Origin of the sequence: Solibacillus palustris (assembly GCF_022549215.1) — a bacterium.
Taxonomy (GTDB): Bacteria; Bacillota; Bacilli; order Bacillales_A; family Planococcaceae; genus Solibacillus; species Solibacillus daqui.
This window is the reverse complement of sequence record NZ_JAKZFC010000007.1, coordinates 1-57,671: the sequence shown is the minus strand read 5'-3', so window position 1 is coordinate 57,671 and position 57,671 is coordinate 1. Positions and strand designations below refer to the sequence as shown.

The 57,671-nt window shown below is 35.3% G+C and carries 59 protein-coding genes, 3 pseudogenes and 1 riboswitch (1 of these 63 running past the window's edge); of the genes and pseudogenes, 49 read left to right on the top strand and 13 right to left on the bottom strand.

The window, feature by feature from the left end:
* From ebgA to LZ480_RS15730, 3 genes and pseudogenes are all read left to right on the top strand, one after another.
* Positions 1–2,765, top strand: the 3' portion of a protein-coding gene (gene ebgA, locus LZ480_RS15740) for a beta-galactosidase subunit alpha (RefSeq protein ID WP_241370499.1). Its footprint begins 292 nt before the window's first position; the window shows 2,765 of its 3,057 coding nt (coding positions 293–3,057); its start codon lies beyond the left edge, outside the window; its stop codon occupies positions 2,763–2,765.
* Positions 2,766–2,984: 219 nt separating this feature from the next.
* The gene (locus LZ480_RS15735) at positions 2,985–3,977 is read left to right on the top strand and encodes a LacI family DNA-binding transcriptional regulator (RefSeq protein ID WP_241370498.1); all 993 of its coding nucleotides are present in this window, start codon (positions 2,985–2,987) and stop codon (positions 3,975–3,977) included.
* 42 nt (positions 3,978–4,019) lie between these two features.
* Positions 4,020–4,337, top strand: a pseudogene (locus LZ480_RS15730) (NAD-dependent epimerase/dehydratase family protein); the annotation flags it as partial.
* Here LZ480_RS15730 and LZ480_RS15725 read toward each other — a convergent pair.
* The 3 genes from LZ480_RS15725 to LZ480_RS15715 form a co-directional block, all read right to left on the bottom strand.
* Positions 4,330–4,674, bottom strand: coding sequence for a hypothetical protein (locus tag LZ480_RS15725; RefSeq protein WP_241370497.1), 345 nt, complete (start codon positions 4,672–4,674; stop codon positions 4,330–4,332). The pseudogene LZ480_RS15730 and the gene LZ480_RS15725 overlap by 8 nt on opposite strands.
* The gene (locus LZ480_RS15720) at positions 4,671–4,934 is read right to left on the bottom strand and encodes a hypothetical protein (protein ID WP_241370496.1); all 264 of its coding nucleotides are present in this window, start codon (positions 4,932–4,934) and stop codon (positions 4,671–4,673) included. Before LZ480_RS15720 ends, LZ480_RS15725 begins: the two co-directional genes overlap by 4 nt.
* 70 nt (positions 4,935–5,004) lie before the next feature.
* Entirely contained in the window at positions 5,005–5,376 is a 372-nt protein-coding gene (locus tag LZ480_RS15715) for a hypothetical protein (RefSeq protein WP_241370495.1), read from the bottom strand.
* Between the two features lie 215 nt (positions 5,377–5,591).
* On the opposite strand from LZ480_RS15715, the gene LZ480_RS15710 reads away from it, so the two are divergent.
* Positions 5,592–6,227 carry a pentapeptide repeat-containing protein gene (locus LZ480_RS15710; protein WP_241370494.1) on the top strand — a complete coding sequence of 212 codons (636 nt, stop codon included), beginning with the start codon at positions 5,592–5,594 and terminating at the stop codon, positions 6,225–6,227.
* 15 nt (positions 6,228–6,242) lie between these two features.
* Complete coding sequence (locus LZ480_RS15705) at positions 6,243–6,410, top strand: hypothetical protein (RefSeq protein ID WP_241370493.1); 168 nt, start codon at positions 6,243–6,245, stop codon at positions 6,408–6,410.
* Between the two features lie 280 nt (positions 6,411–6,690).
* On the opposite strand, the gene LZ480_RS15700 is transcribed toward LZ480_RS15705, so the two are convergent.
* Together LZ480_RS15700 and LZ480_RS15695 are read right to left on the bottom strand one after the other, a co-directional pair.
* On the bottom strand, positions 6,691–7,398 hold the full coding sequence (locus LZ480_RS15700; protein WP_241370492.1) for a class I SAM-dependent methyltransferase: 708 nt from the start codon (positions 7,396–7,398) through the stop codon (positions 6,691–6,693).
* A 205-nt stretch (positions 7,399–7,603) separates the two neighbouring features.
* Positions 7,604–8,170 carry a DUF5412 family protein gene (locus tag LZ480_RS15695; RefSeq protein ID WP_241370491.1) on the bottom strand — a complete coding sequence of 189 codons (567 nt, stop codon included), beginning with the start codon at positions 8,168–8,170 and terminating at the stop codon, positions 7,604–7,606.
* A gap of 121 nt (positions 8,171–8,291) precedes the next feature.
* Here LZ480_RS15695 and LZ480_RS15690 point away from each other — a divergent pair, with 121 nt between their 5' ends.
* The 5 genes from LZ480_RS15690 to LZ480_RS15670 are packed head-to-tail and all read left to right on the top strand — an operon-like array spanning position 8,292 to position 11,058.
* Positions 8,292–8,807 (top strand): membrane lipoprotein lipid attachment site-containing protein, encoded by a 516-nt coding sequence (locus tag LZ480_RS15690; RefSeq protein ID WP_241370490.1) that lies wholly within the window; start codon positions 8,292–8,294, stop codon positions 8,805–8,807.
* 5 nt (positions 8,808–8,812) lie between these two features.
* Positions 8,813–9,292 carry a hypothetical protein gene (locus tag LZ480_RS15685; protein WP_241370489.1) on the top strand — a complete coding sequence of 160 codons (480 nt, stop codon included), beginning with the start codon at positions 8,813–8,815 and terminating at the stop codon, positions 9,290–9,292.
* A 51-nt stretch (positions 9,293–9,343) separates the two neighbouring features.
* Positions 9,344–9,838: a hypothetical protein gene (locus LZ480_RS15680; protein ID WP_241370488.1), complete on the top strand. Its 495-nt coding sequence runs from the start codon at positions 9,344–9,346 to the stop codon at positions 9,836–9,838.
* 21 nt (positions 9,839–9,859) lie between these two features.
* Positions 9,860–10,702, top strand: a complete 843-nt coding sequence (locus LZ480_RS15675) for a DUF1835 domain-containing protein (RefSeq protein ID WP_241370487.1) — start codon at positions 9,860–9,862, stop codon at positions 10,700–10,702.
* Entirely contained in the window at positions 10,699–11,058 is a 360-nt protein-coding gene (locus LZ480_RS15670) for a hypothetical protein (RefSeq protein WP_241370486.1), read from the top strand. The genes LZ480_RS15675 and LZ480_RS15670 overlap by 4 nt, the downstream gene beginning before the upstream one ends.
* A gap of 71 nt (positions 11,059–11,129) precedes the next feature.
* Here LZ480_RS15670 and LZ480_RS15665 read toward each other — a convergent pair whose 3' ends face one another.
* The 3 genes from LZ480_RS15665 to LZ480_RS15655 all read right to left on the bottom strand — a co-directional run bounded on the left by LZ480_RS15665 (position 11,130) and on the right by LZ480_RS15655 (position 14,330).
* Positions 11,130–12,407 carry an RNA-binding domain-containing protein gene (locus LZ480_RS15665; RefSeq protein WP_241370485.1) on the bottom strand — a complete coding sequence of 426 codons (1,278 nt, stop codon included), beginning with the start codon at positions 12,405–12,407 and terminating at the stop codon, positions 11,130–11,132.
* 236 nt (positions 12,408–12,643) lie between these two features.
* A complete protein-coding gene (locus LZ480_RS15660) occupies positions 12,644–13,204 on the bottom strand; it encodes an AAA family ATPase (protein ID WP_241370484.1) in 561 nt (186 codons plus the stop codon).
* Between the two features lie 40 nt (positions 13,205–13,244).
* Positions 13,245–14,330: a response regulator transcription factor gene (locus tag LZ480_RS15655; protein ID WP_241370483.1), complete on the bottom strand. Its 1,086-nt coding sequence runs from the start codon at positions 14,328–14,330 to the stop codon at positions 13,245–13,247.
* A 130-nt stretch (positions 14,331–14,460) separates the two neighbouring features.
* Between LZ480_RS15655 and LZ480_RS15650 the strand changes: the two genes are divergently transcribed.
* Positions 14,461–15,354, top strand: a complete 894-nt coding sequence (locus LZ480_RS15650) for a 3-hydroxyacyl-CoA dehydrogenase (RefSeq protein WP_241370482.1) — start codon at positions 14,461–14,463, stop codon at positions 15,352–15,354.
* Positions 15,355–15,603: 249 nt separating this feature from the next.
* Here LZ480_RS15650 and LZ480_RS15645 read toward each other — a convergent pair whose 3' ends face one another.
* Complete coding sequence (locus tag LZ480_RS15645) at positions 15,604–16,770, bottom strand: YhgE/Pip domain-containing protein (RefSeq protein ID WP_241370481.1); 1,167 nt, start codon at positions 16,768–16,770, stop codon at positions 15,604–15,606.
* Positions 16,771–16,927: 157 nt separating this feature from the next.
* On the opposite strand from LZ480_RS15645, the gene LZ480_RS15640 reads away from it, so the two are divergent.
* From LZ480_RS15640 to LZ480_RS15620, 5 genes are all read left to right on the top strand, one after another.
* Entirely contained in the window at positions 16,928–17,563 is a 636-nt protein-coding gene (locus LZ480_RS15640; protein ID WP_241370480.1) for a TetR/AcrR family transcriptional regulator, read from the top strand.
* Between the two features lie 193 nt (positions 17,564–17,756).
* A complete protein-coding gene (locus LZ480_RS15635) occupies positions 17,757–17,975 on the top strand; it encodes a hypothetical protein (RefSeq protein WP_241370479.1) in 219 nt (72 codons plus the stop codon).
* Positions 17,976–18,009: 34 nt separating this feature from the next.
* A complete protein-coding gene (locus LZ480_RS15630; protein ID WP_241370478.1) occupies positions 18,010–18,402 on the top strand; it encodes a membrane lipoprotein lipid attachment site-containing protein in 393 nt (130 codons plus the stop codon).
* A gap of 272 nt (positions 18,403–18,674) precedes the next feature.
* Complete coding sequence (locus LZ480_RS15625) at positions 18,675–19,241, top strand: GNAT family N-acetyltransferase (RefSeq protein ID WP_241370477.1); 567 nt, start codon at positions 18,675–18,677, stop codon at positions 19,239–19,241.
* Positions 19,242–19,514: 273 nt separating this feature from the next.
* On the top strand, positions 19,515–19,997 hold the full coding sequence (locus tag LZ480_RS15620) for a GyrI-like domain-containing protein (protein ID WP_241370476.1): 483 nt from the start codon (positions 19,515–19,517) through the stop codon (positions 19,995–19,997).
* Positions 19,998–20,557: 560 nt separating this feature from the next.
* Here the strand turns inward: LZ480_RS15620 and LZ480_RS15615 are convergent.
* Complete coding sequence (locus LZ480_RS15615) at positions 20,558–21,136, bottom strand: cupin domain-containing protein (protein WP_241370475.1); 579 nt, start codon at positions 21,134–21,136, stop codon at positions 20,558–20,560.
* 763 nt (positions 21,137–21,899) lie between these two features.
* Here LZ480_RS15615 and LZ480_RS15610 point away from each other — a divergent pair.
* From LZ480_RS15610 to LZ480_RS15580, 7 genes are all read left to right on the top strand, one after another.
* A complete protein-coding gene (locus LZ480_RS15610; protein ID WP_241370474.1) occupies positions 21,900–22,739 on the top strand; it encodes a polysaccharide deacetylase family protein in 840 nt (279 codons plus the stop codon).
* A gap of 341 nt (positions 22,740–23,080) precedes the next feature.
* Positions 23,081–23,779: a polysaccharide deacetylase family protein gene (locus tag LZ480_RS15605; RefSeq protein WP_255731490.1), complete on the top strand. Its 699-nt coding sequence runs from the start codon at positions 23,081–23,083 to the stop codon at positions 23,777–23,779.
* Positions 23,780–23,879: 100 nt separating this feature from the next.
* Positions 23,880–24,890 carry a M23 family metallopeptidase gene (locus tag LZ480_RS15600; RefSeq protein WP_255731489.1) on the top strand — a complete coding sequence of 337 codons (1,011 nt, stop codon included), beginning with the start codon at positions 23,880–23,882 and terminating at the stop codon, positions 24,888–24,890.
* A gap of 155 nt (positions 24,891–25,045) precedes the next feature.
* Positions 25,046–25,585: a YusW family protein gene (locus LZ480_RS15595; protein ID WP_241370473.1), complete on the top strand. Its 540-nt coding sequence runs from the start codon at positions 25,046–25,048 to the stop codon at positions 25,583–25,585.
* 298 nt (positions 25,586–25,883) lie between these two features.
* Positions 25,884–26,789 carry an NAD(P)/FAD-dependent oxidoreductase gene (locus tag LZ480_RS15590; RefSeq protein ID WP_241370472.1) on the top strand — a complete coding sequence of 302 codons (906 nt, stop codon included), beginning with the start codon at positions 25,884–25,886 and terminating at the stop codon, positions 26,787–26,789.
* 492 nt (positions 26,790–27,281) lie between these two features.
* Positions 27,282–27,424, top strand: a riboswitch (cyclic di-AMP (ydaO/yuaA leader).
* Positions 27,425–27,618: 194 nt separating this feature from the next.
* Entirely contained in the window at positions 27,619–28,956 is a 1,338-nt protein-coding gene (locus tag LZ480_RS15585) for a TrkH family potassium uptake protein (protein WP_241370471.1), read from the top strand.
* A gap of 29 nt (positions 28,957–28,985) precedes the next feature.
* The gene (locus tag LZ480_RS15580; RefSeq protein ID WP_241370470.1) at positions 28,986–29,642 is read left to right on the top strand and encodes a potassium channel family protein; all 657 of its coding nucleotides are present in this window, start codon (positions 28,986–28,988) and stop codon (positions 29,640–29,642) included.
* Positions 29,643–29,893: 251 nt separating this feature from the next.
* Here the strand turns inward: LZ480_RS15580 and LZ480_RS15575 are convergent, their stop codons facing one another.
* On the bottom strand, positions 29,894–30,676 hold the full coding sequence (locus tag LZ480_RS15575) for an alpha/beta fold hydrolase (protein WP_241370469.1): 783 nt from the start codon (positions 30,674–30,676) through the stop codon (positions 29,894–29,896).
* 619 nt (positions 30,677–31,295) lie between these two features.
* On the opposite strand from LZ480_RS15575, the gene LZ480_RS15570 reads away from it, so the two are divergent.
* The 16 genes and pseudogenes from LZ480_RS15570 (at position 31,296) to LZ480_RS15495 (ending at position 46,431) form a co-directional block, all read left to right on the top strand.
* Entirely contained in the window at positions 31,296–32,408 is a 1,113-nt protein-coding gene (locus LZ480_RS15570) for an ABC transporter substrate-binding protein (protein WP_241370468.1), read from the top strand.
* Complete coding sequence (locus LZ480_RS15565; RefSeq protein WP_241370467.1) at positions 32,398–33,222, top strand: alkaline phosphatase family protein; 825 nt, start codon at positions 32,398–32,400, stop codon at positions 33,220–33,222. Before LZ480_RS15570 ends, LZ480_RS15565 begins: the two co-directional genes overlap by 11 nt.
* Before the next feature lie 98 nt (positions 33,223–33,320).
* Positions 33,321–34,175: an ABC transporter permease gene (locus LZ480_RS15560; RefSeq protein WP_241370466.1), complete on the top strand. Its 855-nt coding sequence runs from the start codon at positions 33,321–33,323 to the stop codon at positions 34,173–34,175.
* Positions 34,172–35,044 (top strand): ABC transporter permease, encoded by an 873-nt coding sequence (locus LZ480_RS15555; protein WP_241370465.1) that lies wholly within the window; start codon positions 34,172–34,174, stop codon positions 35,042–35,044. Before LZ480_RS15560 ends, LZ480_RS15555 begins: the two co-directional genes overlap by 4 nt.
* The gene (locus tag LZ480_RS15550; RefSeq protein ID WP_241370464.1) at positions 35,044–36,057 is read left to right on the top strand and encodes an ABC transporter ATP-binding protein; all 1,014 of its coding nucleotides are present in this window, start codon (positions 35,044–35,046) and stop codon (positions 36,055–36,057) included. Before LZ480_RS15555 ends, LZ480_RS15550 begins: the two co-directional genes overlap by 1 nt.
* 27 nt (positions 36,058–36,084) lie before the next feature.
* Entirely contained in the window at positions 36,085–36,867 is a 783-nt protein-coding gene (locus tag LZ480_RS15545) for a DeoR/GlpR family DNA-binding transcription regulator (RefSeq protein WP_241370463.1), read from the top strand.
* Between the two features lie 27 nt (positions 36,868–36,894).
* Positions 36,895–37,767 carry a Cof-type HAD-IIB family hydrolase gene (locus LZ480_RS15540; RefSeq protein ID WP_241370462.1) on the top strand — a complete coding sequence of 291 codons (873 nt, stop codon included), beginning with the start codon at positions 36,895–36,897 and terminating at the stop codon, positions 37,765–37,767.
* A 26-nt stretch (positions 37,768–37,793) separates the two neighbouring features.
* Positions 37,794–39,134, top strand: coding sequence for a D-serine ammonia-lyase (locus LZ480_RS15535; protein ID WP_241370461.1), 1,341 nt, complete (start codon positions 37,794–37,796; stop codon positions 39,132–39,134).
* A 386-nt stretch (positions 39,135–39,520) separates the two neighbouring features.
* Entirely contained in the window at positions 39,521–40,138 is a 618-nt protein-coding gene (locus LZ480_RS15530) for a HutD/Ves family protein (RefSeq protein WP_241370460.1), read from the top strand.
* 338 nt (positions 40,139–40,476) lie between these two features.
* Positions 40,477–40,782: pseudogene (locus LZ480_RS15525) on the top strand (tyrosine-type recombinase/integrase).
* A gap of 251 nt (positions 40,783–41,033) precedes the next feature.
* Positions 41,034–41,561, top strand: a complete 528-nt coding sequence (locus LZ480_RS15520; protein WP_241370459.1) for a hypothetical protein — start codon at positions 41,034–41,036, stop codon at positions 41,559–41,561.
* A 187-nt stretch (positions 41,562–41,748) separates the two neighbouring features.
* Entirely contained in the window at positions 41,749–42,702 is a 954-nt protein-coding gene (gene corA / locus LZ480_RS15515; protein ID WP_241370458.1) for a magnesium/cobalt transporter CorA, read from the top strand.
* Between the two features lie 150 nt (positions 42,703–42,852).
* Positions 42,853–43,422, top strand: coding sequence for an RNA 2',3'-cyclic phosphodiesterase (thpR, locus tag LZ480_RS15510; RefSeq protein WP_241370457.1), 570 nt, complete (start codon positions 42,853–42,855; stop codon positions 43,420–43,422).
* A 404-nt stretch (positions 43,423–43,826) separates the two neighbouring features.
* Positions 43,827–44,642 (top strand): ATP-binding cassette domain-containing protein, encoded by an 816-nt coding sequence (locus LZ480_RS15505; protein WP_241370456.1) that lies wholly within the window; start codon positions 43,827–43,829, stop codon positions 44,640–44,642.
* A gap of 4 nt (positions 44,643–44,646) precedes the next feature.
* Positions 44,647–45,351 carry an ABC transporter permease gene (locus LZ480_RS15500; RefSeq protein WP_241370455.1) on the top strand — a complete coding sequence of 235 codons (705 nt, stop codon included), beginning with the start codon at positions 44,647–44,649 and terminating at the stop codon, positions 45,349–45,351.
* 306 nt (positions 45,352–45,657) lie between these two features.
* Entirely contained in the window at positions 45,658–46,431 is a 774-nt protein-coding gene (locus LZ480_RS15495; protein WP_241370454.1) for a GNAT family N-acetyltransferase, read from the top strand.
* Between the two features lie 392 nt (positions 46,432–46,823).
* On the opposite strand, the gene LZ480_RS15490 is transcribed toward LZ480_RS15495, so the two are convergent.
* A complete protein-coding gene (locus LZ480_RS15490) occupies positions 46,824–47,207 on the bottom strand; it encodes a YmaF family protein (protein WP_241370453.1) in 384 nt (127 codons plus the stop codon).
* 434 nt (positions 47,208–47,641) lie between these two features.
* Between LZ480_RS15490 and LZ480_RS15485 the strand changes: the two genes are divergently transcribed.
* The 6 genes from LZ480_RS15485 (at position 47,642) to LZ480_RS15460 (ending at position 51,226) form a co-directional block, all read left to right on the top strand.
* Positions 47,642–48,124: a YjdJ family protein gene (locus LZ480_RS15485; protein ID WP_241370452.1), complete on the top strand. Its 483-nt coding sequence runs from the start codon at positions 47,642–47,644 to the stop codon at positions 48,122–48,124.
* Positions 48,125–48,296: 172 nt separating this feature from the next.
* Positions 48,297–48,461 carry a hypothetical protein gene (locus LZ480_RS15480; protein ID WP_241370451.1) on the top strand — a complete coding sequence of 55 codons (165 nt, stop codon included), beginning with the start codon at positions 48,297–48,299 and terminating at the stop codon, positions 48,459–48,461.
* A 245-nt stretch (positions 48,462–48,706) separates the two neighbouring features.
* The gene (locus LZ480_RS15475) at positions 48,707–49,615 is read left to right on the top strand and encodes a hypothetical protein (RefSeq protein ID WP_241370450.1); all 909 of its coding nucleotides are present in this window, start codon (positions 48,707–48,709) and stop codon (positions 49,613–49,615) included.
* Between the two features lie 31 nt (positions 49,616–49,646).
* The gene (locus LZ480_RS15470) at positions 49,647–50,315 is read left to right on the top strand and encodes a hypothetical protein (protein ID WP_241370449.1); all 669 of its coding nucleotides are present in this window, start codon (positions 49,647–49,649) and stop codon (positions 50,313–50,315) included.
* 352 nt (positions 50,316–50,667) lie between these two features.
* A complete protein-coding gene (locus LZ480_RS15465; protein ID WP_241370448.1) occupies positions 50,668–51,018 on the top strand; it encodes an ankyrin repeat domain-containing protein in 351 nt (116 codons plus the stop codon).
* Entirely contained in the window at positions 51,005–51,226 is a 222-nt protein-coding gene (locus LZ480_RS15460; RefSeq protein ID WP_332844046.1) for a DUF4274 domain-containing protein, read from the top strand. Before LZ480_RS15465 ends, LZ480_RS15460 begins: the two co-directional genes overlap by 14 nt.
* Before the next feature lie 108 nt (positions 51,227–51,334).
* Here LZ480_RS15460 and LZ480_RS15455 read toward each other — a convergent pair whose 3' ends face one another.
* Entirely contained in the window at positions 51,335–52,717 is a 1,383-nt protein-coding gene (locus tag LZ480_RS15455) for an SMI1/KNR4 family protein (RefSeq protein WP_241370447.1), read from the bottom strand.
* Positions 52,718–53,449: 732 nt separating this feature from the next.
* Between LZ480_RS15455 and LZ480_RS15450 the strand changes: the two genes are divergently transcribed.
* The 4 genes and pseudogenes from LZ480_RS15450 (at position 53,450) to LZ480_RS19945 (ending at position 57,434) form a co-directional block, all read left to right on the top strand.
* Positions 53,450–55,210: a methyl-accepting chemotaxis protein gene (locus LZ480_RS15450; protein ID WP_241370446.1), complete on the top strand. Its 1,761-nt coding sequence runs from the start codon at positions 53,450–53,452 to the stop codon at positions 55,208–55,210.
* 557 nt (positions 55,211–55,767) lie between these two features.
* Entirely contained in the window at positions 55,768–56,481 is a 714-nt protein-coding gene (locus tag LZ480_RS15445; RefSeq protein ID WP_241370445.1) for a hypothetical protein, read from the top strand.
* Between the two features lie 247 nt (positions 56,482–56,728).
* Positions 56,729–57,137 (top strand): annotated as a pseudogene (locus LZ480_RS15440) (VOC family protein).
* A 162-nt stretch (positions 57,138–57,299) separates the two neighbouring features.
* The gene (locus LZ480_RS19945) at positions 57,300–57,434 is read left to right on the top strand and encodes a hypothetical protein (RefSeq protein ID WP_255731486.1); all 135 of its coding nucleotides are present in this window, start codon (positions 57,300–57,302) and stop codon (positions 57,432–57,434) included.
* Positions 57,435–57,671: the final 237 nt, after the last annotated feature.

The following is a 57,671-nucleotide window of genomic DNA, read 5'->3' as shown; positions in this document are numbered from 1 at the left end:
TGTGGTATAATTTCCCCATTATCCCGCCGTACGTCCCAACTGATAACCCGACAGGTATTTATCGACGGGAGTTTGAATGTAATCGAAATATAGATGGAGAGAAGTTAATTATGCGTTTCCATGGTGTGGATTCAGCATTCGAATTATATATAAACGGTGAATTTGTTGGGTACAGCAAAGGAGCAAGAATCCAAGCTGAATTTGATATCACCGATTATTGCCGTCAAGGACAAAATAATGTAACCGTTCGTGTGTTTCAATGGTCGGACGGAACGTATTTGGAAGATCAGGATATGTGGTGGTTGAGTGGAATCTTTAGAGATGTAGATTTGTATACAAGACCATCCTTAGGTCTATACGATTTTACAGTAAACACGTTGTTCGATGGAGAATGGCAAAATGCAGAATTAACTGTTTCAGTAAAATTAATGGAGCAGGCAGGTCAAAGAATCCAATATGAATTGATCGATCCCAATGGCGAACAGGTTCTTCAGTTAGAACAAACTGGGAACAAGCCATTGAGTCAAACCATTGCCTCACCGCTGAAATGGAGTGCAGAGACACCGAATCTATACGATTTGTATATGACGGTAAAGAATGCAAAGGGTGAAATCATTGAGGTGATTCACCAGCATGTAGGCTTTCGCTCTATACTTTTATCAGGTGAGACATTTCTAGTCAATGGAGTGGCCATTAAATTTAAGGGCGTTAACCGCCATGATTACAATCCGAAAACGGGTAGAGTTGTGACGAAAGAAGAAGTAGAACGAGATATCATTACAATGAAGCAGCATAATATTAATGCCATCCGGACAGCACATTATCCAAATGCTCCATTTTTATATGATTTATGTGATCAATACGGAATGTATGTGATTGATGAGGCTGATTTAGAGTGCCACGGATTTGAATTGACAGGGAAGTATGATTGGATTAGCAATGATCCGGAATGGGAAACAGCTCATGTATCACGTATAGAACGTATGATTGAACGCGACAAGAATCATCCATGTATTATAATGTGGTCGCTTGGCAATGAGTCTTCTTTTGGTCATAATTTCAGAGCAATGGCTAAACGGGCAAAAGAAATGGATTCGACCCGTCTAGTTCATTATGAAGGGGATCGAGAAGCAGAGGTGACGGATGTTTACAGCACGATGTATACATGGCTTGAGCCGCATGGAACGAGGCTCACGATGGATAAAATAATAGAAAACAGTACAAAACCACATATTCATTGTGAATACGCTCATGCCATGGGCAATGGACCTGGAAATCTGAAAGAATATCAAGACTTAATTTACAAATATGATAAACTTCAAGGTGGTTTTATTTGGGAATGGTTTGACCACGGAATTGAGACCATTTCAGAGGATGGAGAGGTCTACTATCGTTACGGTGGAGATTTTGGAGATGATCCAACGAACGGGAATTTCTGTATAGACGGACTAATCATGCCTGATGGCACCCCTTCTCCTAGTTTATTAGAGTATAAGAAGGTCATTGAGCCAGTGCAGACAGAATGCTTGGATATAGAAAAAGGGCTTTTCCAACTCATCAACCGCTACGATTTCATAACATTAGAGCACTTAGAATTAACGTGTTCCTATTACGAGGATGACATACTTGTAGAATCATTATCTGTTGAGCTTCCGAAGCTAGAAGGAAGAAAGGTCGCTGAGATTTCATTGCCGGCAGGACCAGATATTGAAAAAGTCCATGGTGCCAAATATTTTCTTGTGTTATCCTACAAGCTAAATCAAGATACCCCTTGGGCGAATAAAGGCCATGAGTTGGCTAATGCTTCCTTTGTACTCCCTGGAAAAGAGAAACAGTCGAAAGTGCATAGAGATGCGGAACTTCATACTGTGAAAAATGGGGCTTTCTTAACCGTGCATGGGCATGATTTTACAGTTACCTTTGATTGTGTTAAAGGGTTCATTAAAGAAGTTACACGAAATGGGAAAGTTCAGATTGAAAAAGGGCCGCAGTTTACCTTCTGGCGTGCTCCAATCGATAACGATATGTACTTGCTGAATGATTACCGCGCAAAATATTTCATGCACTTGGGTCATGAAATGGTACGCGATGTTCAATATAACTTGAAGGATGGAGTATTCCAGTGGCAGACAGATACATTATATGGCACAACAAATAGCTCTTGGCACTACGAGCTTCAATATCAATACAAGATTTTTCCGGATGGAGACATTGAATGCAGCATTAACGGGATCGCTTCGGGCATGAAAGAAAATGCTCCGATCATGATTCCGCGTTTGGGTGTCCAGCTGCAATTGAATAAAGATTTCTCAGAAGTACAGTGGCGTGGAAGAGGACCAGGTGAAAGTTATGTTGATTCGAAACAGGCCAACCACATAGGTGTTTATAAAAAGGACGTCCAAGACTTGTTTACGAATTATGTGAAACCACAAGAGAATGGCAATCGCTTAGATTGCGACTGGATTAGCTTTGTAGATCAAACAGCCAATGGACTTATTGTTACAACGAACGAAACCTTTAACTTTAGTGCATCTCATTATGAAGTGAGCGATCTTGAAAATGCAAAGCATACAATTGATTTAAAGCCGCGCGATTACGTTGTGCTCCATATTGACAGTAAACAAAATGGCTTGGGCAGTAATTCCTGCGGGCAGAATCAGCTTGAAAAATATCGTTGTACATTTGATGATTTCTCTCTTTCTTTCCGTCTCTCTTTCTTTCATAATAAAGAGACAACAGCCGTTGAGCTTGGAAGGATCGGATAATGTATACTTCAGTCAGTGGGGGGCTTATTGCCCGTTAATCTGCGATAAGAAGAAATCCCCCAGATTGGGACGACGTGAACATATCGTCGTCCTTAAAATCTGTCTAGGGAAATCCTTGGTTGGTAACAGATGACAAAAACTAACATTATAGGTATATTAGTTAAATATAAGCTATTATTTATTATGAGTAGCTTGAAGATAGAATCGGTGGTGGAGAGAATGGCGACAATTAAAGATATTGCAGAGCAGGCTGGTTTTTCTGTTGCAACCGTTTCCCGTGTTTTAAACAATGACCCCTCACTTTCTGTTCCTGAAGAAACGAAGGAAAAGATTTATGAGGTGGCTGAGAAACTGAAATATCGAAAGAAAACGGTAAGGCCATTTGTAAAAAATATCGCTTTTTTATATTGGGTAACGGATAAAGAGGAATTAGAGGATGTTTATTTTAGATCCATTAGATTAGAAACAGAAAAAATAGCAAAAAAATGCAATGTAGAATTTATTACATATAAAGTTACAGATGGAATTGATAGTATCCCTCACGATATAGAGGGGTTTATTGCTGTTGGAACATTTTCGGAAAAAGAGTTAGAGTATTTAAAAAATATAACATTAAATGGAGTATTCATTGATTCTGCACCAGATCCTAATTGCTTTGATTCCGTTAGTCCTGATTTGGCACAAATCACACGTAAGGCTGTTGATTGTCTGATCGAAAAAGGTCATGAAAAAATTGGGTTTATAGGAGGTACATATCATAACCCCGATAGTAGTGAGGAAGTAATGGAGTCGCGTGAACGTGTTTTTAGATCTTATATGAAAGAAAAAGGATTGTTTCAGGAACAATTTGTCTTCTGTCACCAAGGCTTTTCAGTAGAAAATGGGTATTACTTGATGACGAAAGCAATGAAGGAATTAGGGGAACAATTGCCGACGGCTTTTTTTATTGCTGCCGATCCCATTGCGGTAGGATGTCTTCAAGCTCTAAATGAACATGGGCTGGGCATCCCTAATAGAGTGAGTGTGATAAGTGTTAATAATATTAGTGTCACAAAATATGTATCTCCTCCTCTCACGACTTTTCATATTGATATCAAAGAAATGTGTAAAAATGCCATGCTTTTATTGCTTGAGCGAATTCAAGAAAAAAGAAAGATTGTTAAAACGTTGTATCTTGGATCTGAATTAGTCATTCGTAAGAGTACAAATTAAAACAGGAAATTGAAAAGGCTTAGGGAGATCCTAGGTCTTTTTGATGTGGTCGTTATTGATAAATTGCAAACTGGACACCGAGAAGTGATTCACCCAATGGCTAAGTTTTATGAAGGCTCCATTCAGAGTCGAGACTTTATGAAAGCAGTCTTCGAAAAGGAAAATATTGAAGCGATTATGCATTTTGCCGCAAACTCCCTAGTTGGAGAATCAATGACGGATCCACTGAAATATTTTGACAACAATGTGTATGGAACACAAATCGTTCTAGAAATGATGAGAGAACAAGGAGTGAAGCATATTGTGTTCTCTTCGACAGCAGCTGTCTATGGGGAACAGAAGTTGATGCCTATTACGGAACAGGCTGCATTACAGGGTCTACAAGAATAGAAGGCGCACTAATTAAAACACCATCCTTGTCTTCAAAAGTAACAGATAAAGCTTCATTTCCTTCATCCGTTTTATCGAACAAATGATAGTTATTCGTAGCAATCACGTTTTTTACTGTCGCACTTTGCCAATCTCCTTTAGTAGTGTTTGTCCACTCGTTTTCTTCTACAAACGCCCAAGGTACTTGTTTTATCTGTGTATATTGTTCGGGATTATCCGTCTTTTCTATTGCTTCTTTATTTGTACAACCAACTATCAACCAAATCGATAGGATCGGGAGTATAAAATATAGAAATTTTGGTTTCATTCCGCTTTATCCAAAGTTTGGTACCAAGCAAAAATGGCAGTTGGTAAACAAACCGTGAATAATATACCACCGATCAATAGGGTGCTATTACGAAAACTGTTCAACATATACAGAAAAATTTCCGTGTCTATACTGCCTCCAATTGATTGAAGCCATAAATTGCTGAATGACCTACCAACCCAGCCACTACACATAATAAGGACAATCCCCACTATCGATAAAATCACGCTTAGCTTCATTAATCTCGTATTCTTCGTCACTTTTTCCTCCACCTTTTCAAAATTATTCTGTTGTAAAACTACAGCGAGAGCTAGAGGGCGTTAAATAAAACTAAATACTAGTAATGTATTTTTTATTCTGCTTTTCCTTTTGAGCGACTAAGCCAGTTTTGGAAAACATGTTGAACTGTTCTTTATCTAGCGTTTTTGTTAACTGGCTCATTACCATTTCAATAACCATATCTTTCACGTTACTAGTGCCTTGTTCATTCTCATTTGATTTTGGTAATTTTGTTTCTCTTAACATTATTTTTTCGCCATTTGCCTTCGTAACGTAATGGCGAATATAGCCGTTTTCTTTTTTGATTTCATAGGCTGCTTCAGATTTTTTGTTTTTATCTAAAAATAAAGCATCTGATAAGCGAATAGAACTCTCTTTTTTTATGCTGTTATAATAGTAATGACTTTCTAAATGTATATTCATCTCATGCCCACCTCCAAATATGTAAAATATTTACTATTATTATCGGCAATCCTTTCAACTTTTGAACAGGATGTATTTTGTATATTCGGTAAAGTGAATAATAATCATAGAACCAAATGCATAAGACGTAATCGGTATTGAGGTAAATGAGCTATACTGTAGAAAATAAATGGAGAGTCATTACGTGAAAAATTGATTGAAAGAGGGCAGAGCTTATGAAAATTGATATTCCAAATATTCCATTAGCGTTAACTGAAAAAAGATTCCATGATGTTTTTTATGAAGAGGATCCAATACTTGAAAATTGCATTATCTCAGGGACCGATTTTTCAGATGAGTCTGTTGAGAGAGTTCAGCTATATCGTTCCGTATTAAAAAATTGCACTTTCATAAATACCGATTTTAGTAAAATGGACATTCTTGATGTACGATTTGAAAATTGCGATTTATCAAATGTAAATCTTCATAAATCGTCCATTCATCGAGCTGAATTTATTAATTGTAAATTGCTTGGGAGTAATTTTTCAGAATCCTCAATAGGGAATGTTAAATTTGAGAACTCGATTTTGAATATGTCTATCTTTGGAGATTCAAAACTTGAAAAAGTGGTTTATCAAGATGATTCTCTACAAAATGCGGACTTTTATGAATGCAAATTTAAAAAGGTTGAATTTAACAATTGCCATCTAAATGAAGCCAGTTTTGAGGGCACGTCACTTAAAGGCGTAGATATTAGTTCTTCTAATTTTGATGCGTTAACGATATCGGTTGAAGAATTAAAAGGATGCATCGTATCAACTTCTCAAGCCATCCTATTTTCAACCTTATTGGGTTTAATTATAAAAGATTAGCAGTACGGGGAGCGCTTGATCCATGATGTATTCCGCGTTGTGTTCAAAGCAAAAAATATAACGGAAGCCGATTTGAGGGCTGCGCTTGATGAAACTTATTTAAATGTGATGTATGAAAATTTATCGGGTGATGTTGTAATAGATAAGATTTATTTAGGGGATTATTTGGATTTTAATGATTAATTTTAAAGCTGAACTAATTTTTGCGATAGTTCAGCTTTTCCATGTGGTTATGCTTCTACTACGTGTAGAGTGTAAATTTGTGTACACTTTTTAATACGATTTAACTCGATAAAAACCTCTGCAAAAAATGGAGTTTTTCGGTTTAATTTGAACAGGTTGATTAAAATCCATTTTTAACGTTTTTATTAAATAAACCCATACAAAAATAGTCAACCCGACTGAAAACGATATGACAACAACGCTTTCAGTCGGGTTTATAAATGCATGTATGCCTAGTAAATTATTTTGTACATGCATAAATCCGATAGCTAATAATTCCTTGATAGTTAAGCATGATTTCTATATGCTTTTTCATGACGTTATAAAGCTCGGGATCAATTTCATTAGAATAATGAAAATCGGGTTCGGATTCTATTGTGGTGTGATTTTGAATTTGAATATTTTCAAAGCCAGCCTGTATTAATAATGCCTCCCAATCGCTTTCCATAAGAAGCGAGTCAAAGCCATAAAATTGCATGATTTCGAGTTCGTCAGCAGGAGCTAATCGTTCATTCATTGTTTGTTCAATGGCAATGAAGCGACCGCCATCTTTTAGTAACCGATATATTTCACTTAATGCCTTTGGTTTATTAACAAATGAAAGCACCGATTCAGTAATGATAAAATCAAAATGACTATCTAGTAAAGATGTATTTTCGATTGAGCCTTCAATGAATTCTACATGTAATTCATTGCTTTTCATTCTATACTTCGCCTTTTCTAACATCGTTGGGTTAATGTCGAGCGCAGTAACTTTTGCACCGAATGTCTGGGTTAAATATGCGGCAGTTTGACCCGTACCACAGCCGACATCTAAAACGTGACACGAATCATTAATAGGTTCATGCTTAAAAATTTCTTTTGTAAGATTAATTCCACCAGGATGTGCACCGCCAATACCAAGAACGGACAGGAGTTCTAAATACTTGGAGTTTTGTATTTGTTTCACCTTCTTTATATTTTAATAGGGAAATAACATTCACACGGTATGCTAGAATCACTGTTGAAAGTGTAGTGTACAAAGGAAATTGTTCATTCTCGAATGCAGCTAACATAGTGCAAATATTTCTTTGTATCATATGAATTAAAAAAATGATGGTTCTTACATGAGAATTTAAGCGGGTATTTCTAAAAGGACCTTATGTTTTTTTTATTTAATCCTTATATTGATAGCACGTTTCAAAGCTATTTCGTAATAACAAACTTTGACAAGCTAAACCGTTTTCATGATAAATTTCGCGTTCAATATTTAACTGTATACTTCGATTTGAATCCGTATACGTTTGGTCCTCATTGTTAATAGACAAAGTAGTTTCATCTATCCACTGCAGTGTTACTTTATTTTTCGCATCCGCATAATATACGATTTTTGTCGTTTGCTTTTCGATATCCGTCACTTCTACCCAAACATTCACACCACCTAAAACCCCACCATACGGCTCATAGTAGACCTGTGCGGCATAGTTTTCCGATGGTGATAATATCGGTCCCGCTCCGATTTCCATATGCTCTGTACCGATGAGTGCAAACGTAAAGAAATATTGAATGTACACAAAAATCGCTAACAATACAAGAAATCCCGTAGAAGTTGTGAGAGCAAGCTTTTTAGGGAAAGTTATTTTTCTAAAAAAGTACCGAATACATTGAATCACTAAAATAAATAACAAAATTGCAGTAATTAAAAATAGAAGCAATGCGATTGTGCGAATGCCAAGATTCATGAAATACCTCCATCCCTTTTTTTAGTAACAACGACGAAATGTAGGGGATTGTTTCCGTTAATGGGATTATTCGATTGTTTTTATGTGGAAATTAATTGACAATAGAAAAAGAGGTGATTCTATGAAGAAATTCATATTTCCATTGTTCTTTGTGCTGCTGCTTGTAGGCTGCTCGCAAAGTGAACGAACTTTGGACGATGAACTGCAATTGGAGCTTCAACATTTGAATGAAGAAGAAGTAAAAATGTTATTACATAGGAATGGCAATTTTACAAAAGAAGAAATCGAACAATATTATGCGGTTTTGGTGTTTGATTATCGTGTTCGAAATGGCAATAAGTTTCGCAAGCTAGCTGTTCAACGTGATTTCGATATGGATCTCTTGATGGATCAGGTCAATTTGGACTATGGGAGGAAGTATATGAATGAGAATGGAGGCGGTGAGATTTTTAGAAATGGCAGCTTTAAACGAGATTGGGATCGTTTTATTTTTTACGCAAAGGATTTCTCAGCAGAGCAGTTACAGGACATTTTTGAAACCTATAAACTAAATATTTCTTGGACCGATTCAGAAGGACATTTCAAAGAGCAAACCATTTTTGCTGGCCAAAACTTTCAGGATAGACGAGGAGAATAAAAAATATGACATTATACACCGTATTCGTGGCAGACAAAAAATTGAATGAAGTGGATTATACCGGTATTGACTATATATCTGTACGTGAATTGAAAAAAATGTATCCGGTTTCTGAGCAATTTCCAGTGCAGCCATGGCACTCAATGGATGATGACACGCAAATTTTGCATGCGCCAGATGAAGGGGCATTTGCCAAGCTACTTGTTTACCAGTGGGGAAATCCGCCCTATGATTTAGCAAATTATAATGACAAACCTTTCATCTATGGCATCGAGGGAAATTGGAATGAGGAATTTGTAAGCAACTTATTAAACTATATTAAGAAACAGCTTTCCCCAGATCAAAATGTCGAGCTACTCCGCTTTTGGGCGGATGAAATCCCTCGACCAATTCTAAAAAAACGTACCATATCGATACAAGAAATTGAATTAACACAACTACAAAAAATCGCGCAAGAGCAATATATACGCGTTTCATTCGTGTAAATGAAACCTTAAGTATGAGAATCCGTTTCCATTTCAAAGGAGTGTGTAGGTGTGAAAAAAGTGCTTATTTTCGGCAGTATAGGTGTGCTGCTCTATTTACTTTTAAGACCGTCGTTTGAGCCGACAATGCTTGAAATCGCGCAACGTTATGAGGAAAGATGGGGCATTGAGTTGCCAGAGCCGCAACGTTTTGAACAAGTTTGGGCGACAAAATATGCTGCACATGGAGACGGCGAATGGTATTCAGTGCTGCATTTTGAACAGGAACTTCCTACTCCACGCGATGCGGATTTGATTAAGATAACAGAAAAAAATGATGCGATTATTTCGGGCAAGGTCAGTCGTTTTATAATCAATACAATTGATACACATTTGGGAGACACAGAAACGCATACAGCAATTCGTGAAGCATTCGATAATAACCCAATTGAATTTTCGTTTGGTGATTATTATTTTCATAAAGCTGAAAATGGCGGTAATGATTATATAATTGGCGTGTATAGTAAGTCGCAGAAGAAAATCTACTTGCTGGAATGGCATCAGTAATTGAAATGAGAAGGAGCAGTTATGAAACATATTATTTTCGGTGAATCAGCAGCTGGATCTTTAAAGTTTGCATTAAAAAAGGAAGCTGCGCAAATCATTGCGTTCCCAGACTATTTAGGGGAAGGGCCAATTCAAGAACTTTTAACAAAAGAAGGATTGAAACAGCGGTCATCTTGGCTCGAGCAGGTTTTTCGAATGGATGGCTCGCAGTGGGCAAATAGTTTTGAACAGGCAATAAAGCAACTAGAAAAGGTGACTGAAGAAGATTCGGTGCTTGTTTGGGCGAGTGAGAATGCTGCAGAGCAGTTTGGGCTACGTCTTATTTGTCATGTCTTACAGTATAAAAATTGCCCGATTTATTTCTGTGATACCTATGAAAATATGCTGTATTTACACCCTCAGCATAATGTTCAGATGGAAATCCGTCATACAGGAGAGGTCAGTTCAGAGCAGTTTCGTCATATACTCACGGAAAAGCTGTTTGAGCAGTTAGCACCAGACGAGATAAGTGATTATGCTAAGCAGGCAGCGAAACTTATGCAGGGCAACTCGCTACTTCGCACATGGCGCCGTGGTGAAATTTTTGAGGATGTCGAAACGCGTGACGATGCGCTGATTTTTCATTATTTACAAGAGCTCCAGCAGGAATCCAATGAAGAATATATTCGAGCACCACGCATCATCGGTCATGTGCTAGGCTTTAGTGTGCACGACATTCATGATACATGGATTGAATATCGTTTGCTTGCACTTATTGGGCAGGGCAAAGTGGCATATCGCGGAGATTTACGGACAATGCGGACGTATGAAGTGAAATACTATGATAGGGTGAATGAAAGTGTTTGGCTAGGGGCAAAATTATGAAAAAAAATATGCCCCTTATTTTAGTTGTTTCCCTATTATGCGGCGGACTTTTATATTGGGCACTCACTGCGCAACAATACACAGTGTCAAAAGGAAAACTGATTGATTTACTTGAACAAGGTGAAACGGTCATTGATTTAACCAAAGTCACGAATTTCGAATGGACACAAGTTGATGCATTCGGTCCATATACGACAACGGAGATGATGGAAGAAGCATTGGGAATTTCGATTGGCTTTGGTGGTGGAGAAGTGCTGGAGTCGAACTTTAAAATTGTCTTTGCCAATGATGAAAAAAAGCTAAGCTCCATCACATTAAGTAGGGAATACGGTGATTATTCAGTGAAGGATAATTGATATTTGGTGGTGGAGAAAAAATAGTGCTGCAACGCAATAACCTCACGTAAAAAATAACGTGAGGTAAGCATTCATTCAATAATTTGATATTTTGTTTTCGGTCCATATCCGATACGTTCAATTTGATTGGCTAGAATTAGCTTTTCTATAATTTTACGCACAGTTGTCTTACTTATATTTAAAAAGGTTTCGAGTTCTTTTGCTGAAAATTCAGGGTGATGGGTTAACCAAGTAGTTAAATGTTCATCTTCCATTGGCGCTGTTAGTGGTTTTTTAGGTAATGTCACAACGAAGGCATTCGGTCCGATTCGCCATGCAGGTGACACAGTGCTATCTTTGTAGCTTTCAACCATACATTGTAAACCTGTGCCGTACCTTTCAATCCATTTTAAACGGTAAAAAACATTCGCTAACTTTGCATTGCGGCTTTGTGAAATCCCCAGTTCAATATCCTCGACCGTCAAACCGTTTACCAAACCACCAACAGAAATAATTTCAATTTCGTTTTGGAAAAGGTGAACGAGGATACTTCCACTATAGCTATAATCACGGTGTGTAACTGCATTGACTAACGCTTCACGTAAAGCATAAGAAGGGAAGCTTTCATGTTCTTCGCTTTGTAAACCTTCAAGATGAGCGGATTTTTCATTATCGAAATTCAAATATTTTAAAGCTTGATCAACTTGGGTTAAAATGGATCCGCTAAACTCTTTGCGATTTTGAACTTCGAGTTTATCATTATCTAAAAAACGTGCGCATTTAATGGTATGTTCACATTGGTCGGAAATAAGTAAGGCTAAATTTGTAAAATAGCCGTCCTCTGTTAGCAAGCCAAGCTTTCGTTGCTGCTTCGCTCCAAACTTTATTCCCTGTTTTTCGAATACTTCTAAAGCATCATGGAACGTTAAGTCCTGTTGTATACTTGGCATTGTTTCGAAGTTTGTGCTATCTGTTTCGAGAATCATCTGACGGATATTTTCTTCAGAAGCCTTTATAACAGAAGTTCCCTCGCGAACAAATACGCCTGATGGGTTCATTCCTTTATTCTTCAAATAATAAGGACGTCCTGTACCACGTGACACGGAAATTTTTATGATTTCTTTTTCGTCAATTGTTTCAAGTTCTATAAAGGTGTGTACTGAAATGTCCGGTTGAACGCTGTCACGTAGCATATTAGAAACAGACTTTGATACTTTCTTGGCATTTTTTAAACCTAATACGGAGCCGTCATTGTCAATACCAATATATAACTCGCCTCCTAGAGTATTAGCAAATGCAATAACTTCCCGTTTTACATCCTTCGTTAATTTACGTTTAAATTCTACAGTCGGAGATTCTTGTTTATCCATAATTATCACCTCTACCGATTATTTATTTGAAATCAATAGGAATCGATTATAATCGATTAACCAATTCACAGCATCCTTATTAAATATATGTTTCACAACCTGATAAAATATCTCCACAACACAAAAAAGCGAGAGAAAATCTCACTTTTGCTCTAGCATTTCAATAAACGCTATTAATATATCAGTATTGATGACTGAAACATCCTGCTGTAAATCAAAGATTCTTCCAATTATCGTCAAATGCCGTCCTTCTTTTGTATAATCATTTCGATTTTACTTAATAACTGCTGCGCCGTAGTCTGTTCATCAACTGTCATAACATAATCGACCTCATCGCAAGTGGGGGAATCGATTTGTGGAAGCTGACTTTCTAGCAATTCCTCATATGTATAAGTTGAGTCGCGAAATAGTTTTGTGTCACGCAATGTGTTGTCAATTCGGGTTTGTAACACTTCTCGTGAAAAATCAAAGTGAATGTACACGCGAACAAATTGCTCAGCAGGGAAGAAGCGTGCCAATAGCTGCTGGCGCGGGGCTTTATGGATATTGCTATTACATAAAATTAAATTGTAACTAGTTTCTGCAATGGCATAGTGCAATAATGTTTCAGATAGAAGAAATTTCAGAGTATTCGGCCCGTTTTGTGGTAAGAGCTTTTCATAATGTGCATTTAAAAATTCCGCCTGATTATCTTGATCGAGGACAACAAAATGGGATAATGTCTGTTCAAGTTGCCTAGCAATCGTCGTTTTTCCACTATGCGTAGGGCCAATTGTCAAAATTACAATTCGTTTCATAGCTACCTCCTCTAGTTCTGCCAATTATTATATTAAAAAATCACTCCACCAGCCCCATACGAAACGCAGTAGAAATGATTTGTGTTCGATTGTTCGCCTGCAACTTGTCCATTAATCGTTGCACATAATCACGAACTGTAAATTCGCTTAAAAACAGAACATTTGCAATTTCTTTATTTTTATAGCCTTCCGCAAGCAAATACAAAATCGTATATTCCTTCTCGCTTAGCTGCATGCGGTGATTCAAGTGATTGCGCAACTGCTTTCGGGCTAAATACATACCAAGACGCTTGCCCGCTTGTTCAAGTAGAAACAATTTTTCATTGTCACAATCAAATGTTTCTCCCATTTGGTCAAATGATATCCAACCAAATAACTGCTGTTCATATTCAATCGGAATAAATATGACGGAAGAAAGCCCAAACAAATCAATTGCTACTTGCTGTACATATGGAGCGGGATCTTTCAGGAAAATGGGTTTTTTTAACGTAAAAACTGGCTCAATTTCGATATTACCTTGCATACGCTGTACTTTTGGTAATTCAGCACCAATGACACCTGAAAACTCATTGAGCCAAGGATTATAACTATAAAAAATACAGCGCTTAAATTGAAAAATTTCCTCGGCCTTTACTAAAAGTAGCGGTAAATCCTCCGTACCATTAAGCTGAATCAACTCAATACTAAACGCATCAAGTTGCTTTAATGAAGCCTTCGTCAATTCAAGAGTAGCGATAGGCTTTTCAAGTAATTGCATAAACGATCGCATACTTTGGTTCATAACTTCTTCATGAGTTGCTAAAATCGCTTCTTTATTGGAATGGTCGATTGAGTCTAATACTGTACGCAAAACATGCTCAATTGCTATGGGGAAATAGTTTGATTTATCAACAGGCAAGCCGTGCTGATGAACGCGCACCCAATATTGGAGTGCTTCCAAATTGACTTGCTGCTGCTTCATTTGATTCGCTAAAAATTGCAAAAATGAAATTGAAATGAGATGAAATTGACGCTTTTCAATTGCGGTCAAATCAGGAATACCCTCAATGTACGCTGTCGCTTCATTTTGCAGGTCACTTCGATACATCTTTAAAAATAGCAAATACGGAAATTGTTCGTGTGTCATAATTCCACCTACATTTATATGTTTATTATTTATGGAATAACCTTTATTTATATGTATCATATCACATGAAAGCGCTTTAACATAAAGGTATAAGCTATATCATTAAATTTCATTCAAAGGAGAGGTTCGTATGAATTTCAAAAACGTAACAATCGCAGGTAGCGGTGTATTAGGTAGCCAGATCGCCTTCCAATCAGCATTTTTTGGTTTTAACGTAAGTGTTTATGATATTAATGATGGGGCAATAGAAGCAGCAAAAACACGTATGGAGTCATTAAAAGCGACATACGGTGAGTATTTCAACGATACAGAAAAAGCAGAAAAGGCATTTGCTAGCCTTACTTATTATACGGATTTAACACAAGCGGTAAAAGACGCAGACATCATTGTTGAAGCGGTGCCAGAGCGTATCGAAATTAAACAAAGCTTCTATGAAAATTTAGGCAAAGTTGCACCTGAAAAAACAATATTTGCATCAAATTCTTCCACATTATTACCAAGTCAATTTGCACAATTTACAGGTCGTCCTGAAAAATTCTTAGCATTACATTTTGCGAACTCCATTTGGCAAAACAACACAGCAGAAGTAATGGTTCACCCTGGTACGGAAGAACAGTACGTGGAGCAAGTAGCAGACTTCGCGCGTGCGATTAACATGATTCCATTCGTACTAAAAAAAGAGCAACCAGGCTACATCTTAAACACATTATTAGTGCCATTCCTATCGGCAGCGATGGAACTTTGGGTAAAAGATATCGCAGATCCTCAAACAATCGATAAAAACTGGATGATTTCAACTGGCGCACCACGAGGGCCATTCGCAATTTATGACGTTGTTGGCATGGAAACACCGTACAACTTAAACTTAATGCGTGCTGAGAAAGACCCAGCTGCAAAAATTGTTGCAGAAAAAATTAAACGTGAAATGATAGACCAAGGGAAAATGGGGATTTCAACAGGGGAAGGCTTTTACAAGTATCCTAACCCAGCCTACATGGATCCGGACTTCTTAAAATCGAATTAATTATTTGTAAATGCGCATCTTGCGAAAGGATGCGCGTTTTTTTGTTCATAGAAATGACTAAATTTTTTCAGAACTGCCTTCATTCTCCTTCGAAATGTGTTTTCTACTAACGAACGAATACCAAAACTAAGGTGGGGCGCGTTAAAGAGATGGAACTCTATTCTAAAATTAGTTATGGCCAATTAGTATAGTCTTTCACTAAAAATCAAAAAACAGCTTATGTGTAATTTTACACATAAACTGCATCAATTAATTTTCGATAATTTCATGCTTTTCCATCAAATTTTTCACCCATATTAGCACAAATGCAATGATAGCTATGACAATTAGCACGTTTGAATTACTGTTTAACACATCGTCATTGAAGAATAATATATCTTTCAAGCCTTCGATTAAGAAGCCAAATGGTAACCAAGACACTACATAATCGCGATAGAAACTTGGCAGCATTTCCGGTGCTAATTGAATTAAAGGCAGTCCGAAGAACATTAATATTGCAAAAATTGGCACGACAGCGATACCAATCCATTTTAAACATGCCAATACTAAATACACATAGCCTAAAAATGCGATAGATAGCATCAATGCAACCGAATTGAACGATTCGAATTCATAGCCTAATACCCATGTGGAAACTAGCGTGATAACATAGCCTGCAAAGAAGCTATAAACGATCGGTAATAGTGATTGTGCCACTTGAAATAGGCGGGCTTGCTTCATCGAACTGAAATTGCGTTTGCGTCCAGCAAAGTAAAAGAGTACTGCGCCAAGTAAGCTAGAAATCCATACAGATGTGAATAACCCCATTGGTACAGATGCTAACCCATTTACTGGATTAACTTTATACGTCTCTGTTGTAATCGGAGTCGCAAGCAACGGAATCATTTGTGGCTGAACAGGGGATACAGCTGCTGCTAATTGCGGATTGTCTGCGAATTGCTGCTGCAGCGAAGTTTGTACCTCTGTTAGTTTTGCAATCGTTTGCACACTCATCGTAGTACCAAGTTGTGTCGCCATTTTTTGGAGCATCGTTTCAACGGTAGTTGCGACGCTTGCATTGTATCCTTCATTTACATAAATTTCTACAATCGCTTCTTCAGGTGTGTTGGACTGCAATGAAGCCAATTGTGCAGAAAAATTTTCTGGGACGACTAGACCGCCGTAAGTTTCACGCTCATTCATAGCCTCTTTCATAATTTCCACAGAATCATATTCAATAAACTTAACTGCATCTGGCGCATTCTCAATTAATTTTTCAGTAATGGTAGCCCCAATTTCTCCTGTATCTTCATTGACTAATGCAATAGGTAGATGCTTCGGCTCTATTTTCGCAGTCGGAATCTGTGCCATTAAAAAAATGAATGACACTAAAATAACACCAAGAAATGGGATGATAAAAAATTTGTTTTCTTTCATGTGCCCATATTGTCCTTTCTATTTACTCAACGTAATGTTGATTAATGTATAATGCGATTATAAAGAATTTCGAAATCGATGCCCATAAACAATAATAGGTACTCTGTATGGTACTCAACATAATGTTCCATATTGTTTATTAAAAGGAGGGGGAAAAATGGATCGTCGTAAACGAAAATCCCGTGAAGCATTGCGTAAAGCTTGTTTAGAATTGGTAAGAGAAAAAGGCTTTGAAGCGATGACGATTTTAGATATTACCACTCGCGCTGATTTAAACCGTGGCACGTTTTATTTACATTTTGTTGATAAATACGACATGGTGGAGCAATTTGAAAAGGAGCTTATTTCGAAGATTGAACATGCGCTGCTAGACGATATAACTGAGATACATACGCTTGAAGAATTAGTTCATTCACGCAAATTATCACTTATCAAAATCTTTGATTGTTTTCAGGAGGATCGCGATTTACTAGAAATTATTTTCAATACGAAAGGGGTAGTTTCGTTTCAGCAAAGTTTAAGTGACATTGCGGAAACGGTATTTGAAGACAAACTCAATCGTGAAAAATTAAAGCTTGATAAACATATTCCCCCAGAACTGTTTCGCATCGTGATCGTGTCGCTCATGGTTAGCATTGCACAATATTGGCTTAAAGGCGATAAGCATGTATCTTCTGAAGTAATGGCGCACGGCTTTTTAAATATTATGATGAATGGACCTGCGCGTGCAACAGGGTTAATTCCAGGGGTTTATATCGACATTGAAGATATTTTTAACAAAACCCAATACTAAGGTGCGCCGATGCTTTACGGTAGCACCTTTAATTTTTTTCCGCCCCCATAGGATAGGCAATCTCAAAAATTTGCGCTTGTTTTATTCGAACATCGAGCACATGGTGAAAAACTGATTAACTAAAAATGTAAAATAATAGGTGTTGATTATGTTACAATTACTTCAAAAACAATAATAGGAGCGAGTACTGGACATGATGAACCAATTTGGAGCAACGTTATGGTTTTCGGTAATTCCAGCGATTTTTTATATTTGCTGTTTGTATTTTACATTATCCTTTTTTCAACATTTAAAATTTGGGGAAGAGACAAAAATTAAAAAAGCAAAATTAGGTGCGGTAATTTCTCTTACACTTGCATTATTAGTACCTGCTATATATCAACTCATTATTTTCTTGTTTATGATGCGCTAAAGTTTTAGTGGCAATGTTAAGAGGGGGGAGGACTATGAAGAAAATAGTATTTGTATTACTAATAGTTTTCCTACTAACAAGCTGCGGAACACCAAAAGTCCAAACATTTGAGACGTATTTCAACGAGTCGGGCATGGTCGAAATCGAGAAGCTTGTGATTCAAGATGGCTCAACTGGTTATTCAAAAACAACAACCGATTCACAGCAAATTGAACAATTATTAAACCTAATCAAACCAATACAGGTCATTCCAGAAAAAAATCAGGAAGATCGTACTGGATGGCGTTATATGATTACGCTTTTTCAAGATGAGAAGTTGTATTCGTTTACGCTCAATAAAATAGAAGAAATTTATTATCATACTAAACAGGATATTCACCCGATAGTGGATGAATATTATAAAGCGCTTGATATAGAGGGAAAATAAAGAGAGTTTTGACGTTATAGAAGCAAATTCGGTTGAGAAGTTTTCCACGATCGATTAGATGAAAAGAGCAAAAAAGAAGTCAAGCAAATAGCAACGGAAGTTATTCAAAATAATAACTATAAACCCGAAATATTTCAATTTAACATAACAAGTTATATTAGTAGATAAATAAAAGAAAGTGCCAATAGTAAATTCAGTAAATAAGCTTTATTCTTTCGAAATGATTAACTTATCGAATACTAAAGTAAACCGTGGAAAGGAGTTATCCAAAATTGAAAGAACATAATCTATTCACAATTGATTGTGGTGAATTTTACTTAAGAGAGTTTTGTGAAGAAGATGTGGATGCAATCGTTGAAATTACATCTCAAGCTGAAGTAGCTGAGTTTTTACCAGATTGGCAATCCACGAAAGAACAGCGCTTCGATTGGACTATAAACGAAGATATTCCTGATAATAAAGCTTTTTTGTCTGCTGTACCGAATATCAATGATGAAATTTTAAGACTAGGCATAATTTTAAAAGAATCAGGGGAATTCATTGGTTTTTGTACCTCGGGGATAAAGGAAGAATTAAGTGGCTCAAACCGAGAAGTTGCATTTGCCATTTCAAAACATTATCGAAATAAGGGCTATACAACAAAAGCGGTGAAGGGGTTAATCCAATATTTATTTGAGCATACAAATGTGAAACTCATTAATGCGGTTGTTCTCCCGCATAATGGTAGCTCTAATAAAGTGATTCAAAAATGTGCATTTCATCTGAATGGACATGCTGAAATAGACGGAGAGCAGTTCAATCATTATTTGTTAGCTAAGGAAGAATGGAAAAATATTTAGGCTGAAGAAAAGATGTATGAATAATTTGAGATAATAAGTGGTCAAATTAACGATCTAAAAGCAACCCAAAAAATGATTATTTAAAAAAGTTAAAAGAAAAATTGATTATAATCCTGTGTATACATGCAGGATTTTTTCTTGTTCAACAATCGGGCCATATTGTTGAATAAAATAAACGAACAAAATACGTATTCTACCAAATAATTGGAGGATATTTACCAATATTATAGAAATAAAAAATTGTATAAAGAATCTTTTTAGGTGGTGCTACTTATGTCACGAGATGTTAATGCTCAAAAGTCAGTAAAAGAACTAGGGGAGGTTAAATTAGTTGGGATTAGAGTAGTTTGTGCAGAAGAAAAATATATTGAAGAAATTCCAAAGGCTGCAAAGATACTTAAAGAAAGAACGAATGAAATTAAAAATGTATTATTTTCAGGTCAACAAGTAGGAGCTTTTATTGTGGAAGAATCATCTCCAGAAGAAGATGGTTATTGGGTTTGCGTTCAAGTTGATGAATATAAAGATATACCTGAAGATATGAGTACATTAACAGTCCCTCCACACCAATATGCTACTATTCTGCATAATGGTCCTAATTATCAAATAAAAAGCAGTTATGAGGAATTACATCAATGGATTGCTATACAAGGATTGAAAAGATCTAATAAAAGTTGGAATTTGGAATTTTATCTTAGAGATAATCAAAATCCCGATAATGTTCGAGTAGAATTATTCGATTCTATAATAGATTAAGCAGTTAATTATTAAAGTAAAGACCACTATAGCAGTGTTGTTATGATATTTTAGTAAAATAATATCTAGGAGTTATCTCCGGAATAGTCGTTGAATGAAGATATTCCACAATCGTGCGCGATTCTGTCGTAAGGATCAGCGCTCGTTTTTATTAAAGGGCCAGATTGTTGAGTAACTCATGTATTACGTGTAGACTACAAAATCGCATTAAGCAACTTCTGTTTAAGATACTTTTTGAATGGAATTTTCTAAAAGTGTTTATAGAAAGCTCTAAGCTGATTCTAATATATAAATATCTTTACCAACAATAAATGTATTTATTTTCTAATATAATTTGTTATGGGATTATATAGTTGTAGGTTATGAATTAATAAGTAAGCGGCATTAAAATGACCGATGATATTAGGCATGAAAAACTCCCCATTAGCTAGACAGATTTTATTTTTTTCTGTCTGATTAATGGGGAACATACCATTTCACAACGTTCGTGCTATTTGGTGTATTCCAAAACTTTTATTAGGAACGTTATTTAGATTTATTTTATAGTCTTTATTTAGACTTTAACCTTCAGCAATTTCGGCATCCGCTTTCGTTCTATGAACAGTACCGAAAGGGTGATTAGGTGGTGCATAGATTGAATAAAGCTTTAACGGCGTATTGCCAGTATTGATTACATTATGCCATGTGCCAGCAGGTACTATAATGGCATAATCATCACCTACATTTTTTACAATGTTTAAATTATCTTTGCTTTTCCCCATTTGAACAAGCCCTTGACCACTCTCAATACGTAAGAATTGATCAACGCTAGGATGAATCTCTAAGCCTATATCTTCTCCAACGTTAATACTCATCAAAGTCACTTGTAAATGATCACCAGTCCATATAGCAGTGCGATAGTTGTTATTTTGTTTGGAAACTTGATTGATGTTCACTACAAAGGGTTCTCCTCCATGATCTCTTATTATAGGACTACTGGTATTCCCTTGGATATTTTGGTGCGGGGAAAATAGGTTTGTATAATTAGCAGCATTTGACATACTCCAATAATCGAAACCCCAGATATTTCCGCAGTTATTCATTGGTACATAACTGAGATAAGGATTTGGATGGACATACATATAATAAGGATTATTCATTGTAATATACCTCCAAAACATTTGATCATAAACTCATCATATGCTTTAAGTCTTTAAAGGGGTATTATCCTTTTTTCCTTGACTTTGTAAATCAGCATATTTTGACGAAACTCCGAACCAAACACTTGTCATCGTGTCTCGCGCTCGAAATAAATTATTATTTGATTAATGCCATCTAAATAGAGTGTTAAAAACTTTGGACAATCAATCACAAAAAAACTCCTATCTCGAAGTGTCAATCTTTATCGAATGCCGCTTCATTATACAAAAGGATTTAGGTGATTTATGTAAGTGGCTCATAAAGCCCATTCTCAGAGGCTCAATTGGTATGCAATAATTGCCAGCCGAGGTACACTTGATTACGAAAGATTTGTTTACTTTGACCATAGAATTTTTGATATTCAAGTACTTTTTCTTCATTAAAAAAACATTCCGATTACCCGAGCGCGAGACCTTCCTAGTTATCGCATGCAATTTCACTTTAGAAATCAAAAGTATGCCGGACGCACTAAAAAATTTCTCATATAAAAGTAAATTCTTTAGCAACCTTTTAGAGGATAACTAACATTTGCTATTTCTTGTACGATAAATCAACAGCTTTCCCACAGAGTTTTTTAATTCTATATAAGCTATTTTTAGTAAAAACTTACCCGACGTTTATTGGTAATGATAAACAACCCAAATCGTAGAATCAAATGGTTATTTTTGTTCAAAATATGTTGAAGTGTCTTATTTAACGTAAAAACAAAAATAGGGTGTGTATATGAAAAAGACAATAATTATTTTAGCTATTATTTACTTTGTAACTTTCTTGAAACTTTCCCCCACCAATGGATATAGCAATGAGAAAATCCCAATACTAATGTATCATCACTTAGAAAAAAACCTCAATAATAACGCTGTTATTTCGCCAGAAAATTTCGAAAACCAAATTAAATACCTTAAAGTAATGGGCTATAATACCATTACTGCACAACAATTATATGATTACTTAAACGGAAGCATACAGTTACCACAAAATCCAGTTTTGATAACCTTTGATGACGGGTATTTAAGCAACTATGAAATGGCTTATCCAATTTTGAAAAAATACAATATGCATGCAGAAGTCTTTGTTATTACTAGTCGTATTTTAGAAAAAGGTGTGAAAACATCATATTCTAATGAAATCCCCAAAATGAATTGGGAACAATTAAGAGAGATGAAAGATTATATTACTGTCCAAAGCCATAGTTGGGATTCGCATTATAAATTAAAATCAAATATTTATGAAAAAAAAATTGCCGCTCTATCTGGTCCTGTTTACATTAATGGGAAAATGGAAAATCAAAAAGAATACGAAGAAAGAGTAAAAAATGATTTAATTCGTTCCAGAAAAATAATTAAAGAGAAGTTAGGGTATGAACCAATTGCCATTAGCTATCCCTTTGGTATTACCTCTAATGATGCAATGAACTTAGCTAAAGCTGCTGGGTTTAAGCTGGGATTTTTGATTAATAATAAAAGTATTAAAAAGAGTGAAAATAAGTTGGCATTAAGTAGAATAACGGTAAACGGAAATGATTCTGGGGAAGAATTAATAAAAAAAATAAAAAAGGGATAACCCACAACACTAGGTAGGACAAATAAAATAAGGGATTGAATCTGTAAATTTATAGGAGTGAGAGATTTAATTCAAATCAGTTTGACTAAATATATATTTTTTTATTGCCCTGGACAGATACAAGTCAAGGGCCTTTGTTGTTTTAAGGAAAGAATTTTATTGGAATGAAAATATAAAAAAAATACCAATTATTAAGTCGATTTGTACTCACACAATTGCTTAATACTATAATTATTTCCAAAACACACTTCAAGTACATTTTTCTTTTAGTTTTAATCATATTAAGAAAATAAATTGTTAAAGGGAAGTGGCGAATTGAAAAATCTTATTTTTTTTTAATTTTGTTTTGTGTAGGCACTACGATTTTTTATAATTTCGATAAGACTTCTGCTGAAAAAGGAAGGCAATATTATGAAGATGTAGGATATATTGTTTGGGAGATTGAAACAAAGGAAAAAGTAGTTGCACTTACTTTTGATGATGGTCCCCATCCAAAATATACAGAACAAATATTAAATTTATTAGAACAATATTCCGCGAAAGGTACATTTTTCTTGGTAGGTGAACATGCAGAAAAGAATCCACAAGTTGTTTTTCGTATGTATGAGGAAGGTCATGAAATAGCTAATCATACGTATACACATCCTTTTACTACATCTATACCTAAAGTAATGAAGGAAATCCAAAAAACAAACGATACCTTATTTAGTATTACGGGCTATTCACCAAAGTTATTTCGACCTGTGGAAGGCAATTATACAGATCGGTTGGTTGAGGAAGTTGTAAAAGAAGGATATAAAATAGTGATGTGGTCTTGGCATCAAGACACAGAAGATTGGAAGGATCCTGGCGTCAACAAAATTGTAAATAAAGTGTTAAATGGAATTGAAGAAGGAAATATCGTGTTGTTTCATGACGGTGGTGGTAATAGAGAACAAACTGTTAAAGCACTTGAAATAATTTTGCCTGAACTAAAGAAGCAAGGATATAAATTTATAACGGTTTCAGAGATGCTAAAGCTACAAGATGGAATGAAATAAGAGCACGTAAATTTATTTTTTAACTTCATTTAGAAAAAATCATATAAAGAATTAATTTAAGTAAGGTTACATCATTTTAAATAAGAGAAGGTGATTGGTTTTGAATCGATATGTAGTATATGTCATTTCAATATTCACGATTTGGAACATATCATCAACATCAACCGTAAAAGCTTCTACAGAAGATGAAGTTCGTACGAAGGCTGAAGAACTACAGCTGAGAATGGATTATTATGTTCGATATCAGGAGATTTTGATACCCTGGTACTATTTAGCAGCCATTGACCAATACGAAAGGAATATTCAAGATGTTCGACCGGACATACCTAAAAAGGAAAGTGTTGTCGCTATACAATTCTCTGATGAGTATTGGTCAGGCGTATTGAATCCAATGAAAAACGATATGGTACCTCTATCTATAAAATTTTTTGGTGGGATGGGACTAGATGGAAATGGAGATGGGCTTGCAGATAAAAATGATGATGAAGATGTGTTGTTGGCGATGGTAATGTACTTAAATGGATATGGAATTAGCGAAGAAGACTTTAAATTAGCCTTATGGGATTATTACAAAAATGAACAGGCTGTAATTCAAATTATGGATATAGTTAAGTTATATCAGAAATTTGGTACGATTGACTTAGATACACACACATTCCCAGTAGCACTTGAATATGAATTTAGTTATGGTAACACATGGGGTGCAAACAGGGGATGGGGTGGTAGACGCACTCATGAAGGAATAGATATCTATGCAAGATATGGTACACCTGTTCTTACGGCTTCTTATGGTGTTATTGAAGTAATGGGGTGGAATGAATTTGGTGGTTGGAGAATCGGAATTCGTGATAATCATAATTCCTATCACTACTATGCCCACCTTGAGTCATTTGAAGAAGGCTTACAAGAAGGTGATATCGTTAAAACGGGTCAAGTCATTGGTTATGTGGGGAGTACAGGGTATGGTAAAGAAGGAACAACTGGAAAGTTTCCACCGCACCTACACTACGGAATATATAAGTTTAATGGCCGTACAGAATTTGCATTCAATCCATATCCTTCACTTCTAAAGTGGGAAAAAGAAGCAAAGAAAATAAAAAGCAGTAAATAGGCTAATTTTTTTTATAATATACCATCACTACCTAAAACCCTTGAAGTCGGAAATGAAAATTTAAAATCGTTTTCGACTTTTAAAATGGATAGATTCCTTTAAATTTGGGAATGCTTTTAATGATAAAGTAGAGCCACTTAAAAAGGAGAGAGTATATGAAATCATTTAGAGGAATTCTTACACTGCCATTATTATTAGGATTATTGTACGGCTGTAACAACAACGATACAAATGTAGATAAGAATAAGGATGTTACAGGGAATACTAGTACAGTTGATGAAACAACGAAAAATAATACCACTAATAACACAGGAACAAATGAACCAATTCATAATGAGAATGAAAAAGAAAAGACTGGAATTAAAGCTACAGATGTAAATTATGCTTTTAAGGACTTTGATTTAGAGGTAGAATATGCGGATTATAAATCATATGATGTTGAATATGAGAACGATGGAAATTATATTTATGCTGAAATAGATGATGAAATTAAAGGTGTTGAGTATAAAGGTGATCAAGCCTACGAAAAAATTGTCAAAGCATTAGAACAACTTAAATTTGATAAAGCTACCAGTGATGAAGATGTTCGTAAAGAAGTTTTAAAGGCATTTGCTCTAGATGAGAACTATCAGTACTTTGATCTTGAAGTGAAATTCAAAAATGGTGAAGAAAAACATTATCATTTTAATAAATAATTATGTAAAGGGGCTAAACAAAGCCCCTCCTCAAAAATAAAAAAGACATCAAAAGTGACCTTATGTTTCAAGATTATCGGAAATCCCTTCCTAGAACTCTTCATTATAAATCATAAAAAATCGAAATTGTATGACGCAATTTCGATTTTTTGTGTGAACTGGGAGCTTAATTGGAATTAACTTGAATAATTCGATATGAAATAGGGTCATTTTATCAATCCATGATGTGGGAAATAATGTAGTTCTCTTTTGCAAATAAAAATTCAAAATAAAACAAAATCAATACGGAGGTAAAAAAATGAATGTCCTTGATTGTATCATTATAGGTGGAGGTCCTTCTGGGGTAAGTGCTAGCTTAATTTTAGGAAGGGCTCGGAGAAGCATTGCATTATTAGACGATGGAACGAATAGGAATAGAGTGACACAAACGTCACATGGATTTATTACTCGAGATGGGATAGAACCACAAGCGTTTAAAGAAATTGCGTTAAAAGAGTTGGAGAATTACCCGTCCGTATCATATTTTACTGCAACAGTTACTGAAATCATAAAGGATATAGGTAATGAGCGATTTACTATCAAAACATCTACTAGTCAGGAATTTGTTTCAGAAAAAATAATACTCGCCACCGGAATTCAAGAAATATTTACTATACCAAGTATAAGAAAGTTTTATGGGAAAAGTCTATATAGTTGTCCGTATTGTGATGGCTGGGAGCAAAAAGATAAGCCATTAGTGGTTATTGCAGAAAAAGAAGAGCATGTACTGCATTTGACTAAGTTAATTTATAATTGGTCGCAGGATTTGGTTGTCCTAACGAATGGAGTTCAATTATCTAAAGAAGGTAAAATAGAGTTACAAAAACACAATATCAAAATTATATCGGAAAAGATAAAAGACTTAATAGGTAATGACGGTTACTTACAAAAAATAGAGTTTGAAACAGGAGCAACAATTATAAGATCGGGTGGATTTGTTGCCCCATCTTATTATCGCCCAAATCAATTTGCTGAGAAGCTTGGATGTGAAATTCATGAAAATGGAAAAGTTATAACAGATGGCGTTGGTAGAACAACCCAAAAAAACGTATATATTGCAGGGGAAACAGAAAGATCTAAACCATCCTCTTTAATGATTTCAGCTGCTAAAGGTAATAAAGCTGCGGTTTCAGTAAATACTGACCTAACGATGGAACGTTTTTGATTACGTCCTAACACCTTCTGCTTCAACTAAATAAGAACTTAGCTAATATAATTGAACACATCAGCGCCAATGTGTTGCCACATATACTCCAAACATTGTGTTAGAGTTAGTATAAGAATTTACGAAGAACGGATTTTCTTTTTAGAATTCGTTTTTTCTTAATGTTTAAAAAGGATTAAAGGTTTTTTTGTTGAAGTTAATGAATTAACGGAACAGCTTAGTTTATAGACTTATTCAACAATGGGCGCAATTCTTGAAAAAGAAATGTGCCTTCTTTAGCTAAAGGGCCATATAATCGAGTAACTAACTTTCAAAATAAATGGATGATTAGTAAAGGGGATATTTTGAAGAATTGTACTAAAAGTAACGCACAGTTTAGTACAACAAAAATCAAATTTAAGACATACAACAATAAAGGAAATTTTTGGAAAACTTTAATTTTAACAGTTTACAAGTGTTATACACAAGAGTACAATAAGCCCGTAATTAAGAAATCTAATAAAGCCAAATCTCAATAATTGAGAACGGAGGACCCAATTTTTTGGGGTTAATTCTGCATTTGCAGAAGGGATGATATATACTCTTTCGCCATCCTAACCCGTCAGCTAACTTCGTCGGCTAAAGCGAGGGAGGTCATAATAGAGACCGCCTTATTCAAGTATTGTTTTTGCTGATATAGCAAAATTAATGCTTGTTTAAATCGGTCTTTTTACTTTGAAAAAAAGTTTATAAGCTCATTTTAGAATAAGAAGCAGAATAAAAACATATTTAGTTTAATCATTGGATCATTTGGTAAATATACTTTTAACTTAATTCTAAGGAGAGAATTATGAAAAATTTCAAAGAGAATCTTAATCCATCGAAAATACTTGTTCTGGGCTTCGCCATTCTAATCCTAATAGGAGCTTTTTTATTGACTCTCCCCATAGCAACAGAGGATGGTAAAGGACTTACATTCTTAGACGCATTATTTACCGCTACTTCTGCTACATGTGTTACAGGTCTAGTGGTTGTTGATACTGGTGATACATTTTCGATGTTTGGTGAATTAGTCATTTTATCTCTTATTCAAATTGGCGGCTTAGGATTTATGACGTTTGCAACCTTTTTATTCACTTTAATAGGTAAAAAAATTACTTTAAAAGAAAGGATTATTTTAAAAGAAGCTTTTAATGCTACTTCGACTAATGATATCGCCAAATTAGTAAAAAAAATATTAATTTTTACTGTGATAGCTGAGAGTATCGGAGGAATTATTTTATCTATTAGATTTTCGTTTGATATGCCGATCGGTCAAGCAATCTATTTTGGTTTTTTCCATTCGATTTCAAATTTTAATAACGCCGGTTTTGATTTGATGGGGGAATTTAGAAGTCTTACTGATTACGTTGATGATCCATTTGTCGTTTTAACTGTTTGCTTTCTTATCATTTTAGGTGGCTTAGGTTTTATTGTCATAAATGAAATAAATGATTTTCGTGAAACACATAAAATTTCGCTGCACACAAAAGTTGTATTGAGTACAACTATAACGCTAATCGTTGGAGCATCCATCTTAATTTTCCTATTTGAGTATGGAAATGATAAAACATTAGGACCGTTGTCTTCCACAGGAAAAGCACTCGGTGCCTTGTTCCATAGTGTAACGCCAAGAACTGCTGGAGCTAATACATTACCAATGGCAGATTTGACTCATGCAACATTATTCCTAACGATTTTCCTAATGTTTATCGGGGGAGGTTCAGGATCGACTGCTGGAGGAATTAAGGTAACTACTTTTGCTGTTCTAATGGCAACAGCAATTTCTCAACTTAAAGGGAAAGAAGATGTGGTTTTATTTAAACGTCGTATTGTTTTAGAGAGTATTCTAAAGGCACTTACTGTTGCGATGAGTGGCATCATGATTGTAATAATTGTCACCTTTATCCTGAGTATTACTGAACAAGGTCATGATTTTATTTTGTATTTGTTTGAAGCAACTTCAGCATTTGGTACTGTAGGGCTTTCAATGGGATTAACACCTGAGCTTTCTCCAATTGGACGGATTATTATTATATTGACAATGTTCGTAGGGAGATTAGGTCCATTAACACTTGGTTTTGCTATTTCTAAACGACGTAAAAAAGAAGCTTTCCGTTATCCTAAAGGAAATATAATGATTGGTTAATTAATAGATAGAGAAGGAAGGGATATAAAATGGCGGTAAAACAGTATGTTGTGATTGGTTTAGGAAGATTTGGAACAAGTATAGCTAGAAGATTACATGAAGCGGGTCAAGAAGTATTAGGAATTGATATAGATGAGGAAAGTGTAGAAGATGCGGAAGGTTACGTAACACTTGCAGTTGTAGCTGATTCCACTGAAGAAAAGGCACTTACTTCGGTAGGGATAAAAAACTTTGATTGTGTCATTGTAGCGATTGGAGACGATATTCAATCAAATATATTGACGGTGATGCTATTAAAAAATTTGGGCATTCGAAAAATTATCGCGAAGGCACAAAGTAAACGACATGGACAGGTGTTAGATGCAATAGGCGCTCATTGGGTTATATATCCTGAAAGAGATATGGGCGAACGAGTAGCGAATCAACTTCTTTCACCAAATATGTTGAACTATATAGAACTCTCAAAAAATTACAATCTTGAGGAAATCATTGTTCCTTCCAAAATGGCGGGTAAAAATCTACGAGAACTTGATGTTCGGGCTAAATATAATGTAAGTGTCATTGCAATTGTAAGAAGTGACGATATTATTATTTCTCCTTCTCCAGAGGAATTACTTCAAAAAGAGGATATACTTGTAACAATAGGAAATAGGAAAGATTTAGCGGAATTTTCTAGTATAGAATAAATGTGTGAAAATACATTTTAATTAAGTAAGGAGCGTTGATTAAAAAGGGGCCAACGCTCTTTTGTTGAATTTTTTGCATTTCTTTTACATTTTTAATATTCCGCAATTGGGCGTTTTTCTGGAAACAAGGAAAGGGCCCCTTTTCTATTATTTAATTGGTTACTGAGAGTTCGATTTACCAATATCTTAAATTATTGAATAACCTCTGTATGAAAAATCCTTTCCTTGACCATGAGCGGTAAATTGAACAATCAACCAATAAATTGTATTAGTAGCTGGTTGAATTTGTCACGTTCTTCATAGAAAGGAGCATGGCCGCTGTATTGAAATGGAACGAGCTGTGAATTTCTTATTAATTTGTTTGTTTCTTGTGCATTTTTAAAAGGAACAACTCTATCATGTATGCCGTGAATAATTAGCGTAGGAACTAATATTTTGCCAAGATCATTGTACACATTCTCATCTCTCAATGACATCATGACAGCAGCAGTCGACCAACCCGCAGCTTGTAATCCTAGCTGAAAGAACCAATCAGATAATGGGATAGTAATATACTGGAAGAAGAAAGTGTCGGTTAGTCTCCCTAACATATTAGGACGATCATTAAGTGTTTCTGTAATGAACGTATTTGCTACTTCTTCTTGTACACTAGACGGAGATTGAGCGTCTATTAGTACAAGTTTTGAGACTCCATAACCTTTATATCGAGCCATATATCGAATCGAGATCGCACCCCCTGTGGAGTGTCCTGCTAGTGTGAAGTCTTTTAACTGCAACGCTTCTACTACCGCATGGATATCATCTGCCATTCTGTCAAAATTGTACCCATTGAATGGTTTATCCGAATTACCGAAACCCCTCCAGTCAATCCCTATACATCGATATCCCATTGCTGGAAGAACATTAAATTGATATTCAAACTGCTTATGGTTTAATGGCCAACCGTGAATAAATAGAATGGTTTTATTTCCTTGTGGGTTTACATCCTCTACATATATTCTTACACCAGGTTCCACTGTAACAAAGTATCCCATGATGTTCCCTCCTTTTAATTAAAGTGTTTCAACAATAAGATACTCAACTAGGGGAACATAGGTGAAAATCTAGCCGAAACGATAACACAATTAATTTAAGGGGAATACTGCGAACCACATAGATACCGCAAATCGAAATGTTGAAATAGGATGGACTTGGCTAATGCCATCAGTTTGGAGAACAAAGGTAATCACATAATGTGAATCTTTATTACTTAAATATTGTTTTGAGGAGCTAAAGGTAATACGTGTTTAATTTTCGATTAATGGACAACATTACGCTCGCAAAAAGCAGTTGAACGTATAGGTGCAGTAAAAGATAATACGATACCACGTTTCTTTAATACTGAAAAATTAATGATTTGAAAAATCGCTCATTGCCCATACCAAATGTATTTCAACAATTAATATTAAAAAAGAGTAGCTTTTTTGCTGCTCTTTTTATTTTGCAACTGGGACTCAGTTATGAAAATAAAAACTGATGAATTAGAGAAAATTAAACTTGATTTACAAAGTCTTAATATGCGATTAATGAAGAATTAAAACTTTCAGATTATTATTAAACCGTAACAAACAGTAACAAACGTTAAAGAAACCACGTTAAAGGGAGGCACTTTTTATGAATTACAGATTCAAGAAGAATTGTTACAAGTCTATTCAAGCCGCAGTATTAGGGGTGAGTGTACTAGGATTAGCTGCTTGTGGAGCTACTAAAGAGGAAGCTACACCAGTTGTTAAGGATACTAGTTCGTTAACCCTGAAAGAAATTGAAACAAAGGCAACGGAAGAGGGAACGATTAATAGTGTCGGTATGCCTGACTCATGGGCTAACTGGGGAGAAACGTGGAATGAAGTAATGAAAAAATATACATTAGAACACACTGATACTGATTTATCTAGTGCTGAAGAGATTGCCAAAATGGAATCTGAAAGAGAGAATGCTACCGCTGATATCGGTGATGTAGGGGTTGCCTTTGGACCAATTGCGGAACAAAAAGAATTAACGCTCGCCTATAAAACTTCTTATTGGGACGAGGTACCTGACTGGGCAAAAGATGATAACGGAGATTGGGTTGTTGGCTACCAAGGAACGATTGCTTTCTTAACTAATAAAGAATTAGTAGATAATCCGCCAAAATCTTGGGATGACATATTAAAAGGGGATTATAAAGTAACTGTTGGAGATGTTCAGCGTGGTGCACAAAACCAAATGGCTGTTCTTGCTGCTGCGATGGCTTACGGCGGGGATGAAACAAATATTCAACCAGGAATTGACTTTTTTGCGAAGCTTGCTAAGCAAGGTCGTCTAAGCTTAACAGATGCTAAACCAGCTAATATCGAAAAAGGGGAAGTAGAAGTTGCCTTAGTATGGGACTTCAATGCTCTTGGTTACGCTGAACAAATCAACCGCGATCAATTTGATGTGAGCATTCCAAGTGAGGGTTCAGTTGTAAGTGGTTATGCAACAATTATTAACAAATATGCAAAACATCCTCATGCAGCAATGGCAACGAGAGAATATATTTTAAGCAATGAAGGACAAATTAACTTAGCTAAAGGATTTGCCCGTCCAATTCGTGATGTAGAACTTCCGAAAGAAGTAGCTGAAAAGATGGTTCCAGAAGAACAGTACAAAAATGCAAAGCCAGTTGAAGATTACAAATCGTGGGAAGAAACGGCTAAAACGTTACCACAGATTTGGCAAGAAGAGGTGTTAGTCCATGTCAAATAAAGTAATAGCAATTGTTGTTGATGGTATGAGATATGATAAAGCATGTGAAGCTCTTGGATTTATTCAACATTTAGTTGAAACAAATCAGGCGGCACTTTATAAAGTAAAGTCAGAGCTTCCGAGTCTTTCCCGCCCATTATATGAGGTGTTACTAACGGGTACACCGGCATCGGTGAACGGAATTACGTCTAATCAAGCGGTTCGTCTATCTACCGAGAAAAGTCTTTTTCACCTTACGAAAGAAAATGGCTTAAGAAACGGAACAGCATCGTATTACTGGGTAAGCGAACTGTATAATCGCGCACCATTCCATTTTATTGAAGATCGTGAGCAAGAGGATGAGTCCAATCCGATTCAATACGGAAAATTTTATTGGGATGATGACTATCCAGACAGTCATGTGTTAATGGATGCAGAAGCATTGCGCAGAAAGTATGACCCACATTTTTTATATATTCATCCGCTTGGTGTAGATGTAAAAGGAGAAATATTTGGTTCAGAATCGAAAGAATATCGTGAACAAATTTTAAAAGTGGGGAGCTTGTTGGCACAACTTTTACCAATCTGGATGAAAGAAGGCTATCACATATTAATTACATCTGACCATGGCATGAGTGAAACTGGGAACCATGGCGGCATAACGGATGGTGAGCGTGATGTTCCACTCTTCATTATTAGTCCAAAAGTTGAACCGGGCATTTACAATAATGAAGTAGTTCCGCAATTAGGATTTGCACCGCTTGTTTGTGAACTTTTGAATATTGAGCCGTCCGATAAAATGATTTCATATCAATTGCCAGGATTTAAGCGTTAATTGACCATTTAAAGAATGAAGATTGGCCGGAATTGGTTTAACAGTGCGTTCGTTAAATCAATTCCCCATTGTTTGAGAACAAAGAGGAGCGAATAGTCTTGAGAAAAATAAAAAAACAAAAAATTTACTTATTAGCTCTTTTACTGCCATTTATTTTGTTTGTGATTGGGTTTGAAATAGGGCCCTTACTGGCAATGATTAAAAATAGTTTTTATGCAGACGATGGAATACAAGTTACGATTGATCAATATATCACGATATTTCAAAGTGATTTTTACTTACAAGCCATTCAAAATAGCCTTGTTATTTCCTTATTTTCTGCTGTAGTTTCTGTCATTATTGCTGTCATTGCTGCCTATTCAATTACAAAGTTTTCACAAAAAATACAAAACCGACTATTGATGATTGCTAATATGACATCGAATTTTGAGGGCATTCCACTTTCATTTTCTTATATTATTTTACTTGGAAATAATGGATTGTTTACATTGCTTTTTGCCAAGCTTGGATGGGAAGTGTTTGCGGATTTTAATTTGTATTCGTGGACAGGTCTCATTCTCGTTTATATTTATTTCCAAATTCCACTTGCTGTTATGCTTATCTATCCATCTTATCAAGGAATTAAGAAGCAATGGAAAGAAGCCTCTTCTTTATTAGGAGGGTCATCATTCTCGTTTTGGCGTCGCATCGGGATTCCAGTTCTCTTACCTAGTATTGTAGGTACATTCAGTATTCTATTTGCTAATGCGATGGGAGCTTACGCTACAGCCTATGCATTGGTCGGCAGTAACTATAATTTATTGTCGTTACAAATTGCATCATTAGTTGCTAGTGACGTTGCATTAAAGCCGCAGCTTGGCAGTGCGTTGGGAGTGCTTCTAGCATTAACCATGATAGGGGCGATGTGGTTCAATGAACGAATGATGCGCCGCATTAGGAGGGACTTACGATGAAAGTATCATTAACTTTCCATAAAGTGATTGTGGGATTACTAGTTATATATTTATTAATTCCACTTGTAGGAACATTTTTATTCTCAATTGCTGGTAAATGGGATCATACTATTTTACCTGAGAGTTATACAATGAAATGGTATATTGAATTATTTCAAGATGGACGGTTTTATGATGCTTTTCAAAGAACGCTGTTTTTAATTGTCATGTCTGTAGGTCTTAGTGTTGTTATTATGCTACCAACTATTTTTATCATCACAGTTTATTTCAGTAAGTGGGAAAGATTGTTGCAAGCAGTAGCTATGCTGCCTTATGGTATTCCTCCAATTGTTGGAGCTGTTGGATTAATCAAGGTATATTCAAATGGACCGATTCAAATTGCCGGAACGCCTTGGATTTTAATTGGTGCTTATTTCATCACCATTTTACCATTTATGTATCAAGGTATTCGTAACAGTCTTCGTACGCTTAATGCTGTACAGTTGGTCGATGCAGCTGAATTGTTAGGAGCTACAAAATTCCAGGCGTTTCGTACAGTGGTGTTTCCAAATATTATATCTGGAATTTTAGTGTCTACCTTATTATCAGTCGCGCTTTTATTTAGTGAGTTTGCTATGGCCAATTTACTTGTCGGAGGTCGATTTGAAACCATTCAAATTTATCTTGCAGACAAACTGAACAGCAGCGGTCACTTAACAAGTGCAATTGTTATTACTTATTACTCAATGATTTTACTGTTAACGGGGACAGTATTAAAACTCACGTTAAAAAACGAAAAAAATGGTGTCGTGTCAAATAAGAAGCGTGTTTTTTCTTTTTTAAAAAAACAATACCGTCTTAAAAATTCTGCTGTAGAAGGTGAAAAATAATGAGCTATGTAACTATTGAACAAGTGACTAAGGGATATGAGAATCAAGTCGTTTTAAATAGTATTTCGATAACTTTGAAAAAGGGTGAGTTTGTTACACTTCTTGGGCAAAGTGGGTGTGGGAAAAGTACATTATTACGTTCCATTGCAGGGCTTGAAGATGTTGATGCAGGTAGTATCTTAATCGATGGAAATGATATTACTAATTTATCACCGCGTCAGCGTGAAGTTGGTATGGTGTTTCAATCTTATGCGCTTTTCCCGAATATGACCGTTTTTGATAATATCGCGTACGGCCTTAAAATGAAGAAAGAAAAAAACATAAAATCAAGAGTAAAAAAGATGATCGAGATGGTAGATTTATTAGGAAAAGAAGAGTCTTATCCTCATCAATTATCTGGTGGACAACAGCAGAGGGTTGCACTTGCCCGTGCGCTTGTTATGGAGCCGAAAGTACTTCTTTTGGACGAACCCTTAAGCGCATTAGATGCTAAAATTAGAAAAAGTTTGCAAAAAGAATTAAAGAGAATTCAGAAAGAATTAGATATTACAACAATTTTTGTTACGCATGATCAGGAAGAAGCCATGACGATGTCTGATCGAATTTTTATCATGAATAAAGGACAAGTTGTACAATCCGGTTCTCCATCAGAAATTTATATTTCGCCAGTCAATACATTTGTTGCTAAGTTTATTGGGAACTACAACGTTTGTACTATGGAAGTGTTCCGTAAACTCGTTCGTTGCACAGACTTAAAAGGAAATGAAGTGGCCATTCGTCCTGAAGTTTTACAATTAGTTCGTTTTGGTGAAGATAGCTTGGATTTACATGAGAACTGGGGCATTAATGGTGTTATTAAAGATGTATCTATGACCGGGAATGTTTTAAGATATGAGGTAGACACAGAAGAGGCCTCTTTCTTTGTAGACTATCTTCATCACCAAGGAACAATGTTTGAACAAGGAACACGTGTTCAAATGTTTTTACCGAAGAAAGAGTGCATTATTTTATAAATTATAAATGATAACGGGGCGAGAAAGATGTCTGTATTACCTGAAGAAAGAAAGAACGAAATTTTAAAAGAACTGAATAAAACAGGCAAAGTAAAAGTCATAGAATTAGTGGATCAATTTAATGTTTCAGAGGAAACGATTCGACGCGATTTGATGATATTAGAGGAAAAGGGACTTTTAAAGAAGGTTTACGGTGGAGCGATAAAAATAGTCTTTGAATTTGAGGAACCTCCATTTACACAGCGTGCAACGGTGAATCAAGATGCGAAAGTTAAGGTTGGAAAAAAAGCAGTAGAACTCATTTCTAACGGAGATGTGATTATCATTGATGTAGGGACAACCATGCTTGAATTTGCGCAGTGTATTGAAAATAAAAAAGACATTACGATAATAACTAATTCTCTTCCAGTGTCGTCTGTGTTGACCGAGTCGCTCAATCAAAATAAGTTTACAGGACAAATTCTATTATTAGGTGGACAAATTGATTCAAAGCAGCAATCTATAAGCGGCAGTCTCACTGAACAAATGTTAAATCAATTTAATATTGATAAAGCGTTTATTTCAGCTGGTGGCGTTTCTATTCAAAGTGGGGTTAGTAATTATCATCTACATGAATCATTAGTTTCACGCAAAATGGTTGAGGTATCAAAGCAAGTTATATTGCTAACGGATTATTCTAAAATTGGTGTCGACACATTTTGTAAAGTTTGTCCTCTAGAAAAAGTCGATGTAATTGTCTCCGAGCAACCATTTCCAGAGGAATGGAGAAATCATTCGAGTTTAAAGGAAATCAATTTGATTCAAGCATAATCATTTTATTAAAAGGAGCAATAGAATATGAGTTTCATTGCAACAGATTTAGACGGAACATTATTAAATGATCAGAATGAAATTAGTGATGAAAATATAAAGGCGATTCAATATGCACAAGATAGAGGCTTTGAAGTGGTTATTTCAACAGGGCGTGCCTATTTTGATGTTCAAGAAATTTGCAAAAAAGCCGGGATTTCTCCATTCGTAATCGGCACAAATGGAGCAACCATTCATTCAAAAAATGGAGAGAGCATTTCTTCTATTTCGATAACTAAAGAGCGTGTCGAATCTATTCTCCAATGGTTAGATGAACGGAATTATTATTACGAAGTGTTTACTAATAATGCCATTTATACTCTAAAAAAGGGTAGAGAACAATTCCATAATGAGATTCGAAGGTTGCTAAACGCAGATTTGGATTCAAATTTAAAAGAATTAGTTGAAGTAGCGGAAAGACAGTTTGATCAGTTTGGATATGTTTTAGTTGAAAACTATCATGATATCTTAAAAAACGAGGAAGAATTTCACAATATAGTAGCGTGTTCGTTTGATAAAAAGAAATTAGAGGAAGCATGGGACCGATTTGAAAAGTTTGATGAGTTAATGGTTGTTTCGTCTGCCGATCATAACATTGAAATTACCAGCAAAAGTGCTTCAAAAGGAATGGCCCTTGAAAAATTGGCTATCTTGATAAATGGTTCTTTAGATCAGGCTATGGCCATCGGGGACAGCAACAATGATTTATCAATGTTCGAAAAAGTGGGTTACAGTGTAGCAATGGGAAATGCGAAAGATACCATAAAAGCTGTTTGTACAACGACAACGCTTAAAAGTAATGAAAATGGGGTAGCTTATGCAATTTACCGGTATATAAAGAACTTCGTGGATCAAGAATAAGTGTTAATGCCGAAGGGAGATGAAAGATGAAAACTATACAAGATTGGATAAAAGAATATCCTTTAATAAACGAATTAGTTGCTACAAAGGAAGTGTTTTGGTCAAATCCTAAATATGACCCATTTAAAAAAAATGGTAATGATCTTCAGTTTAATGAAAACGATGTAAAAGATGCCGAGGAAAGACTAAAGCGTTTTGCTCCATACATTGCTAAAGTTTTTCCTGAAACAAAAAAACGAAACGGAATCATTGAATCTCCTCTTGTACCCATCCCAGCAATGCATCAACATTTATCAAACATGTGTGAGCAACCGTTAGAGGGGGAGTTTTTGTTGAAATTGGACAGCCATCTTCCCATTTCAGGTTCCATTAAAGCACGCGGCGGCATTTATGAAGTGTTGAAACACGCAGAAACGTTGGCTCTTAACCATGGTTTATTGACTGTAAATGATGATTATTCCATCCTTGATAGTGAAAAATTCAGAAACTTCTTTTCGCAATACTCAATTGCAGTAGGTTCTACAGGAAACCTAGGGTTAAGTATAGGTATCATGAGTACCAAATTAGGTTTTAAAGTAACGGTCCATATGTCTGCTGATGCAAAGAAATGGAAAAAAGATCTTTTAAAAAGTAAAGGAGCAATGGTTATAGAATATACGGGAGATTATGGTGAAGCCGTTAAAGAAGGGCGAAAGCAGGCGCTGTGTAACCCGAATTGTTACTTCATTGATGACGAAAACTCTCAGGATCTATTTTTAGGCTATGCAGTGGCAGCGAGTAGATTACAAAAACAATTAGAGGATTTAAATATAATAGTAAATGAAAATCATCCGCTATTTATTTACCTTCCATGTGGAGTTGGTGGTGGACCCGGGGGAGTAGCTTATGGTTTGAAACTAATATATCAAGATTATGTACATTGCTTCTTTGCAGAACCTACACATTCACCAAGTATGTTACTTGGACTGATGACAGGGCTACATGATAAGGTGTCTGTACAAGATTTTGGAATTGACAACTTCACTGCAGCAGATGGCCTAGCAGTCGGAAGACCATCAGGGTTCGTTGGCCCAATTATCGAACCTTTATTAAGCGGAAGTTATACGGTAAGTGACAATGTGTTATTTAAATTATTGAGCACATTGGCTGATAAAGAAAATATTCATCTAGAGCCTTCTGCATTAGCTGCTGTAATTGGACCAGTAAAATTATGGGGCGAGAAACAAGGTATGGAATATATAAAAATTCATAACTTAAAGGATAAAATGAAAAATGCTGTACATCTCATGTGGGCAACCGGTGGAAGTATGGTTCCTAAAGAAATAATGCATGAGTATTATAAAAAAGGAGTAATGTTATCACTTTAAATGGGACATCCCCCAAAAGTATAAACAATTAAAAAAGCATCTACGATAGATTTCTGGTTTAGATACCTCAAATTCAATTCGAAGATGCTTTTTTATGGGGAAAAATAAGTTATTCAAACTATGTTAAAATGAGTACAATTGAAATGAGATTACGGAGATTCCTATCAACATTTTTCCGAAATTTTATCTGAGAAATTTACTGAATCTGAGATATCTAAAGCTTCAAATAACTAATATCAATAATATTTTACAAACGGGAAGATACCGAGTTTTGGAGATGAATACAACCATTTTTAATGCAGATTTTTTATCCAAACCATAATCAATGTATTGTCGGAATGATTTGATGAACTGGTACCCCTAAGTAGAGAAGGAGAATTAAAAATATGTCGTATTCAATACAACTGATTAGAAAAAATGAGCAAACGACCAATGAATGGTCAGGTGGATTCACTACGCAGCTAGCCATTTATCCTGAGGATGCAGATTATAAAGAGCGTAACTTTAAGTGGAGAATTAGTTCAGCTATAGTTGAATTAGAAGAGTCTGTTTTTACTTCTCTCCCGGATATAAACAGGTTAATTATGGTCATTGATGGAGAAATGACGCTAAAACATGAAGGGCATCATCACGTACATTTAAAGCCTTTTGAACAAGATCGATTCAGTGGAGGATGGACTACTCGAAGCTTTGGCAAAGTAAGAGATTTCAATCTCATGCTGTCGGAAGGTTGCAACGGTGACCTTGAAGCCATAACTGTAGAAAAAGGTGGTTATCACGAAACAGTCAATCCTAATAACCCTATTGGACGTCAAATAGCTGAAGCTTTTTATTGCATCACCGGCCCGCTTCAAATAACGATTGACGATCAGGAAGCTATCGATGTAGAAGAGGGTGACTTGCTCCTATTAAACAGTGAACCTTCGGAAACAAGCATCTCTATAAAAATAATCAATAAAGCTGAAGCTGAAGCCAATGTCATAAGAGCAAGCGTGATTTTTTAAGATTAGGTACCCAACACACCCATATGTTGGCACATACACTCCACACATTGTGAAGAGGTTGCTTAGTTGGAATTAAACTGAATAATTCGATATGAAATAGGGTCATTTTATCAATAACGATAAAACAATTTTGGGGTACCGTCACACACTACTCCTATGCATATAGGGAAAAATATAAGAAATGGTGGCATTAAATTAATAGTTAATAACCCCACAGATAACCAACCAATTGTGATTAATAGAGAACCACCTTTTTTCTCTACGTCTATAACATCACCCCCTAATTTGTTTGGTTAAATAGAAAGCAATCAAATCCTCGTTCGGTAACGTAAATCTCAATGTTATTACAGTCTACCCCCGTTCCCAAAATCGTATTTGGGAACTTTTTCGTGCTTAACGTTGTAAATCCACATAAGTCTAATGCAACTCCTTATACTATCAAGCGTATATCAAATCGAGCTGGAATAAAAAAGAGACTACATCTGCATCAATTACGACACAGCTATGCAACGCATATGATAAATAACGGTGCGCCAATTGACATGATTTAAAGTTTGCTGGGTCATGAAAAGAGTGAAACTACAAAAATATATGCTCAGTTAAGCAGAAAAATAAGACTGGATTTTTATTGTAAATACTTTTGAAATAAAAAAATAAACTGTAATTAAGAATAAGACACTCAAGTAAAAATGCGTGTCTTTTCGTTATAGGGCGCAATTCTTAAAAAAGAAATATGCCTTCTTTAGCTGAAGGGCCAGAAAATGGAATTACTATTTTTGAGCAAATTGGATATTTGTAAACGAAATTTAAGAGGGAATGTCGGCAGCAATAGAGGTTTTTATTTACGAATGGAGATTTAAATTTGGTGGGAACATTGAAAGGGGGAACTAAGTAATTGATAAAATTACCTTTAAGTATTTCGCTACTCGTTATTTTACTTATCGCGGGTTGTTCTCAGGATAACAAAGAAAAAACTAACATTAATTCAAATAAAGTTGATACCGTTTCAGAAGAAAATCAGCAGTGGGATTTATCACCTGAGTTTGAAACATCAACTGGAGAAAAATTAATTGGACAAAAGAATAAAGTTGGAATAATCGAAGGTGAGTTTAAAGCCGGGGTAATAGAAAAATGGTTGTGGCATCTCTGGGGAGATGGACAAACTATAAAAAGTGGTAATTTTAAAGTGGTAGCTATCAATAAAGATACAGGAGAAAAAGAGAAGGTTTTAATAACAGATGCCGGTACAAGTAATGAAAGAAAAGTTTGGAGCTATGGGGAATTAGATTACAGTCCTAATGGAGTTAGGGGTTCTGATAGCTCAAGACCTTCCAATGTATCATTTTCAAAAGTAGGGATATGGCGTTTAGAAGTCTTTATCGGTGACGAACGTTTTGGTTCAATAGTTGTCGATGTAAAGTAGAAGTCACAAATTTTTATACAACAATCGTGCGCTTTACTGTAAAAAGGAAAGTGTCCTTTTTCTTGATTTCTTGGGTAATTCGCTATTTTTTAGGATTCCAGAATATCCTCGTATGGATAAGTCTTTCCTTGAACACAATAGAGTTTAATTATTAGGAGCTTGAAAGCATTAAGAAGGTGTTAATACAGTGATAAACTTCATTGGAATTACGAATTACAATCATTTGGAAACGGAAATTTCTATAAGCAATATCAATTTTTCTAATTATACATGGTTTTGGGTGGATTTTAATCAACCAACTGATGAAGAAATAAGACATTTAGCAGATACTTTTAAATTTCACCCACTAGCTATTGAAGACTGTATATATAGACTTCAGCGTCCCAAGTTAGATTATTACGATGACTATACTTTTTTTGTTACACATTTAGTTCGAGAAGAAGATAAAGAAATTATTAAAGAAGAATTAAATTTTTTTGTTGGAGAGAATTTTATAGTTACATTCCATCATACTCCATCACAGGAAGTTTATCAGGTATGGGAAAGGGTGTTGCAAAAGAACATTGAAAAATGGGACCCCTATTATGTTTTTTATCGAACGTTAGACAAAATTGTAGATAATTACTTTCCAATCATATATAAAATTGAAGATGATTTAAACAAAATTGAAGAAAACATACATCATAAATCGATGAACCTCCTATTGAATGAACTATTCGACATAAGACACATGTTACTAAATCTAATGCATACAGTGAATCCGATGCGTGATGTACTCTACCGAATATTAAATTCCCATCGTTTAAGTAAAATAACCGAAAGAAGAGAATATTTCTCTGATATTTATGACCATCTTTTAAAACTATCGGACGCAATTATGTCTGATAGAGAATTAACTGCTGATATAAGAGACAGCTATCTCTCCTTGAATTCACATCAAACAAATAACGTGATGAAAGTTCTAACAATTATTACTTCCATTTTTGCCCCTTTAACATTTATTGCCGGGATTTATGGGATGAACTTTGAAAATATGCCGGAATTAACATGGAAATATGGTTATTTTCTTACACTTGGACTTATGGGGATAATGGGCGTTTCAATGTTTATCTGGTTTATGAGAAGAGGCTGGTTTAAATAATATGCTACTAAAGATTAGATGTTTGACCCTTTTTTATATTCAACAAAAGGTCGAGATTGTTGAATAGGCGTCTTTTATTTCTTCATTAACAGGGCTATAGTTGGCATTTTTATTTGTAGCTCTAGTTAGTTATAAAAAGAGGTGAAGCATATGGAGAGAGAGCCACACTATTTTTGGGCAGTATGTGTTCCGGCTGGTGTTAAACAAACAATTCACGATGAACTGACACAAATTAAACCAATATTCCAGTTTAAACGTTGGGTGGATATAAATGATTATCATATAACCCTTGCTTTTCTTGGCTCAGTAAACCCACAAAAACTTCCATCTGTAATTAGATTAGTTGGCGACGCCATTAAGAATCAAAAAGCTTTTATGTTAGAGATTGAAGGACTGAATGTTTTTGGTCTTCAAAAATCTCCTCGCGTATTTTGGGGTGCAGTGAATGAAGTGTATCAGTTATTTCAACTTCAAGAAATTGTCCATAAAACTTGTCTTGCAGCGGGCTTCTCTTTAGAAACACGTCCCTATCATCCCCATATCACATTGGCCCGGAAATGGGAGGGAAATGAAGATTTCAAAATGGTCGATTTAGTCATTCATAACCCATTTAGAGAAAAGATTTTATCTTTTCAAGTAAGTGAAATTGTCTTATATAAATCGAATCTAGAAAATACACCAAAATATGAAACTATTGCCGCTTTTTCTTTACTAGACTGATGGCTAAAATGTAGCCTTCCATTTACAGGCAAGAACAATTCAGTTAAATAAAATCAGCACATAAAAATAATTCTGCGGACAAATTGCGGACAAAAGAGTATACAGGTGGTCTGTATTACTCTTTTTTCAATTTATGTTTTATCTGTATTAGCATGTATTTAGCTTTGTTCAACAATCGGGCCATCAATTGGAGTAATACTCATTGAATTAACTCGTAGTAAAGTTAATGAATATGAAAAGGAATAACATACAAATTATAATGATTGTTTATTCAACTCGTGTGGAAATTATTGTATAATTGAGGAAGCGTTCTATTATTTATGAAGAGTACATTTAGGAAAATGTAGAATTTGTCTTTATTGAATTTCAGCAAGTAAAATGAGGGAAGATGGAAGTGGTTTTGAATGAAAATATTCGAGGCAAATCAAGCTTGCAAGGATATTGATGGAATAAGGATTCTTAAAGAAATCTCTTTAAGCATTTCACAAGGTGAAAAAGTAGCGATCACCGGAAATAATGGATCCGGGAAAAGCAGCCTTTTAAAACTCATTGGGGGTATATATGAAGAAACTGCCGGGCAAGTGAAGAGATCTCAAATTAACATAGGATATGTACCTGAACATTTTCCAGAAAGTATCCGATTCAAATTACAGGACTATTTAATGTTAATGGGTAAAATGACTTGTAAATCAGATGAAGGTATTTTAAAAAGAATTGAGAATTATGCTGAGCTGTTTGCAATTACAGACTTTCTAACCTCCCCTTTGAGTCATTGTTCAAAAGGTACAAAGCAGAAAGCCGGAATTATCCAGGCATTGCTGAAGAACCCTGATTTATTATTATTAGACGAGCCGCTAACTGGGTTAGATGATAAAGCAAAAATCGAGCTTTTGAATCAGTTAAATTCTCTTCAAGGGGAAAAAACGATTATTTTTACAGCACATGATCCACTACTAATTGAAGGATTAGCCGATAGGGTTTTAACTGTAGAGAGTGGAAGAATTGTCTACGATTCTACTACAAACAAAAAGGAAAAATTTAGATATATAAAGGCGGAAATCCCCACTAGAGAGATAATAGAAGGGATTCCATCTATTAGATATAAATTTATAGGGAGAGATTCTGTTGAAATAATTGTTTCTGCTAAAGAGTCTGATAAGATATTGGCCATGTTGCTTAAAAGAGGATGTTCAATATTTGAATTAACAGAGAAGAGGTAGTAAGTTGTCAGCTTTTATCCGTTATCAATTAATAAGCTTTGTTCGTTCATTAAAATTTATTCCACCCGTTGTTATTTTTTTTGTATGGGTGTTTATTTTGTATGCCTATAAAAATGTGCCGATTCTCAGTAGTTATGCAGCATCTTCAATAGCAATGTACTTAATCATGACATGGATTACGATGGCCATTTTTACTATGGATGAAGAAAGTGAAAAGCATATCTTGATCTCTCATCTTAAAAGAAAAGTCAGTTACTTATTTGGCAAATGGCTAACTATTCTAGTAGTAATGATACCATTACTTTTGTTTGCAATTTTTTTCCCAATCATTACAGAAAGTTTCAAAGGCAATATGTCAATCAAGCTATATGCTTATGCATTTTACAGCCACTTGGTCTTTATGTCATTTGGGATATTAGTAGGAACTCTATTTTCGGCTACTAAAATTTCAACAAAAAAATATGCTTGGCTTTCGTCTGTATTAATAATTGTAGTTTCACTCGCCTCAAAATCAATTATCGAAATATCATTGTTTTTTAAATGGATTTTGTGGGTCTTCCCTCCCGTGTTCAAGGTGATCGGGTTTATGGAAGGCGAAGATCAAGTACTAATAAATATACCATTAATAATCGATAGTGTTTTTGTAGTTATTTATCTAATCATCGGAGCGGTCATGTTAGTTTCTCTTTTTATAAAAAAAGAACGTTAGTAGCTTTACTAAATTGTTGATATCTGTAAAATCCTTACCGTAAATACGATCCTCAATTAAAGGGCGCTATCCTTGAACAAGGATAAGTGCTCATTTTTCATTAAAGGGCCATATTGTTGAATAACAATCTTTTATGAACGGTTACCAAACGACGCTTTGGGAAGTTTTGCATCCAAATTAATGCAGCAGAATACTTCAATTAATAGCTTGTAAAAAAAATAGTGAAAATTAATAGGGTTATTATTCCTTGTTTGAGTTATTATGGATGATGTAAGTGAAAATTATATGTAAGAAAGAAGGAATTTAATGATTTTTGAAGCAGATATACATGTAAGGCAAAAATTAATCCCGATGTTCGAAAAAATTGATAGCACGATAATTCTCTCATGCCTTCAAGGACATATGGGAACTGCATGGGTGGATGACCTTGAGAATCCGACGGTTGCTCAAATAACAGTGGGGATCTTTGTGTTTTTTGCTGGGAATGCGGACACAAAAGCAGCTGAGGAATTACTTTGTAATCTACCTGATTTTACTCTTGCAATTGTCGATTCCGTTGAATGGAAAAATCGTATCGAAACGGTTCATGTTGGTTCAATTGAGAAGTTTCAACGTTATAGATTTGAAAAGAACTCGGAACATTTAAATAGAAAACATATACAGAGTCTAATATCTACACTACCTGAGGGTTATGAAGTTAAGCGAATAGATAAAACGATAGCAAAAGACTCGTCTTTCCATGAACTTTCTGAGGACTTTGTTAGCCAATTTGATTCTATTGATGATTTTATTAATAGAGGAATAGGTTATGCGATTATCAATAACGGTCACGTTGTTTCTGCTGCAACATCATTTAGTATTTATGATGGTGGGATTGAGATTGAGGTAGCTAGTCATCCAGATTACAGAAGGAAAGGTCTAGCAACAATTGTCGCTTCTATTTTAATATTAGATTGCTTAGATAAAGGAAAGTACCCTAATTGGGATGGAGCTAATGAGGAATCTGTTAAATTAGCTCAAAAAATTGGCTATAAATTGCAAGAATCCTACGATACATATTTTATTAATAATGAAAAATAAATTTGTTTCCTAGAGCACATTCAATTATTAGTTTAGCAGGTGCTGTTTATAGATTATGCTAAATAAGCGTTATATATCTATACAAATAACGTTCCCAAATCAAAGTTTGAGGACACAATAAAACACTCAAAACATTGAAATAACATCGTTTTGAGTGTTTTTCTTAATTTCATTCATATGCAATTTTTAATGCACAATCGGTTGAAGTTATTAATTTCTAATCTTCCACAATCGGGCGCGATTCTGTAACAAGGATCAGCGTTTGTTTTCATTAAAGGGCCATATTGTTGAATAACATTCTTTAAGGTGTATATTACGAGAGGGTACTTGTAATTGAACAAGAGAAATTAAAAAGTCGGTTTCTGAACATAAAAAAAATCAGCTTTTTCCTTTTATACGAGAGGCTTTTGAATTAATGTAGCAAATTCTAGTTGATGTACATGCCCATCATCAAGTGTAGTAATACCTTTGACAAAGTGTACATGTTTATCTTCGCTAACACGGATAGCAGGACCTGTTTCTATTGCAACCTCATGATGATGATTTAAAAAATCAGTATTAACCATAATTACATGTATATGACTATTCCCTCTAGGAATTACTTCACTTGTAACTCCTGCAAAACGATGATTATGTCTGTCATCTCCTTCTTCAGCTAATTTGGTACTTGCCAAGAATTCATGAACATGTGATTGTACTGTCTCTTCTGAAGCTTTTTTCTTGTTTGACGGTTCTTCTTTATTGAGTTTTTCTTTTTCGTTGAACTCTTTATTCATTAAATAGAGCCCTCCTTAAAATTAGACTACGGAATATACTACTCGATAGGGAAAGTATTTATGAGTAAAAGGGAAAATAATTATTCTAAAAGTAAAAATGTACTAAAAACAAGGGTGGAGAATTACATCATAAGTAAATACGTTTCTTTAGTAAGATTTTCTTTTCTTATTCAACTAACGGCGTGCTTTACTTGAAGTTCATTGAGTTGCGTATGCAGCTCTTTTTCTAATTGAACTCCCATGAAAGAACGTAATAATCTTTCATTTTCTGTGGTGAAGTGGTGATTTTTGCGCTTCATGGATGGCTAACGGGGCAGGTTAGTTGAAGATTAATAAAGCTATTTAAATCTAACGGCAACAAAATAATCGATTTTGGAACAAAAAGCAATTAATGCCGTCTTGGTAATAAATAGAATTTATTAGGAGGACGAAAATTGTTTAAGTATGTTTTACAACTCATCGTTGGAATCTTTACTTTAGTGGTATCAACATTAATATCTTGGTATGAAGGAAGTGCAATAACTTATAATTCTTTGGAATGGGGGTATTCAACACCGTTTACCAAATTATTTAACATTGAGATTACGAATGGTCGAGATATTACTCAACTTGATTATTTTGTTTATGCGGCTAAATTTCAACCACTATTTCCTGCTATTATGATGGTTAGTGTATGCTACATTTTGAGTGTAGTTGGTTATTATTTAGTAAAATATAAGCTTAAATGGGCTATTGGTTTTTTTGGATTAATAGGTTGTATTATGATACTACTAAGTGGTTTTATTTTTAATTCAACAACAATAGGCGGAAGAATTTTTTTCTGGATTACTTTAGTAAGTGGTCTAATTAGTGTGGCTTTTACGGTCTTCGTGTGCTTAAGAAATTTCAAGCACATGGTGAGTGTTAACACAAATTAAATTGTAACTTTGGGATGAGCTTCACTTAAACAAACGTGGGCTTTACTTGAAGATAATTGAGTTGCTTATGCAGCTCTTTTTTCTTTTTGAACTAAAAGGGCAGAATACTTTAATAAGTTATATCAGGAATAATTTCCTTTAAATGATTTTTTTTGATTGGAGAAGTTGGTCAATGATTACAATGGCAGATGCTGAAGGGGCAGTTAAGTTCAATAAAATTGATAATTTTTTAATTAGTAAACTTAAGAGAGGTGGTTTATATGAAGAAAACTCGGAAATTAATGCTTTTCTGGACATTGATATGTATGTGTATCCATTTATTGAACTGGAAGGATAACAACCGGCTAATAAAGATTACTGATAATTTTAAATCTTATTCAACGGGGGCTTTAGTTATACACGGCCATCATTCGATGAACTATTTTTTCCCTAAATATCCAGTAAATATTAGAAATCCATTGTGAAATGTTATGATAAAAGTATCTAAAATGAACCTTTCGGAACCTACTATATCAATCCTAACGAAAATGTACCACAATATGTAGGATTCTACTCAAATAATAATAGTGGAGGAAATAATCTATGAACTATCATATGAATGATAAACTACTAAAAATCCTAAAAAAAGTTTATAACAAAAAGAGATATGAAAAAGACGAAAAAGGTTATTATCGTGAAATTGATCATGGAGATGTATGGGATAATGAAAGAGCTGTTTATCTATATTCAACAAATAATTTAAAAGATGAGGAAAAGAGATATTTGGAAGAAAGTTCTTACCCATTAAATGAGATTGAGCATTTTACTCACGATATAGTGATCGATGAATTTAAGCTATTAATCAAAAATTTCAATGTAACGATGGATAAAGCACTTCAAGCTTATGTAGCAGGTATGAAAAGTTTTCCAAGGGGAAGACAACCAATATTAAGTTATCTTTATGCCAATCAGTGTAAAAATCATTCCTACCTAAGTGATACAGAGTACTGTAAAAAATGCAGTGTTAAAAAACAAAAATACTTAAATGTGGGAGAAGTGTTATTCAGTTATTATTTTGGTAGTTCATGGAATGAAGGTGTTGAATTGATGTTGATAGAATTAAGAGAGTTTTCACAGCTAGAGGTTCCAACCCCAACAGAAGAAGATATAGTAATCTTTAGAAAGTTAATAGATATAATCAGAAGTGCCCCGCAAGGAGAAACGCCAGGAAAGTTAGAACAGCGAATTAAATCGAAAAAAGTATTTCCTAAGTTCAGTAAATATAGTGTTCGTGGGCAGCTATTATCCTTGGCAGAACTTGGAATAATCCCGAATGATTTTTATCCGCCAATGGTTGATAGATTCATAGATACCGTGGAAAGAATGAAACTTTATGAGAAAGCAAATGGCTCCCCACGTTCGGATATTATTCTTCCACTAGCTGCATGGCGTGGAGAGTATGCAATTAATGAAGAACGTTTGGAGAAATATTTCGGGAAATATAGTAAATAAAATTTAGATTAGGAGAAAAGGAGAAGTACTTATGAATCGGATTTATTTTAAAGACAACCCGTGGCCTAGTGGACATGGCATTAAGGAGTTTGAATGGCTCGCTAGGTTGAATCCTGATAGTGGGATTTGGTTCGACTTGCATTTGAAATCAGCAGACTATTACGAAGAGGACTCAGAGGATATTGAGGAGGACGACATACCTGAAGATACACACAGTTGGCTTCACAAAGGGGTATGGAATAACTACCATCAAGCTATAATATCATCCACATATTGGGGGAATAAAGGATTTTTGGCTGGAACAGAAATGAATAAACTAGATTTTTATAATAACAAAACAACGACATTTCAAGTAGAAATGTTACCATTGGAGTCAAATGAGAGTTTTGACGACAGCGCTTTCGGAATTTATTTATTGGGTCATGACGCTGTCGCTGGTCATCATATTCGCTTTGAAAAGGATGAAAGTATTTCAGCCTTTACCGTGCATTGGACGGGTCAGATTGCATTAAACTATTCTGGAGAAATTGATTATGATTATGAGTTTGATGCGACAATTTCAAATGTAGCCTTTGGTGGAATTGAACTACCTAAGGGATGTAGTATTGACGAGGGACATCGTTTATTGGAAAAATACGTTTCAGATATAAACTCATTTGAATGGTCTCCGGAACAGCATAAATTTTTGATGCGAAAGTAGCTGAACATTAAAATTGAAATCGATGAAGAAGCGGAATTATCTACTTTTGAAAGAACGTAATAATCTTTTATTCTCTGTGGTGTAGCGCTGGTTTTGCGCTTCATGGATGGCTAACGGGGGCTTTACTTGGAGAACATTGAGTTGCATAGGCAGCTTTTTTTTCTTTACTCAACTAACGGAGCACGTATTGCTGATGAATGATAACTCTTTTGTTGAATATCCGGTTTCCGAAATGATCAATCTTTATTATAAAAAAAACCATTGAACTGGATGTGAATGAACGGGACAAGCGGGGGAGAACATCGCTGATCCTTTTTTGACTAATCGAATGCCTGTTCAGGCGATAGAGGTATTGATCGAGCATGGAGCAGAACTTGATGCACAGGATAAACTTGGTGATACACCACTTAAAAAAGCTGTAAAGTTCAAGCAAATTGAAGCACTCTTAAAGCTCATCGAAGCTGGGGCAAAACTGGACTCGCCACTGGGCATATTAGCTACAGCTTGGAATGCGGCCCATACAGATAAGAAGGTTGCAGACCTTCTACTTGAAACAAAAGGAGCGGTTCGTCTTTCTCCGACACGAGGAGAGCAAAGGTTTGTTGATGAGGTTTTGTATGAGGAGTCACAGAACAAAATGTGCGATAAGATAGAAGGGAATAAATTCGCCGGAAATATTACATGCCATTGTGAACGAATATAACTTGGATGATGGCCCTGAACCGATGCTGTCCGTTTTTCACAATCCAGTCACTCCAGAAATTACACTTCTCGACATGTATGAATTATTAGATAGATATTACTGGATCGGTAGGGGTAATTCGGATGATCTGCTAAACACGAAAGAGGAGAAACGCTTTAAGGAACTTGCTGTTGCACTGAATGAAAGATTAAAGCGGAACAGCCACTAAAATAATGAATGCTGAAGACCCAAAGAAGATGACAAGAAGAAGAGCACGCTTTGAAAGCGAGCTCTTTTCATTATTAGAGATGAACCTAATCTGCAACTTAATCTGTGATTAGCCTTCATTTAACTTATTAATTACTTCCTTCGCAAACGCATTGGTAAAGCGAATAATCCCGTGATTCTTTACGATACGTCCTTCCTCGATGCGATGATCAAGCCAATCTGTAATAAAAGAAGGGCCATATCCGCCTTGACCGAATTCTCCGCCAAAAGCGATTATATTTTGATATGCTGCCGCATATTGATCACGACTGGTGTCCGGATACGACTTCGTATATAACCAAAACTGCACATCATACATGACATACGATAATTCATCTGCATGAAAAGAAAAATGTCCTTTTTCTTCAACAATCCGTGTACAAATACTGCGGATTTTCTGTTCAACCTGTTCCACTTCGGTTACTGGTGAGCACAGCTCCTCCAGCAGGGGAGAAAATTTACCGTGCGCAACTTTATCCAAGGCTTCTTCTTTGTCTTCTTCAGAAGTATCATATTGTTCTTCGCTCACTAAGCCTTTTATAAACTCTTCAAAATTATCGGCAAGGAAGGTAATCTCATAATCATCTTCTTGATCGACATGAACGACTTCAGGTTCACCAGCTTTACCGCATGCTCGGTAGTCTAACATGACGACATCATGACCGGCTGAAGGACAATCACAGATCACCACGCCAATGTCAGGATATCCCCATTCCTCAATCATAAACGGACTGCCCAGATCTCCGCCCAGCGAATAGCTTTTCTCGCGACCAATTCCCATAATCCCTGTAATAGCAATATGATCCTCTGCCCAGGAAGTCGGTTCCTGTGTTGGAAAATAGGTGTTCTTCGGCACCCCGCCATTCTGATGCTTCATCAGATGAATATAAGAGGAGGGGAGCTTATAACAAAGCTCTTTTTCTATAGAATCGATTAGTTCATCCGTCGGTGGCTCAGATTGATAGGATGTTCTAGCATACCCGCTGTCATCCCAGAAATCAGTTAGAAACATATCTGAAAAAGGACTCTTCTTTGCTGCGGAACCGCCACGCTCGAAGTTAGCTTGCTTCTTGGCAAGCCGGAGTTCTTCCTTTTTCTGCTTCTTCGCTTTATGAGTACTCATTCTTAAAAAGTACTCGGTACTTTTAACACCAGGTTCTAATTGATCAGACCTGTTGAAAGCTTGAGCTGCTTCCTCATATCGCTTTAAATGATAAAGAGCAAAGCCTACCCGATAATGCCATAGAGAATCCTCTTTGCCAGCCTCAGAAATTTTATCAAATTGATAGAGCGCTTCTTTGTAAAGCCCCAAATTGTTATAGGCTCGGGCCAAAAGGCTGATTGATTCATAGTCTCGTTCTTCATCAGGAATTTGTGAAAGCGAATCGATAATTCGCTGATGTTCGTCTACTTCATGCCACTCGTTCAATTGATCAATAAGTTTTTGTTCCATTTCTACCTCCAAATGATTATTTAGAAAATAACTACATATGTATCTGGTAGCCTCTACCTTTAAAATAGTAACATCTATAAATGAAGGATTCTAGAATTTTCCTATATGTTACAATTATGCTGAATTTATATTTTGATTTATTTGCATTTGCACAAGTTATAGAAATTTGTACATAAAGGTAACATTGCTATCGTAAAGTGGCATTTATAGAGTTTGTGTTTCTGTTCCGGAGCATGAATAAATGTAGAATAAATATTCATATTTTTTTGTTCTACACATTTTCTACACAACCCAAGTGAAAAACCAGTAATACCAAGGTTCTATGCGAATGTCAAATTCCATCCTGGGACGAAATCCCCTAACAAAAATACATATTATGGTAATTTATTCAAAATTAACAATAGGACTATAGGTCTTTTGGTAGAACATATCAGTACTTTAATCCCATTTTGTCAAAATGTGTTGAATTATGTAAATTACGAGAATAAAATAACGTTAGATAAGCTAAATTAGTATTTTTTACTCATACTTTTAAGTTACAGAGAAGTAATAACACTCTTTTTTGGGGGATTGCTATATATCTTCAAAACAGAAAATACATAAACAATATAAGCAGATACATTATTAATCTTTAAAAAACAAAGGAAAAAATACATAACAATATAAAGGAGAAGTAAGTTAGTTGCAGGATTAGATAAAATGATAAATCTAAATATGAAGGGTGTCTTTTAATTGAAAAAACAATCTAAATTTGAATTTAACTCATCCATTAAAACAAAACTAATTGGTATCTCTATTTTTCTATTGATTGTTCCAATAATTGTAATAGGAATGACAAGTTACCAGAAAAGCTCTACTAGCTTAGAGCAACTAGGTAAGACGAACTTGCAAAACAGTGTGGAATTTACACTTGCAACAATTGAAGCATATAATTCAGAAGTCGAAAAAGGAAATATTCCCCTTAATAATGCTCAGGAGAAAGTAAAGGAGATTATATTAGGTAAGAAGAATGAAGATGGGACTCGACCTATAAACTCTTCTATTGATCTGGGCGAAAATGGATATATGATAGTGTATAGTCAAGACGGAACACGCATTGCACATCCATCTAAAGAAGGTGACAATGCATGGGACTCTGAGGATGAGAACGGTATAAAATTCGCCCAAGAAATGATCAAAATAGCGAATAACGGCGGTGGTTTTACTTTTTATGATTCGGCTTTACCAAATAATAAAGAACAAATTGAACAAAAGGTTTCGTATTCAAAAATTGATCCAAACTGGGATTGGGTAGTGACCTCCAGTACCTATATGATGGATTTTAATCAACCTGCTAATGAGTTGTTGAACATTATTCTTATTGTTAGTGGTATTTCAATAATTTTAGGGTTTATTATCATTTGGTTCTTTGCAAATCGTATTACTAAACCAATTCTTAAAGTAACTGAACAGATGGGGTATCTTGCAAATGGTGATTTAACGAAAGAACTGTTACTAATTAAAGCAAAAGATGAAACAAGTAGATTGGCTGATGCCATGAATTTATTACATAATAATCTTAAAAGTTCAATGAAAAAGGTTTCCGAAACTTCAGAGACATTAACTAGTCAAAGTGAAGAACTATCACAATCTGCCAATGAAGTGAAGATTGGATCGGAACAGGTGGCATCTACTATTCAAGAATTAGCTGCTGGTTCAGAAACACAGGCTAATATTGCAAGTGATTTAGCTTCGGGAATGAATACTTTTGCCGAAAGAGTTCAAGAGGCAAATGAAAATGGTTTACGGATAGAGGAAAATTCAAAAGCTGTTTTAAATATGACCAATGACGGATCGGAATTAATGAAAAAATCGATTCAACAGATGGAAAAAATCCATTCTATTGTAAATGAATCCGTCAAAAAGGTTGCAGGATTAGACAAGCAATCACAGGAAATATCAAACCTAGTAACTGTCATTAAGGATGTAGCCAATCAGACAAATCTTCTTGCATTAAATGCTGCAATTGAAGCTGCAAGGGCTGGAGAACACGGTAAAGGATTTGCAGTAGTTGCTGATGAGGTAAGAAAATTAGCTGAGCAGGTATCCGATTCTGTAACAGATATTACTGAAATCGTAAATAACATTCAAAAAGAAACTCAATTTGTGTCTGACTCGCTAAATGTCGGGTATAATGAAGTAGAACAAGGGAAGTCACAAATTGAATCAACTGGAGAAACTTTCGAAGGAATTAATACTGCTGTAACAGAAATGGTAAATAGTATTACAACTATCGCTGAAAACTTAGCAGAAATTTCAGCAAGTACACATGAGATGAATGGTTCTGTTGAAGAGATTGCATCGGTATCTGAAGAATCTGCCGCTGGTATTGAACAATCATCAGCTTCTGTTCAACAATCAAGCAGCATAATGGAAGAAGTAGCAGGAAGTTCCGAACAACTTGCCAATTTAGCAGAAGAACTCAATACATTAGTAAGACAATTTAAACTTTAATTATCTTTAGCAAGTAAAGAAGATTAGGAAAGAATAAAGTGAAAAAATAACAATTACTATTTTTGAACTAACGATCTATAATCGGTCGTTAGTTTTTTTTTAGACTTCAGTCAGGTGCGAGTTAAACTGAATTCAATTAAGTTAAAAAAGCCTGATTTAAAAGGTTTTTGGAACCAAGCAAAATCAATTCATTTATATAAAATCAGCACAAAAAATAATTCTGCGAACAAATGAGTAAACATGTGGTCTGTATTACTCTTTTTTTGTTTTTCTGTATTAACTGTTAAAAAATGTTATACAAAGTCATGCAAAAAAGGTTACTAAAGAAAAGTTAGGGAACACACTTGAAAGCCATGAATGATTACTTAACAGCGTTCGCGGCTTTTTGTATGAATAACAAAAGGACTTGTGTGTATGGGGTCCCATCAGATTTATGCAGTTTACAACGTTAAGGCAAGAATAGTTGCTTATTTCGCTAGCTTCGGTACGTCCTTGATGATATTTGTTGACGCCCAATCATAAAATAGTCATACCTTTTGGGAAAGGGGATTGGTTTAATGACTGTTGCGTTAAACGTAAAGGGCAAGGATTCCATCATTATGGCAATTGATAGTAGGGCGTCATGGAAAAATACCCCGGTCCACAATGATCAATGTCGGAAAATATTCATTTTACCGAATAAAGTGGCGATCTCTTTTTCTGGCAGCTTAACGCGTGTTATTTTCAATAAGGAAACAAACGAGATTATTTCTCGATATATGGATATTAATGATTTAGTTTACGGATTGGAGCATTATCCGAATAGTGAACACATGACGATAGCTGATACGATTGAATATGTCATAAGAAAATTTTGCAGTTATTTTGCGGGATTTACGACTCAAATCCATCTAGGTGGCGCGGAGGAAGGGAGTTTAGTGTTCGTATCGATGGAATTCAAAAACGGCGAACATATTAAAAATTATCCAATCCCTATAGATGAGTATGGTTTTAGATTTAGCGGGAGTGACCATGAGCAAATTTTTAGTAATATGATTACATTTAGCGACCAACATCCAACAATAAGTTATGACGAGATGGCAGCCGCACTCATACAAAAAAGTAACGACGAGCTCATTGCATTTACTTATAACGTCATTGCGGAAGTGATGAAAGAGAACGTGGATAAAAGTAAGGAGCTGCAAACAGTTGGTGGAAATATTGATATTGTGCAGATTACAAAAGATGACACGGTTTGGGTAAGGCGGGACGGGAAAGATATAGTGAAATAATTGGAAGTACAAAAGGCAATAAACATCTATCCTATCTATTTAGGAAATTCCTTATTAAACTAACGAGGCAGGTTAATAAATCAACGCCTTAGAAGGGGGAGCGTCAGAATAATGCAGATATACAACGTTAAGCAAGGAAATGTCTCCAAACGACGCTTTGGGAACGATTTAGCCTACTTTAATTCAATCAAAAGTTGTAAATTATTTTTCTCCTTTTCTCATTAAAATGGAAAGAGGGGGCATGATTATGAAACAGTGGACACCAACATTGCATATTGCACAATTTCGCATTGCGCGACCAACAGATAAATTAGAACTAATAGAACAATTTTATTGCGAAGGTCTTGGGCTTACAAAAATCGGAGGGTTCAAAGGACATCGTGGATACACTGGCATTATGATTGGGTTACCTGATTCGACGTCATTTAGAATTTACTGAGCATGTTGATGGAAGTCCATGCCTTGCACCAACAAATGATAATTTACTCGTTTTTTATATGCCTGATACCACACAAATTCAAGCTGTACAATCTCGACTCGCTAATATGGGCTATTCAGAAACCCTACCAGAAAATTCATACTGGGAAGAAAAAGGTGTGACAATTGCAGACCCCGATGGTTGGCGTATTGTATTAATGAATACTGAGGGTATTTAAAAGACATCAGAAATAATTCAATAAAATGTTCCCAAATAAGACTTTGGTGACGCTACGGGGAAAGCTTTCCAAACGGCGCTTTGGGTGCATTTTCATTATTCAACAATCTGGCCAGATTGACGAAAAAGGTGTTATAAATACGGAGATTAAGGAGATGGAAGAATGGAATCATTTACTTTTCTTGTTTTCCCTGCTATTACATTAGGCGGAGTAGCTTTAGGGCTTGTTATTTATTCAATAAAACAAATACGAATTTTACAGGAAAAAGTTAAAGTACTAGAAAGTAAAAAAAATTAAATGTTACGAAAAATAAATTTGGCTCAGAGTTCAGCAATCGGGCGCAATTGTTTAAGAAGCGTTTTTATTTTTATTAAATTCAAGATTACTTTAGTTCATTAAATTTTTATAAAGTATATAAAATAAACGTTAATAACGTTCCCAAATGAAAGTTGAACTGCACCCCATTTGTTAGACACATCTCCCAAATGAAAGTTCAACTTTGGAAACAGACTTAAATGCCATGAATGTTGTGAA

Bases quoted from the DNA above. Each gene is read 5' to 3' on its own strand.
- LZ480_RS15670 (WP_241370486.1), top strand. From the start codon at position 10,699: ATGAAAAAAAATATGCCCCTTATTTTAGTTGTTTCCCTATTATGCGGC.
- LZ480_RS15620 (WP_241370476.1), top strand. From the start codon at position 19,515: ATGTCACGAGATGTTAATGCTCAAAAGTCAGTAAAAGAACTAGGGGAG.
- LZ480_RS15595 (WP_241370473.1), top strand. From the start codon at position 25,046: ATGAAATCATTTAGAGGAATTCTTACACTGCCATTATTATTAGGATTA.
- LZ480_RS15580 (WP_241370470.1), top strand. From the start codon at position 28,986: ATGGCGGTAAAACAGTATGTTGTGATTGGTTTAGGAAGATTTGGAACA.
- LZ480_RS15615 (WP_241370475.1), bottom strand. From the start codon at position 21,136: ATGAATAATCCTTATTATATGTATGTCCATCCAAATCCTTATCTCAGT.
- LZ480_RS15655 (WP_241370483.1), bottom strand. From the start codon at position 14,330: ATGACACACGAACAATTTCCGTATTTGCTATTTTTAAAGATGTATCGA.
- LZ480_RS15715 (WP_241370495.1), bottom strand. From the start codon at position 5,376: ATGAATATACATTTAGAAAGTCATTACTATTATAACAGCATAAAAAAA.
- LZ480_RS15585 (WP_241370471.1), top strand. From the start codon at position 27,619: ATGAAAAATTTCAAAGAGAATCTTAATCCATCGAAAATACTTGTTCTG.
- LZ480_RS15495 (WP_241370454.1), top strand. From the start codon at position 45,658: ATGATTTTTGAAGCAGATATACATGTAAGGCAAAAATTAATCCCGATG.
- LZ480_RS15710 (WP_241370494.1), top strand. From the start codon at position 5,592: ATGAAAATTGATATTCCAAATATTCCATTAGCGTTAACTGAAAAAAGA.
- LZ480_RS15695 (WP_241370491.1), bottom strand. From the start codon at position 8,170: ATGAATCTTGGCATTCGCACAATCGCATTGCTTCTATTTTTAATTACT.
- LZ480_RS15645 (WP_241370481.1), bottom strand. From the start codon at position 16,770: ATGAAAGAAAACAAATTTTTTATCATCCCATTTCTTGGTGTTATTTTA.
- LZ480_RS15590 (WP_241370472.1), top strand. From the start codon at position 25,884: ATGAATGTCCTTGATTGTATCATTATAGGTGGAGGTCCTTCTGGGGTA.
- LZ480_RS15675 (WP_241370487.1), top strand. From the start codon at position 9,860: ATGAAACATATTATTTTCGGTGAATCAGCAGCTGGATCTTTAAAGTTT.
- LZ480_RS15725 (WP_241370497.1), bottom strand. From the start codon at position 4,674: ATGAAACCAAAATTTCTATATTTTATACTCCCGATCCTATCGATTTGG.
- LZ480_RS15455 (WP_241370447.1), bottom strand. From the start codon at position 52,717: ATGGAACAAAAACTTATTGATCAATTGAACGAGTGGCATGAAGTAGAC.
- LZ480_RS15480 (WP_241370451.1), top strand. From the start codon at position 48,297: ATGATTACAATGGCAGATGCTGAAGGGGCAGTTAAGTTCAATAAAATT.
- LZ480_RS15555 (WP_241370465.1), top strand. From the start codon at position 34,172: ATGAAAGTATCATTAACTTTCCATAAAGTGATTGTGGGATTACTAGTT.
- LZ480_RS15650 (WP_241370482.1), top strand. From the start codon at position 14,461: ATGAATTTCAAAAACGTAACAATCGCAGGTAGCGGTGTATTAGGTAGC.
- LZ480_RS15540 (WP_241370462.1), top strand. From the start codon at position 36,895: ATGAGTTTCATTGCAACAGATTTAGACGGAACATTATTAAATGATCAG.
- LZ480_RS15470 (WP_241370449.1), top strand. From the start codon at position 49,647: ATGAATCGGATTTATTTTAAAGACAACCCGTGGCCTAGTGGACATGGC.
- LZ480_RS15575 (WP_241370469.1), bottom strand. From the start codon at position 30,676: ATGGGATACTTTGTTACAGTGGAACCTGGTGTAAGAATATATGTAGAG.
- LZ480_RS15490 (WP_241370453.1), bottom strand. From the start codon at position 47,207: ATGAATAAAGAGTTCAACGAAAAAGAAAAACTCAATAAAGAAGAACCG.
- LZ480_RS15535 (WP_241370461.1), top strand. From the start codon at position 37,794: ATGAAAACTATACAAGATTGGATAAAAGAATATCCTTTAATAAACGAA.
- LZ480_RS15630 (WP_241370478.1), top strand. From the start codon at position 18,010: ATGAAGAAAATAGTATTTGTATTACTAATAGTTTTCCTACTAACAAGC.
- LZ480_RS15665 (WP_241370485.1), bottom strand. From the start codon at position 12,407: ATGGATAAACAAGAATCTCCGACTGTAGAATTTAAACGTAAATTAACG.
- LZ480_RS15640 (WP_241370480.1), top strand. From the start codon at position 16,928: ATGGATCGTCGTAAACGAAAATCCCGTGAAGCATTGCGTAAAGCTTGT.
- thpR (WP_241370457.1), top strand. From the start codon at position 42,853: ATGGAGAGAGAGCCACACTATTTTTGGGCAGTATGTGTTCCGGCTGGT.
- LZ480_RS15735 (WP_241370498.1), top strand. From the start codon at position 2,985: ATGGCGACAATTAAAGATATTGCAGAGCAGGCTGGTTTTTCTGTTGCA.
- LZ480_RS15545 (WP_241370463.1), top strand. From the start codon at position 36,085: ATGTCTGTATTACCTGAAGAAAGAAAGAACGAAATTTTAAAAGAACTG.
- LZ480_RS15635 (WP_241370479.1), top strand. From the start codon at position 17,757: ATGATGAACCAATTTGGAGCAACGTTATGGTTTTCGGTAATTCCAGCG.
- LZ480_RS15445 (WP_241370445.1), top strand. From the start codon at position 55,768: ATGACTGTTGCGTTAAACGTAAAGGGCAAGGATTCCATCATTATGGCA.
- LZ480_RS15660 (WP_241370484.1), bottom strand. From the start codon at position 13,204: ATGAAACGAATTGTAATTTTGACAATTGGCCCTACGCATAGTGGAAAA.
- LZ480_RS15475 (WP_241370450.1), top strand. From the start codon at position 48,707: ATGAACTATCATATGAATGATAAACTACTAAAAATCCTAAAAAAAGTT.
- LZ480_RS15610 (WP_241370474.1), top strand. From the start codon at position 21,900: ATGAAAAAGACAATAATTATTTTAGCTATTATTTACTTTGTAACTTTC.
- LZ480_RS15550 (WP_241370464.1), top strand. From the start codon at position 35,044: ATGAGCTATGTAACTATTGAACAAGTGACTAAGGGATATGAGAATCAA.
- LZ480_RS15530 (WP_241370460.1), top strand. From the start codon at position 39,521: ATGTCGTATTCAATACAACTGATTAGAAAAAATGAGCAAACGACCAAT.
- LZ480_RS15690 (WP_241370490.1), top strand. From the start codon at position 8,292: ATGAAGAAATTCATATTTCCATTGTTCTTTGTGCTGCTGCTTGTAGGC.
- LZ480_RS15565 (WP_241370467.1), top strand. From the start codon at position 32,398: ATGTCAAATAAAGTAATAGCAATTGTTGTTGATGGTATGAGATATGAT.
- LZ480_RS15505 (WP_241370456.1), top strand. From the start codon at position 43,827: ATGAAAATATTCGAGGCAAATCAAGCTTGCAAGGATATTGATGGAATA.
- LZ480_RS19945 (WP_255731486.1), top strand. From the start codon at position 57,300: ATGGAATCATTTACTTTTCTTGTTTTCCCTGCTATTACATTAGGCGGA.
- LZ480_RS15685 (WP_241370489.1), top strand. From the start codon at position 8,813: ATGACATTATACACCGTATTCGTGGCAGACAAAAAATTGAATGAAGTG.
- LZ480_RS15570 (WP_241370468.1), top strand. From the start codon at position 31,296: ATGAATTACAGATTCAAGAAGAATTGTTACAAGTCTATTCAAGCCGCA.